At 67.3% G+C, this 56,957-nt stretch carries 53 protein-coding genes and 1 riboswitch; of the genes, 40 read left to right on the forward strand and 13 right to left on the reverse strand.

The window, feature by feature from the left end; translation table 11 throughout:
• Window positions 1-219 precede the first annotated feature (219 nt).
• The 4 genes from VL15_RS20270 (at window position 220) to VL15_RS20285 (ending at window position 5,751) form a co-directional block, all read left to right on the forward strand.
• Window positions 220-1,860, forward strand: coding sequence for a TIGR04222 domain-containing membrane protein (locus VL15_RS20270; RefSeq protein WP_048248099.1), 1,641 nt, complete (start codon window positions 220-222; stop codon window positions 1,858-1,860).
• Between the two features lie 411 nt (window positions 1,861-2,271).
• Window positions 2,272-3,015 carry an acetyltransferase gene (locus VL15_RS20275; RefSeq protein ID WP_048248100.1) on the forward strand — a complete coding sequence of 248 codons (744 nt, stop codon included), beginning with the start codon at window positions 2,272-2,274 and terminating at the stop codon, window positions 3,013-3,015.
• Between the two features lie 39 nt (window positions 3,016-3,054).
• Window positions 3,055-4,995, forward strand: coding sequence for a tetratricopeptide repeat protein (locus tag VL15_RS20280; RefSeq protein WP_048248101.1), 1,941 nt, complete (start codon window positions 3,055-3,057; stop codon window positions 4,993-4,995).
• 93 nt (window positions 4,996-5,088) lie between these two features.
• Window positions 5,089-5,751 (forward strand): acetyltransferase, encoded by a 663-nt coding sequence (locus VL15_RS20285; protein ID WP_048248102.1) that lies wholly within the window; start codon window positions 5,089-5,091, stop codon window positions 5,749-5,751.
• A 10-nt stretch (window positions 5,752-5,761) separates the two neighbouring features.
• On the opposite strand, the gene vioA is transcribed toward VL15_RS20285, so the two are convergent.
• From vioA to VL15_RS20310, 5 genes are all read right to left on the reverse strand, one after another.
• Window positions 5,762-6,904: a dTDP-4-amino-4,6-dideoxy-D-glucose aminotransferase VioA gene (gene vioA, locus VL15_RS20290; protein ID WP_048248103.1), complete on the reverse strand. Its 1,143-nt coding sequence runs from the start codon at window positions 6,902-6,904 to the stop codon at window positions 5,762-5,764.
• A 28-nt stretch (window positions 6,905-6,932) separates the two neighbouring features.
• On the reverse strand, window positions 6,933-9,284 hold the full coding sequence (locus tag VL15_RS20295) for a tetratricopeptide repeat protein (RefSeq protein WP_048248104.1): 2,352 nt from the start codon (window positions 9,282-9,284) through the stop codon (window positions 6,933-6,935).
• 251 nt (window positions 9,285-9,535) lie between these two features.
• A complete protein-coding gene (locus tag VL15_RS20300; protein ID WP_048248105.1) occupies window positions 9,536-9,835 on the reverse strand; it encodes a flagellar protein FliT in 300 nt (99 codons plus the stop codon).
• Window positions 9,836-9,860: 25 nt separating this feature from the next.
• Complete coding sequence (gene fliD / locus VL15_RS20305) at window positions 9,861-11,384, reverse strand: flagellar filament capping protein FliD (RefSeq protein ID WP_048248106.1); 1,524 nt, start codon at window positions 11,382-11,384, stop codon at window positions 9,861-9,863.
• A gap of 132 nt (window positions 11,385-11,516) precedes the next feature.
• The gene (locus tag VL15_RS20310; protein ID WP_048248107.1) at window positions 11,517-12,674 is read right to left on the reverse strand and encodes a flagellin; all 1,158 of its coding nucleotides are present in this window, start codon (window positions 12,672-12,674) and stop codon (window positions 11,517-11,519) included.
• On the opposite strand from VL15_RS20310, the gene VL15_RS42750 reads away from it, so the two are divergent.
• The 3 genes from VL15_RS42750 to VL15_RS20320 all read left to right on the forward strand — a co-directional run bounded on the left by VL15_RS42750 (window position 12,673) and on the right by VL15_RS20320 (window position 15,072).
• Complete coding sequence (locus VL15_RS42750) at window positions 12,673-12,867, forward strand: hypothetical protein (RefSeq protein WP_196319606.1); 195 nt, start codon at window positions 12,673-12,675, stop codon at window positions 12,865-12,867. The two genes, VL15_RS20310 and VL15_RS42750, sit on opposite strands and share 2 nt — an antisense overlap.
• A gap of 327 nt (window positions 12,868-13,194) precedes the next feature.
• Window positions 13,195-13,407 carry a 30S ribosomal protein S21 gene (rpsU, locus tag VL15_RS20315; protein ID WP_006401410.1) on the forward strand — a complete coding sequence of 71 codons (213 nt, stop codon included), beginning with the start codon at window positions 13,195-13,197 and terminating at the stop codon, window positions 13,405-13,407.
• A 429-nt stretch (window positions 13,408-13,836) separates the two neighbouring features.
• Entirely contained in the window at window positions 13,837-15,072 is a 1,236-nt protein-coding gene (locus VL15_RS20320; RefSeq protein WP_048248108.1) for a PepSY-associated TM helix domain-containing protein, read from the forward strand.
• A gap of 62 nt (window positions 15,073-15,134) precedes the next feature.
• Here the strand turns inward: VL15_RS20320 and VL15_RS20325 are convergent, their stop codons facing one another.
• Complete coding sequence (locus VL15_RS20325) at window positions 15,135-15,737, reverse strand: DNA-3-methyladenine glycosylase I (RefSeq protein ID WP_048248109.1); 603 nt, start codon at window positions 15,735-15,737, stop codon at window positions 15,135-15,137.
• 142 nt (window positions 15,738-15,879) lie between these two features.
• Between VL15_RS20325 and VL15_RS20330 the strand changes: the two genes are divergently transcribed.
• Together VL15_RS20330 and VL15_RS20335 are read left to right on the forward strand one after the other, a co-directional pair.
• Entirely contained in the window at window positions 15,880-16,761 is an 882-nt protein-coding gene (locus VL15_RS20330; RefSeq protein ID WP_048248110.1) for a BadF/BadG/BcrA/BcrD ATPase family protein, read from the forward strand.
• Between the two features lie 135 nt (window positions 16,762-16,896).
• Window positions 16,897-17,721 carry a Cof-type HAD-IIB family hydrolase gene (locus VL15_RS20335; protein ID WP_048248111.1) on the forward strand — a complete coding sequence of 275 codons (825 nt, stop codon included), beginning with the start codon at window positions 16,897-16,899 and terminating at the stop codon, window positions 17,719-17,721.
• Window positions 17,722-17,851: 130 nt separating this feature from the next.
• Here VL15_RS20335 and aqpZ read toward each other — a convergent pair whose 3' ends face one another.
• Window positions 17,852-18,592, reverse strand: a complete 741-nt coding sequence (gene aqpZ / locus VL15_RS20340; RefSeq protein WP_048248112.1) for an aquaporin Z — start codon at window positions 18,590-18,592, stop codon at window positions 17,852-17,854.
• A gap of 302 nt (window positions 18,593-18,894) precedes the next feature.
• Here aqpZ and VL15_RS20345 point away from each other — a divergent pair, with 302 nt between their 5' ends.
• Window positions 18,895-19,191, forward strand: coding sequence for an H-NS histone family protein (locus VL15_RS20345; protein ID WP_048248113.1), 297 nt, complete (start codon window positions 18,895-18,897; stop codon window positions 19,189-19,191).
• A gap of 105 nt (window positions 19,192-19,296) precedes the next feature.
• On the opposite strand, the gene VL15_RS20350 is transcribed toward VL15_RS20345, so the two are convergent.
• Complete coding sequence (locus VL15_RS20350) at window positions 19,297-20,361, reverse strand: glycosyltransferase family 4 protein (RefSeq protein ID WP_048248114.1); 1,065 nt, start codon at window positions 20,359-20,361, stop codon at window positions 19,297-19,299.
• 230 nt (window positions 20,362-20,591) lie between these two features.
• Entirely contained in the window at window positions 20,592-21,029 is a 438-nt protein-coding gene (locus tag VL15_RS42755; protein ID WP_196319609.1) for a hypothetical protein, read from the reverse strand.
• Between VL15_RS42755 and flhD the strand changes: the two genes are divergently transcribed.
• The 25 genes from flhD (at window position 21,028) to metF (ending at window position 46,896) form a co-directional block, all read left to right on the forward strand.
• Window positions 21,028-21,348: a flagellar transcriptional regulator FlhD gene (flhD, locus tag VL15_RS20355; protein ID WP_039346834.1), complete on the forward strand. Its 321-nt coding sequence runs from the start codon at window positions 21,028-21,030 to the stop codon at window positions 21,346-21,348. The genes VL15_RS42755 and flhD overlap by 2 nt on opposite strands.
• A gap of 92 nt (window positions 21,349-21,440) precedes the next feature.
• Complete coding sequence (gene flhC / locus VL15_RS20360; protein WP_011350591.1) at window positions 21,441-21,995, forward strand: flagellar transcriptional regulator FlhC; 555 nt, start codon at window positions 21,441-21,443, stop codon at window positions 21,993-21,995.
• 168 nt (window positions 21,996-22,163) lie between these two features.
• Window positions 22,164-23,024, forward strand: coding sequence for a flagellar motor stator protein MotA (gene motA / locus VL15_RS20365; protein ID WP_048248115.1), 861 nt, complete (start codon window positions 22,164-22,166; stop codon window positions 23,022-23,024).
• A gap of 13 nt (window positions 23,025-23,037) precedes the next feature.
• The gene (gene motB, locus VL15_RS20370; RefSeq protein ID WP_048248116.1) at window positions 23,038-24,057 is read left to right on the forward strand and encodes a flagellar motor protein MotB; all 1,020 of its coding nucleotides are present in this window, start codon (window positions 23,038-23,040) and stop codon (window positions 24,055-24,057) included.
• 24 nt (window positions 24,058-24,081) lie between these two features.
• Complete coding sequence (locus tag VL15_RS20375; protein WP_034188085.1) at window positions 24,082-24,459, forward strand: response regulator; 378 nt, start codon at window positions 24,082-24,084, stop codon at window positions 24,457-24,459.
• Between the two features lie 33 nt (window positions 24,460-24,492).
• Window positions 24,493-26,751, forward strand: a complete 2,259-nt coding sequence (gene cheA, locus VL15_RS20380; RefSeq protein WP_048248117.1) for a chemotaxis protein CheA — start codon at window positions 24,493-24,495, stop codon at window positions 26,749-26,751.
• 48 nt (window positions 26,752-26,799) lie between these two features.
• Entirely contained in the window at window positions 26,800-27,315 is a 516-nt protein-coding gene (gene cheW, locus VL15_RS20385; RefSeq protein ID WP_048248118.1) for a chemotaxis protein CheW, read from the forward strand.
• Between the two features lie 37 nt (window positions 27,316-27,352).
• Entirely contained in the window at window positions 27,353-29,326 is a 1,974-nt protein-coding gene (locus VL15_RS20390) for a methyl-accepting chemotaxis protein (protein WP_048248119.1), read from the forward strand.
• A gap of 3 nt (window positions 29,327-29,329) precedes the next feature.
• On the forward strand, window positions 29,330-30,316 hold the full coding sequence (locus tag VL15_RS20395; RefSeq protein ID WP_048248120.1) for a CheR family methyltransferase: 987 nt from the start codon (window positions 29,330-29,332) through the stop codon (window positions 30,314-30,316).
• Window positions 30,313-31,092 carry a chemoreceptor glutamine deamidase CheD gene (cheD, locus tag VL15_RS20400; RefSeq protein ID WP_048248121.1) on the forward strand — a complete coding sequence of 260 codons (780 nt, stop codon included), beginning with the start codon at window positions 30,313-30,315 and terminating at the stop codon, window positions 31,090-31,092. The genes VL15_RS20395 and cheD overlap by 4 nt, the downstream gene beginning before the upstream one ends.
• A complete protein-coding gene (locus VL15_RS20405; RefSeq protein ID WP_048248122.1) occupies window positions 31,089-32,180 on the forward strand; it encodes a protein-glutamate methylesterase/protein-glutamine glutaminase in 1,092 nt (363 codons plus the stop codon). The genes cheD and VL15_RS20405 overlap by 4 nt, the downstream gene beginning before the upstream one ends.
• Before the next feature lie 67 nt (window positions 32,181-32,247).
• Window positions 32,248-32,643, forward strand: a complete 396-nt coding sequence (gene cheY / locus VL15_RS20410; RefSeq protein ID WP_006485893.1) for a chemotaxis response regulator CheY — start codon at window positions 32,248-32,250, stop codon at window positions 32,641-32,643.
• A gap of 1 nt (window position 32,644) precedes the next feature.
• Window positions 32,645-33,376, forward strand: coding sequence for a protein phosphatase CheZ (gene cheZ, locus VL15_RS20415; RefSeq protein WP_048248123.1), 732 nt, complete (start codon window positions 32,645-32,647; stop codon window positions 33,374-33,376).
• 265 nt (window positions 33,377-33,641) lie between these two features.
• The gene (locus VL15_RS20420; RefSeq protein ID WP_048248124.1) at window positions 33,642-34,145 is read left to right on the forward strand and encodes a DUF2844 domain-containing protein; all 504 of its coding nucleotides are present in this window, start codon (window positions 33,642-33,644) and stop codon (window positions 34,143-34,145) included.
• Window positions 34,146-34,161: 16 nt separating this feature from the next.
• Window positions 34,162-35,397 (forward strand): DUF3443 family protein, encoded by a 1,236-nt coding sequence (locus VL15_RS20425; protein WP_048248180.1) that lies wholly within the window; start codon window positions 34,162-34,164, stop codon window positions 35,395-35,397.
• A gap of 162 nt (window positions 35,398-35,559) precedes the next feature.
• Window positions 35,560-36,057: a VOC family protein gene (locus VL15_RS20430; protein WP_048248125.1), complete on the forward strand. Its 498-nt coding sequence runs from the start codon at window positions 35,560-35,562 to the stop codon at window positions 36,055-36,057.
• A gap of 452 nt (window positions 36,058-36,509) precedes the next feature.
• Entirely contained in the window at window positions 36,510-36,890 is a 381-nt protein-coding gene (locus tag VL15_RS20435) for a DUF805 domain-containing protein (protein WP_048248126.1), read from the forward strand.
• Between the two features lie 322 nt (window positions 36,891-37,212).
• The gene (gene flhB / locus VL15_RS20440) at window positions 37,213-38,418 is read left to right on the forward strand and encodes a flagellar biosynthesis protein FlhB (protein ID WP_048248127.1); all 1,206 of its coding nucleotides are present in this window, start codon (window positions 37,213-37,215) and stop codon (window positions 38,416-38,418) included.
• Window positions 38,419-38,500: 82 nt separating this feature from the next.
• Window positions 38,501-40,600 carry a flagellar biosynthesis protein FlhA gene (gene flhA / locus VL15_RS20445; protein ID WP_048248128.1) on the forward strand — a complete coding sequence of 700 codons (2,100 nt, stop codon included), beginning with the start codon at window positions 38,501-38,503 and terminating at the stop codon, window positions 40,598-40,600.
• Window positions 40,597-42,348, forward strand: coding sequence for a flagellar biosynthesis protein FlhF (gene flhF / locus VL15_RS20450; protein ID WP_048248129.1), 1,752 nt, complete (start codon window positions 40,597-40,599; stop codon window positions 42,346-42,348). The genes flhA and flhF overlap by 4 nt, the downstream gene beginning before the upstream one ends.
• A complete protein-coding gene (locus VL15_RS20455; RefSeq protein WP_048248130.1) occupies window positions 42,341-43,159 on the forward strand; it encodes a flagellar biosynthesis protein FlhG in 819 nt (272 codons plus the stop codon). The genes flhF and VL15_RS20455 overlap by 8 nt, the downstream gene beginning before the upstream one ends.
• A 22-nt stretch (window positions 43,160-43,181) precedes the next feature.
• A complete protein-coding gene (locus tag VL15_RS20460; protein WP_034183990.1) occupies window positions 43,182-43,916 on the forward strand; it encodes an RNA polymerase sigma factor FliA in 735 nt (244 codons plus the stop codon).
• 85 nt (window positions 43,917-44,001) lie between these two features.
• Window positions 44,002-44,129: riboswitch (S-adenosyl-L-homocysteine riboswitch) on the forward strand.
• Between the two features lie 32 nt (window positions 44,130-44,161).
• The gene (ahcY, locus tag VL15_RS20465; RefSeq protein ID WP_048248131.1) at window positions 44,162-45,580 is read left to right on the forward strand and encodes an adenosylhomocysteinase; all 1,419 of its coding nucleotides are present in this window, start codon (window positions 44,162-44,164) and stop codon (window positions 45,578-45,580) included.
• A gap of 101 nt (window positions 45,581-45,681) precedes the next feature.
• A complete protein-coding gene (locus tag VL15_RS20470; protein ID WP_011882923.1) occupies window positions 45,682-46,035 on the forward strand; it encodes a phage holin family protein in 354 nt (117 codons plus the stop codon).
• 30 nt (window positions 46,036-46,065) lie between these two features.
• On the forward strand, window positions 46,066-46,896 hold the full coding sequence (gene metF / locus VL15_RS20475; protein ID WP_048248132.1) for a methylenetetrahydrofolate reductase [NAD(P)H]: 831 nt from the start codon (window positions 46,066-46,068) through the stop codon (window positions 46,894-46,896).
• Window positions 46,897-46,984: 88 nt separating this feature from the next.
• Here the strand turns inward: metF and VL15_RS20480 are convergent, their stop codons facing one another.
• Together VL15_RS20480 and VL15_RS20485 are read right to left on the reverse strand one after the other, a co-directional pair.
• Window positions 46,985-48,463 (reverse strand): amidase, encoded by a 1,479-nt coding sequence (locus VL15_RS20480; protein WP_048248133.1) that lies wholly within the window; start codon window positions 48,461-48,463, stop codon window positions 46,985-46,987.
• 81 nt (window positions 48,464-48,544) lie between these two features.
• Entirely contained in the window at window positions 48,545-49,237 is a 693-nt protein-coding gene (locus tag VL15_RS20485; protein WP_048248134.1) for a dienelactone hydrolase family protein, read from the reverse strand.
• 223 nt (window positions 49,238-49,460) lie between these two features.
• On the opposite strand from VL15_RS20485, the gene VL15_RS20490 reads away from it, so the two are divergent.
• Both VL15_RS20490 and VL15_RS20495 read left to right on the forward strand, forming a co-directional pair.
• Window positions 49,461-50,540: an NAD(P)H-dependent flavin oxidoreductase gene (locus VL15_RS20490; protein ID WP_048248135.1), complete on the forward strand. Its 1,080-nt coding sequence runs from the start codon at window positions 49,461-49,463 to the stop codon at window positions 50,538-50,540.
• A 442-nt stretch (window positions 50,541-50,982) separates the two neighbouring features.
• On the forward strand, window positions 50,983-52,125 hold the full coding sequence (locus VL15_RS20495; RefSeq protein ID WP_048248136.1) for a branched-chain amino acid ABC transporter substrate-binding protein: 1,143 nt from the start codon (window positions 50,983-50,985) through the stop codon (window positions 52,123-52,125).
• 85 nt (window positions 52,126-52,210) lie between these two features.
• Here VL15_RS20495 and VL15_RS20500 read toward each other — a convergent pair whose 3' ends face one another.
• Window positions 52,211-53,428: an MFS transporter gene (locus tag VL15_RS20500; protein WP_048248137.1), complete on the reverse strand. Its 1,218-nt coding sequence runs from the start codon at window positions 53,426-53,428 to the stop codon at window positions 52,211-52,213.
• 220 nt (window positions 53,429-53,648) lie between these two features.
• Between VL15_RS20500 and VL15_RS20505 the strand changes: the two genes are divergently transcribed.
• From VL15_RS20505 to VL15_RS20515, 3 genes are all read left to right on the forward strand, one after another.
• Window positions 53,649-54,308 carry a HugZ family protein gene (locus tag VL15_RS20505; RefSeq protein ID WP_048248138.1) on the forward strand — a complete coding sequence of 220 codons (660 nt, stop codon included), beginning with the start codon at window positions 53,649-53,651 and terminating at the stop codon, window positions 54,306-54,308.
• Window positions 54,309-54,662: 354 nt separating this feature from the next.
• Window positions 54,663-54,956 carry an H-NS family nucleoid-associated regulatory protein gene (locus tag VL15_RS20510; RefSeq protein WP_039324408.1) on the forward strand — a complete coding sequence of 98 codons (294 nt, stop codon included), beginning with the start codon at window positions 54,663-54,665 and terminating at the stop codon, window positions 54,954-54,956.
• A 242-nt stretch (window positions 54,957-55,198) separates the two neighbouring features.
• Complete coding sequence (locus VL15_RS20515; RefSeq protein ID WP_048248139.1) at window positions 55,199-56,356, forward strand: cation diffusion facilitator family transporter; 1,158 nt, start codon at window positions 55,199-55,201, stop codon at window positions 56,354-56,356.
• Between the two features lie 51 nt (window positions 56,357-56,407).
• On the opposite strand, the gene VL15_RS20520 is transcribed toward VL15_RS20515, so the two are convergent.
• Entirely contained in the window at window positions 56,408-56,878 is a 471-nt protein-coding gene (locus VL15_RS20520) for an Lrp/AsnC family transcriptional regulator (RefSeq protein WP_006477376.1), read from the reverse strand.
• Between the last annotated feature and the right edge of the window lie 79 nt (window positions 56,879-56,957).

Raw genomic sequence — 56,957 nt, forward strand, 5'->3', positions numbered from 1 at the left:
GGTTCGATCCCAGCCGGGCGCGAGAAAATATGCCTGTTCAGGCTCTCGGCGGTTTCCCGCTTGCGGTAACGTCCCGGCCCGTTGGTGGCTGTCGCTCGCCCGACCTGCCGAAAGTGCCCGAGGCCGTGTCGCGTCGCCTCGTCGCTGTGCGAGAATCGCCCGCAACGACCACTCCAAGCGTCGATCGCGGCGGCCGTCCGCGCATCGCGCCGACTCCCGATGGCTGCCATTCCGTCTACCTTGACCGCAGTCGATACCCGCGCGCTGACCGACGTGCAGCAGGCGCTGCTCGCGCGTCTGCAAGCCTATTCTCCCGACGATCCGAATGCGCCGCTGCCGTACAGCCGACGGCTCGCCGACGCCGAAGGCTGGTCGCACGCGCACGCGCTGGCCGTGATCGACGAATACAAGCGCTTCGCGTTTCTCGCGCAGGCGGCCGGGCACCCGGTCACGCCGTCGGTCGCGGTCGATGCCGCCTGGCATTTCCATCTCCAGTACACGGTCGAATACTGGGACGTCTTCTGCGCCGGCGTGCTGCACGCGCGGTTGCATCACATGCCCGGCACGGGTGCGCCGGACGAAGCCGCCGTGTACGCGCAGCGCTATCGCGACACGCTCGACAGCTATCGCCGGCTGTTCGGCTGCGAGCCGCCCGAGTCGATCTGGCCGCCGCTCGCCAGCCCGCCCGCCGCATCCGGATCGTCGGAGCCGGTCTTGCCGGCTGAGGGCCGGCCGGAAAAAGCGGATCCGCCGTCCGTCCCGCCCGCCAGCAGAACCTGGCGCAACCGGCTGCCGAAACTCGTGTGGCCGGCGGCCGCCGCGAGCGTCGCCGCGACCTGCGCATCGGCGCAGGACTTCGACGTGCTGAACTACACCGGGCCGCAGTTTCTCGCGTTCTACGTGCCGGCCTGCGTCGTCGCGCTGTTGCTGATCGCGGGCCTGCAATGGATCGAGTACCGGTGGCGGCGCTGGGGCACGCGCACCCGCAAGACGTCCGACGAACTGACGGTCGATGAAGCCGCCTTTCTCACCGGCGGCGAAGCGCGGCTCGCGCAGGTCGTGACGATGTCGCTCGCGCATGCGGGCGCGGTCGAATTGCGAACCGTTCCGAAGCACGGCGCGTATGTGAAGATCGGCGACCTGCAGCGCGCGGGTCCGTACGACGACCATTGTTCGTGGCTGAGCGAGCAGCCGGACGGCGAAGTGCGCTATAGCGCATTTCGCCAGCGGCTCGCGCGGTATGCACTGGAACTGGCCGACGGGCTGCGTGCACAGGGCTGGCTGTGGGCACCCGGCGAGATGCGAGCGTCGCGGCTGGCCGCCCGTGCGATCGTGCTGCTCGTGCTGGGCACCGGCGCCGCGAAACTCGCGGTCGGGCTGAGCCGCGGTCGGCCGGTGCTGCTGCTCGTCATCTGCATGGCGGTGTTCGCGATTGCATACCGGATTCTCGTGCGGCGCCTGACGGGCTTCGGGCAGGGCGGGACGACGGCCGCCGGACAGGCGGCGCTCGTCGCCCGCCGGATCTCGCACGATGCGCGCGCCGTGCACAGCGCGGGCGTGGTGCGGGATGCCGCCGGCACGCCCGACGCGCGCAACGGCGAGCGCGCGGCGGCGGACGACCTGTTGTGGACCGCCGCGCTGTTCGGCGCAGGCGCGCTGGCCGGTACCGCGTGGGCCGCGTACTCGGGCATCGTGCTGGCGCCGCCGCTGTTCGGGGCCGGAGCGGTGAGGACCGGCGGCGGTTCGAGCTCGTCGGACGGCAACTGTTCGTCGTCGAGTTGCAGTTCGTCGAGTTCGTGCAGCTCCAGTTCCAGCTCATGCAGCTCGAGCAGTTGCGGCGGGTGCTCGTCGAGCAACTGAGCGCGAGTGGTGCGAGGGGGCCGATTGATGGCAGGCAGCGCGTCGCAGGTGGAGCGGCGATAAAACGCCATCGGGCGGCTGAGCCCTGCCGACGGAACGGGATGACCTGATGGGGCGACCGATTTTGCGGAAGCCAACGCCGGGGCGCCGTGATAAAAAAAGGACGCTGGCGTCGGGCACCGAAGGAAAGTCCATTCCGACGCCTGGCGCATCCGGCCGCCGATTTGGGATCACGCCAGCCCCATCGACGGAACAGAAGTCAGAACGCCGTTCTTTTTCGTTGTCGAGCGTTGTCGCTCGCTTTCTATACTGCATCGTCCACGATCGCGGCCGATGTGCCGCGTCGTTTCCCAGTCCCGTACCGAGCAGTCTCTGCATCGAGATGCTGCGCCGGCATACTTGCGACCGCAAATGAACGTTACGACCTCCGACGATTGTATTGGCGTGCTGTCCGACCATGCTTGGGCGCAGCATTTCATCGTGATGGGCTACCGGGATGGCGCTTTTTCGGCTATTCCGAACAATTTTTTTCGCAACTGGCTCGACGAAGAGGCACAGGTCGGCACCTTTCATATCGGCCGTTGCTCGACGCTCGGCGTGGGCTCGATCGCGAAGTACGACCAGGGGCAGCAGAAACTCGTGATCGGCAAGAACGTGGCCGGCGGAATGCGCCTGCGATTCCTGCTGAACGGTCAGCACGAGATCCGGACCATTTCCACGACGCTGTTCAGCATCTACGGCAACGGCCTCAACAATGCGTCGATGCCGCAGTATCCCGATACCGTGATCCACAACGACGTCTGGATCGGCGATGAAGCGCTGTTCCTGGGCGGCAGCCAGATCGAGAGCGGATGCGTGATCGGCGCGCGGACCGTCGTTCCGCCCAATTTCCGCACCGAGGCTTACGGGATCTATGCGGGCTCGCCGGCCCGTCTGGTTCGTTTCCGCTTCACGGAGAAAGTGCGCGAACAACTGCTGCAACTCGCGTGGTGGGACATGCCGCTCGACTGGATCAAGCAGAACAACGACGCATTTCTGGTCGATCTCGCTGCCGACGAAGGGCGTGCGCTCGACACGCTCGCGGCGCTCAAGGAGGCCAAGGACCGTGCGGTGAACGAGTCCGTGCAACCGGCCGCCGCACCGGCCCCCATCTAACCGTCCGTTCGCGATGCGCGTCGCGCATCGCCGCATGACATGACGCCTGCTTCCGACGAATCCGCTGCCGTCCAACATGCCGCGGCCCTGTGCCAGAACGGACGGTTCGCCGACGCGCTTTCGCTCGTTGCGCCGCTGCTCGACAGGCCGGCGCCGGCGATTGCGGCGCTGCACGTCGCGGCCGTCTGCGCGCTCGGCCTGAACCGGCTGGCCGATGCGGAAACCTGGTGGCGGCGCGCGATCGACGCGATGCCGACGTTCGATCCGCCGTACGACGGTCTCGGCGCGCTGCTCGTGTCGCAGGGGCGCCTGCCGGAAGCCGAGGCGATCCTGCGCCGGCAGCTCGCGTCCGTCACGCCGTTGCACGCGTCGCACCATCACCGGTTCGGCAAGGTGCTCGAAGCGCTCGGCCGGCTCGATGAAGCCGAACAGGCATTCGGGCAGGCGCTGCTGATCGAGCCGCGGTCCGCCGACGTGCTGACCGATCTCGGCAACCTGCTCCGCGTCCTCGGCCGGCCGGCCGAGGCGGAACTCGCCTACCGGCTCGCGATTGCCGTGCGCGCCGACCACGCGCTCGCCCATGCGAATCTCGGCGCGATCCTCGTCGACATGCAGCGGCTGCCGGAAGCGGAGGCGGCCAGCCGGCAGGCGCTCGCGCTGTGTCCGGACCACCCGGAAGCGCATTACAACCTCGGTGTCGCGCTGCAGAATCTCGATCGCCTGCCTGAAGCGGAAGCGGCCTATCGTGACGCGATCCGCTGCCGCCCCGGCCTGCCGCAGCCGCACAACAATCTCGGCTGCGTCGTGCGTGCGCAGGGCCGCCACGACGAAGCGATGGCCGCGTTCGCCGATGCGCTCGCGCTCGCGCCGGACATGGCCGAAGTGCACTACAACCTCGGCACGACGTTCGCGCATGCCGGCCGTCACGACGACGCCGAACGCGCGTACCGCCGCGCGCTCGAGCTGCGCGCCGACTATGACGATGCGCGTTTCGGGCTGGCGACACTGCTGCTCGGCCTCGGCCGGTTCGAGGAAGGCTGGCGGCGCTACGAATCGCGCTACGAGCAGTCGGCCTTCGTGCATCGCCGGACCCGCGAGGTGCTGCAGTGTGCGCAGTGGCAAGGCGAGCCGCTTGCCGGCAAGACGCTGCTCGTCTGGCAGGAGGACGGCCTGGGCGACATGCTGCAGTTCAGTCGCTATTTCGCGGAGTTTCGCGCACGGCACGCGTCGCGCGTCGTGTTCGCGTGCCAGCCCGCGCTGCATCGGCTGATGGAGACGGTCGACGGCGTCGACGAGGTACTCGATCACGACGCGGCCACGGCGCGCACCACACAATTCGATTACTGGACGAGCCTGCTGAGCGCGCCGATGCACGCGGGCACGACGCTCGGCACGATCCCTCCGCCGGTGCGGCTCGCGCCCGACCCGGCCCGCGTCGCGCGCTGGCGCGCACGCCTCGATGCGCTGCCGGCCGGCCCGCGCGTCGGGCTCGTGTGGAAAGGCAATCCGAAGCATCACAACGATGCGCATCGCTCGCTGCCGTCGCTCGCGTTGCTGACGCCGCTGTGGAGTGTGCCGGGCGTGAATTTCGTGAGCCTGCAGAAGGGGCAGGGTGAGGACGAGGCGCGCCAGCCGCCGGGCGGCCTGCCGTTGCTGCATCTGGGCTCGGACATCGACGATTTCGCCGATACGGCCGCGATCGTCGCGCAGCTCGATCTCGTGGTGTGCGTCGATACGTCGACCGCGCATCTGGCCGCGTCGCTCGGCAAGCCTTGCTGGGTGCTGCTGCCGAATCAGGACGTGGACTGGCGCTGGATGCACGATCGCGAGGATTCGCCGTGGTATCCCGGCACGGTGCGGCTGTTCCGGCGCGGGCGTGATGACAACTGGATCCGGATGGCCGAGCGCATGCGCGAGGCGTTCGCGGCGCATTTCGCGGTCCGTCGCGCGGCGGCGGACGAAACGGCGCGCATCGCCTGACCAGATGGTGCGTGCCGCGCGGGCGCGGCGACACGGCATACTGCGGGGAACGCGGTTATGCCGCCCCCGCATTTCAGATCAATCGAGGCCCTCGTGGAAAACATCGTCATCGTCGGCTCGTCCGGTCACGCAAAGGTCGTGATCGACATCGTCGAACAGGCCGGCCAGTACCGGATCGCCGGGCTGATCGACGCGTTCCGGCCCCGCGGCGAGGAGACGCTCGGCTACGCGGTGCTGGGCACCGAGCGCGACCTGCCGGACCTGATCGCCCTGCACGGGATCGCCGGGCTGCTGGTCGCCATCGGCGACAACCACGCGCGCGAGAAAGTGACGGCCGATCTCGCGGCGCTCGTGCCCGGCTTGCCGTGCGTGTCGGCGGTGCATCCGGCCGCCCGCATCGGCAAGGCGTCGACGATCGGCGCGGGCACGGTCGTGATGGCCGGCGTGGTGATCAATCCGTGCTGCGCGATCGGCGACGGGTGCATCGTCAACACGAATGCGTCGCTGGACCACGACGGCGTGATGGAGGATTTCTCGAGCCTCGCGCCAGGCGTCGTCACGGGCGGCAATTGCCGGATCGGCCAGGGCGCGGCGATCGGCCTCGGCGCGATGCTGCGGCACAGGATCGCGGTCGGCGAGCACAGCGTCGTCGGCGCGGGCGCGGTCGTGCTGCGCGACGTCGAGCCGTACACGGTCGCGTACGGCAATCCGGCGCGCCGGATCCGCGCGCGCGCGGCCGGCGAGCGTTACCTGTAAGCGCCGCGCGTCAGTGCGCGATCAGCTCGACGATACGACGGACCATGTCGTCGGTGAGCGCCGGGTAGATCGGCAGGCACAGCACCTTGCGCGCGGCTTCCGACGCGACGGGCAGGTTGTCGCGGTTCGCGGACGGCAGCCCGCGATACATCGGGAATTCCGAAATCAGCGGGTGGAAGTAGCGGCGCGCGTACACGTCGTAGTCGCGCAGCTTCTGATACAGCGCATCGCGGTCGAGCGGATAGTCTTCGTCGACGAGGATCGCGAAATACGCGTGGTTCGCGACGGTCTGGCCGCCGAGCGGCACGCAGCGGATGCCGCGCACGTCGCCCAGCAGCGTGCGGTACAGCGTGTCGATTTCGCGGCGGCGCGCGAGCGCGCCGTCGATGTGCTGCAGCTGGAGCATCCCGAAGGCGGCGTTGATCTCGCTCATCTTGCCGTTGATGCCGGGCGCGACGACCGTGACTTCGTCGACGAAACCGAAGTTCTTCAGGTGGTCGATCCGCTGCTTGGTCTTCGCGTCCGGGCAGATTATCGCGCCGCCTTCGAACGTGTTGAACACCTTCGTCGCATGGAAGCTCAGCACCGACAGGTCGCCGTGGGTGAGCACGCTGCCGCTGGCGTTTTGCACGCCGAACGCATGCGCCGCGTCGTAGATCACGCGCAGGTTGTAGTTGTCGGCGATCTTCTGGATCGCGTCGACGTCGCACGGGTTGCCGTAGCAGTGCACGGGCAGGATCGCGGTGGTCTGCGGCGTGATCGCCGCCTCGATGCGCGCGGGGTCGAGATTGAGCGTGCCGGGCGTGACGTCGACGAATACCGGCTTGATGCCGTTCCACAGCAGTGAATGCGCGGTCGCGACGAATGAGTACGGCGTCGTGATCACCTCGCCGGTGATGCGCAGCGCCTGCAGCGCGGTGACGAGCGCGAGCGTGCCGTTCGCGAACAGCGACAGGTACGGCACACCGAGATACTCGCACAGCGCGCGTTCGAACTGCTGGTGGAACGGGCCGCCGTTGGTCAGCGTCCGGCTCTCCCAGATCTTCTCGAGATAGGGCAGGAATTCCTCGAGCGGCGGCAGGTGCGGCTGCGTGACGTAGATGCGTTCGTGCGGCAGTTGCGCGACGGACGACGCGGGCAGGCTGGCGGTCATGGTGATCTCTCTCGATAACGCGTGGAGCTCAGGCCTCGGCCGCGGCCTGTGCGGTGGCCGTGTCGTCGAACAGCGGCGTGTCGAATGCGGTGACGGGCTCGTCCGCGCACCAGCGGGTCCACATCGTGCGCAGCGCCGACGACAAGCCGGCCGCGACGACGGCCGGCCGGAACGCGGCGGATTGCCCGCAGCGCGCACGCAGGCCCGTGCGCAGCGCCTGCAGCGCGGCGGTGTCGTGACCGAGCGCCAGCGCCTTCGCGACGAACGCGTCCTCGCCATCGGTGATGTACGCGTCGAGTCCGACGTGCTGCAACCAGCCCGCGCTGCCGCGTCCGGCGAGCGTCGGGCCGGAGATCGTCACGGTCGGCACGCCCATCCACAGCGCGTTCAGCGTGGTCGTCGAACCCGTGTACGGGAACGTGTCGAGACAGAGATCGACGCCGTGATGCTGCTGCATGTAGACAGGAATGTTCGAGCGCCGGTGGAAGGTCAGGCGGCCGGCATCGATGCCCGCGGCAGCGAACCATTCGGTCAGCGCTTGCTGGTCGCCATCGTTGCCGATCGCGCCGAGCGCCATGCGCGCGGTCGGATCCGCATGCAGCACGCGCGCCCAGACGTCGATCACGTGCGGGCTCAGCTTGTTCAGGCGGTTGAAGCTGCCGTAGGTCGTATAGCCGTTGTGCAGCGCCGGCAGCAGGTTGACCGGCGGACAGTTCGGCGGCGGCATGTACGGCGCGATCGCGGGCAGCCGCACGATCTGCTCGACGAACTGGTCGTCGAATGCGCCGTACGGTGCGACGAAGCGGTCCGTCAGGTAGTAGTCCATCTCGGCGAGGCCGGTCGTGGCCGGATAGCCGATCCACGACGCTTGAACCGGTGCCGCGCGCTGCGCCAGCGCGACGAGCCGGTTGCGGCCGGTGTGGCCCGACAGGTCGATCACGATGTCGATCCGGTCGTTGCGCAGGCGCTCGAGGAAGGCCTGATCGCTCATGCCGGCGACGTTGCGCCAGTTCGTCGCGTGCGCCTTGAAGCGTTCGGACGTCTGATCTTCCTCGACGTGATTGTGATAGAAGTGCATCGCGATGCCGGGATCGGTCGCGAGATGCTCGATCACGGGCACCGCGTAGGAGGCGACCGCGTGACCGAATAGGTCACCCGACACGAAGCCGATCTGCAACTGGCGCGCCGGATCCCGTGAGTTCGAGAAACCGGCCGTACGCTTGCGTTTGTGGTTGTCGTAACGCTGGCCGAACTTGCGGTGTTCGTCGACGAGCGCTTGCGGACCGAAATCGCTGCTGTGCGCAATGCAGAACAGCATGCTGCTGTGGGTCACGCTGTCGGTCGGGTCGAGTTCGATCGCACGCCGCAGCCAGCCGAGCGCCTCCTGCGTGGCGCCCATTTCGAGCAGCACGAACCCGAGCGTGCCGTTCGGGGCGGGGTGGCCGGGTGCGAGCTCGACCGCGCGCCGGCAGGCGGCGATCGCTTCATCGGTGCGGCGCAGCGCGAACAGCACCAGGCCCTGGATCCGCAGCCCCTCGGGGTGGTTCGGCTGGAGCTCGAGCAGGCGCCGGCACTGTTCGTCGGCTTCCGCAAGACGGCTCATCACGCGCAGCGTATCGGCAAGCAGGATGCGCACGAGCACTTCGTCCGGCAGCAATTCGACCGTGCGCAGGCCGGCGTCGATCATCTCCGCGTAGCGGCCGTCCTTGTGCAGCGACGCGGACAGCGCGCGCCAGCATGCGCCGTCGTCCGGATACTCGGCGACAAGCCGTTGCGCATGCGCGGTGGCTTCCGCGAACTTGCCCTTGGCGAACAATGCCGCGTGTTTCTGCCGCAGGTTCTGATTCGCGCGTCGGACCGGCTTGCCGGCGTCGTGGTGCACGGCCGTACCGTCGGCGGTTTCCGCGATGATGGCCGCCTCGACACCACTCGGTACCGCGGCTGCCACCGCCGCAGTCGCGAGCACCGTGTCGGGCATCGCCATCTGTGCAATCAGCCCGTCGAGCGCGGGGCCGCGCACGCCGCGCTGTTGCGCGATCTCGACGGCGATCCATGCGGCTGGCGTCTGCCCGCTGCGATGCAGCGCGTGAATGTAGCTGACCCAGTAGTAGCCGTTGGCCGGGTTCGCGCCGAGCGCGGCTTCGAAATGCGGCACCGCGTCGGCCGGGCGGCCCGTATCGACCAGCAGCACCGCGAGGTTGTAGTGAGCGTCCGCGTTGGCCGGTACCGCGTCGAGGATCGCCTCGTACAACGCCCGCGCTTCGTCGAAAGCGCCGCTGCGCTGGCGCTCGAGCGCATTGTCCATGACGAGCGCGATGTCCTGCGCAAGCTGCTGTTCGGGCGTAAGTGTGGCGGAGGCGGACAGTTCGAACGAGAGCATGATGAAATCTGCGGAGAGTCGGTCGATACCATTATGGGTAGCGTGCCGCCGCGCCGATGCCGCGAGGTGACGGTAAAAGCCCGGTCAGTTTGGCCGATTGAACGGGGGGCCGCGGCACGGGCGCCCCGGCGGGTGGCGCAAAAAAAACGCCCGCGCGAGGCGGGCGGAGGCGAACGAGCACGCCCTCACTTCAGCGCGTAGTTCTTGTTGTCGGGTTGGCGCGCGCGATCGGGCGCGGCGCCGGGTGTGCGTTAGCGGTTCGCGATGGTCTGGTACTGGCCGACGGCCTGCACGCGGCTCATCGCCGCCTGGTATTCGTCGGTCAGCTCCTGCTGCGCGCGCTGCGCGTCGATGAAGATGCGGTCGTTGCTGGTCTGCATGCGGCGGATCGCGGCGATGCCGTCGGGCTGCTGGACGGCCGCGAGCAACGCGACGAGCGACCAGCGCGCATCGACGAGGCGCACCGCCTCGGTCCAGTCGGCCATCGCGGCCGCGTGTTCGATCGCATCGGTGAGTGCGTCGATCTGCGCAATCAGTTCGGTCTGTTCCATCTGGACTCTCCTGTCCGGCTAGCGATCAGCTCTTGTTGTTCGACATCGCGCCGGCGCTGTTCGCGCCGCCGAACAGCTGCGTCAGGTACTGAGCGTTGCTGTTCATCGTCGCCATCAGCGTGTTGAGCGCGGTGAACTGGGCCTGGTACTGGGTGGTCAGCTGGGCGACGTAGTTCGACAGGTTCGACTGCTGCTGCGTAACGCTCTTCAGGTCGTTGTTGAGCGCCGTCGTGCGCGCGGCGATCAGGCCATTCGTCTGCGTGTAGTTCGTGATGTTGGTCGTCAACTGCTGACCGATCCCGGTCTTGGAGTTGAACAGGGTCGCAACGCCGGACGGGTTGCTTTGCAGCGCGCCGTTGAGCGCCGTGTTGTCGACCTGCAGCGTGCCGTCGGCCTGCAGCGTGACGCCGATCGACGCGAGGTTGACTGTCGAGCCGCTGCCATTCGCACCGCTGCCGCTCACGCCGCTTGCGACGATCGACGCGAGTGCGTTGTTGATCGTGTTCAGCGTCGAGTCGCCGAGCAGCGGGCCTTGCGACGATGCGCCGGACGTGAAGCTCGACAGCGAGCCCATCGTCGTGACGAGCGTGTTGTACAGCGTCGCGAAGTTGTTGATCGCGGCCGCCTGGGATTTGGTGTCGGTCGCGACCGTCAGCGTCTGGGTCTGGCTCGCATTGACCGCGGCGCTGGTCAGGTTCAGCGTGACGCCGGTGATCGCGCTCGTCACGGTGTTGCTTGCGCTCGTGCCGGCGATGCCGTTGATCGTGAATGCGGCGTCCTGCGCGGCCGTGCTTTGCTTCCATGCGGCGCTGCCGTTCGCGGACGTGAAGGTCGACTGCCCGCCCGTCGTGCTGGCCGTCGACGTGACGCCGAGGCTGGACAGGCCGTTGTCGCCGGATACGTTGCTGAGCGCGACGCTGATCGTGTTCGCCGCGCCGGTCGGCGTCGAGCTGAGCACGAGGTGCGCGCCGTCGCTGCCGTTGACGACCGATGCGACGATGCCCGGGTTGCCGGTCGTATTGTTGATCGCGGCGGCGATGCCGGACAGCGTGTTGTTCGTGCTGTTCACGTTGACCGTGAACGACTGGCTGCCGAGCGACAGCGTCATCGTGCCGGTGCCGAGCGCCGTCGACGAACCGAAGGCTGCCGACGACAGCGACTGCGACGTCGCGATCTGCGTGACGCCGAGCGAATAGCTGCCGGCGACGGCACCGGCGCCCGCGGTCGCGGTGACGCCGGTGCCGCTTGCGGTCGCGGTGAAGGTGTTCTGCAGCGAGCCGTTCGACAGTGTCGTGAGGCTGGCCTGCAGCGCGCTCAGCGCGGCCGAAAGGGCGCCGAACGCGGAAATCTGGGTGTTATCGCTGCTCTGCTGCGCGCTGAGCGCGGCGGCCTGACCGGCGGTCTTTGCATTGACGAGCGCCGTCACGAGCGAGTTGACGTCCATCGACGAGTTGCCGGTCGAACCGCTGATGATCGATTGGGCAGCCTGCTGCAGCTGGCTGTTGGCCGAGTTGTTGGCGGCATTGACGGCGGAATTGATCGTCGACATCGTGTTGCTCCGTGCGGCGGATGATCCGTGGAATTCTGGGTGAAGACCTGGCGGCGGGGCAAGGCCCCGCGCGCCAAGTGCTTGCGGCCGGGCCGCGCGTTACACGGGGCCCGGCCGCTGGTTGCTACGCGATTACTGCAGGAGCTTCAGGACCTGCTGCGGCAGCGAGTTCGCTTGTGCGAGCACCGAGATGCCTGCTTGCTGCAGCACCTGGTTCTTCGACATGTTCGCGGTTTCCTGCGCGAAGTTCGCGTCGGTGATCTGCGACTGTGCCGACGACAGGTCGGTCGATTCTGCCTGCTGCGACGTTGCGATCGCCGTGAAGCGGTTTTGCGCCGCGCCGAGTGCTGCTTGCAGGTTGTTCACCGTTTGCAGTGCGTTGTCGATCGACACCATCGCGACGTTAGCGCCGCTGACCGTGCTGATGTCGAGGCCCGACACGGTTGCCGGCTTGTTGACGGCGTTGATCTGCGCGACGGCGTTCGTGATCGCGGTGAGCGATGCTGCCGACATGCTCGAGCTGGTTGCGCTCGCGCTGATCGCGATCTGCGTGACGGCTGCACCGTTGGACGCGGTACCGGCCGACGTCGTGAAGATCGCCGATGCCGTTGCACCGGTGATCGCCGTGCCGTTCTGGTCGGTGAACGTGAAGCCGCCCTTGCCGTCCGACGTCACGTTGACGGCCGTGATCGCTGCGCCCGACGACGTGTACTTGCCGGTCGAGTCGAGGCTCAGGCCCGTGACCGTGCCGACCGTCTGACCCGTCTGGACGACGCCGCCGCCGATCTGTGCGGCCGACATGCTTTGGCTCAGGTCCAGCGAGATCGTCTGGCCGACGTTCGCGCCAACCTGGAACGACACGATGCCTGCGTTGCCGTTCAGGATGTTCGTGCCGTTGTACGTCGTTTGCGACGCGATACGGTTCACTTCCTGGATCTGCTGCGCGACTTCCTGTTGCAGTGCTGCCTGGTCGGTCGTGGACATCGTGCCCGTCGACGCCTGGACGGCCAGCTGGCGGATACGTTGCAGGCTGTTGGTCAGCGACGACAGTGCGCTCGATGCCGTTTGAATCATCGACACGCCGTCGTTCGCGTTCGACACGCCCTGGTTCAGACCGTTGATCTGCGTCTGCATCCGGGTCGAGATCGCGAGGCCTGCTGCGTCGTCCGCTGCGCTGTTGATGCGCTTGCCCGACGACAGGCGGGTGATTGCCTGCGACAGGGCGTTCTGCGAGCCGTTGAGGTTCTGCTGTGCAACCAGCGAGTTGATGTTGCTGTTAATTCCGAGCATGGAAAATCTCCTGTTTAAGCCGAAAGCCCTGGAAAGCCGTTTTGGCGTCGGCGGAAGCACTCGTTCATTGCTGGCCGCCTCAGAGCAGGATTTCGGCGTACCAAAACAAAACTTGAGGGGCACGTTGAGATTCGGCCCGATTTTTTATCCTTCTTTGTCATTTCGGACGGGCCCGGCCGGACTGCCCGGTTAACGGGGGCAGAGACCGGCCCGCCGACGGAGTGGCAACGCTGTGCACACGGAATCGACAAAAGGATGGTTTTGTCTGTGATTCCCTGATATGATGGCGGGCTGAATTGAGATTTTCTGTCACGCCTCTGCCGTTTTTCGGCATGTTTGCTGGCAGTCAAACGCGGCGCTGCACGCGGTTGTGAAGCGTACTCGCGGTGCTTTCCGCCTCTCTTTTCCGGCCTCCGAGGCCGTATTTCCGCTCGTTTCGCCTGTTGTGGGGACGCTCGGATGGCCGGTGCGTGGCGCTTGGCCGCTACGTTTTTGACCGTATAAGCAATTTAGGAACGACATGACGACGATTCTTCTGAAAGAAAACGAGCCGTTCGAAGTGGCGATTCGCCGCTTTCGTCGCGCTATCGAAAAAAACGGCCTGATCGCTGAACTGCGCGAGCGCCAGTCTTACGAAAAGCCGACCGCAGTCCGCAAGCGCAAGAAGGCAGCAGCCGTCAAGCGCCTGCACAAGCGCCTGCGCAGCCAGATGCTGCCGAAGAAGCTCCACTAAGAGCGTCTTCTGGTTCGCCGCGAAACGGCGGAGTGTGCTTCGAAAGAAGCCGCTCCGCCGTTTTGCTTTTGGTGGCCGGGAAAGGCCTGGGGCCGCGGCGTCGCCGGGCGAATCGCCCGCGTACGCAAGCGACGCGGCGAAGCTGGCCAGGGCGGCGACCAGGCAGCATGGGAGAGCAGGAAGGCGGGCGAAGCCGGCAATCATCGCGAATGAGCAATAACGAAAACAAGAATCATTCGCGTTTAGTTAAAATGCCGCGCATCGTATCGACATCCGTCGAACGCGCAACACTTCCATGCCGTGTGCAAGGGCATCCAGCCTCGCCTGGGGCGGCCGGCTCTTGTGCGGCGCCTGACATCAAATGACCTGGATCCCGTCGAATCGGGGCCGCCGCTCGTGCCGGCCCGTCTTCCGTTTGCATTGCCCGCGATGAATGCGTTCCTGCGACCGTTTCTCGTCCGTCTGCATCGCTGGTTCGGCCTGGCCATCGCGCTGTTCCTGTTCGTCGCGGGGCTCACCGGTGCGCTGATCGCTTGGGACCACGAGCTTGATGCGGCGCTGAACCCGGATTTCTACGTCGCCCACAGCGGCGCTGCACCGCTTGCGCCGCTCGCGCTTGCGGCGCGCATCGAGGCCGCCGACCCACGCATGCAGGTGACCTATCTGCCGCTCGCGGTCGAATCGGGGCACACGCTGCAGGCGGGCGTGATGCCGCGCACCGATCCGGCGACCGGCCGGCCGCACGCGCTCGATTTCAGCCAGATCGCCGTTGATCCCGCGACCGGTGCGGTGCAGGGCCGTCGCGAATGGGGGGCGCTATCGGTCGCGCGGCTCGACCTGATGCCGTTCATCTACCGGTTGCACTACTCGCTGTTCCTGCCCGTGTACGGCGGGATCGACTTCGGGTTCTGGGTGATGGGCGTAGTCGGCATCGTGTGGGCGATCGACAGCCTGATCGCGCTCGTGCTCGCGTTTCCGAACCTGAAAAGCTGGCGCAAGTCGTTCGCGTTCCGCGTGCGGCGCGGCGGTTATCCGCTCGTGTTCGACCTGCACCGGTCGGGCGGCGTCTGGGTGTGGGGGTTGCTGCTCGTGGTTGCGGTCACATCGATCTCGATGAATCTCGGCAATCCGCTCGTGCGGCCGCTCGTGTCGCTGTTCTCGCCGCTCGCCGAAACGCCTTACACGAATCCCGAGCACTTCCCGCCCGCGCCGCCGGGCAGCAAGGTGCTGCCGCGCGAGCGGATCGTCGAGATCGCGCGTTCGGCCGGGCGCGACGCGGGGATCGTCGCGCCTCCCGGTGCGCTGTTGTTCGCGCCGGCGATGAATGTTTATGCGGTCGGGTTCTTCACGCCCGGCAACGACCACGGCGACGTCGGGTTCGGCAATGCGTGGCTTTACTGGGACGCGGTGACCGGCAAGCCCGTCGCCGCCCAGGTGCCGGGCCACGGCTCGGCCGGCGACCTGTTCATGCAGGCGCAGTTTCCGTTGCACTCGGGGCGGATCGCCGGCGTCGCGGGCCGCGTCGCGGTGAGCGTGCTCGGCGTCGTCATCGCGATGCTGAGCGTGACGGGCATCTGCATCTGGGTGAAGAAGCGCAGCGCGCGCGTGCGGGCTGCGCGGAGCACGCGGACAGTCGTGCCGGCGTCGTCGCGCGCCGCGCGGTAGGCGGGACAACTGCGGGGTTGAGGCGACTGCTGGGCGGCCGGCGGGGGCCGGTGCCGACGTCGTCAGCCCGCCTTGCGCCGACGTGCCGGCTGTTTGCCGCCGAGCGCCGCGCACGGCGCGTGGCACGGGCAATCGACCTCGTGATCGTTGACCATGCCGGTCGCCTGCATCAGCGCGTAGCAGATCGTCGAACCGACGAACTTGCAGCCGTATGCCTTCAGCGCCTTGCTGAGCGCGTCGGACTGCTCGGTCGACGCGGGTGCGTCGCGGTACGACTGCCACGCGTTCTGGACCGGCGTGTCGCCGACGAACGACCACAGGAACGCGGCGAGCGACCCGTGCTCTTCGCGGATGCGCTGCACGGCGCGCGCGTTGGTCACCGCGGATTCGACCTTTGCGCGGTTGCGCACGATGCCGGGGTTCTCCAGCAGCTTCTCGATGCGTTTCGGCGTGAAGCGAGCGACGGCATCGACATCGAAATCGGCGAATGCCTCGCGATAACCCGCGCGCTTGTTCAGGATCGTCGACCAGGACAGCCCGGCCTGCGCCCCTTCGAGAATCAGCATTTCGAACAGGTGGCGATCGTCGTGCGACGGCCGCCCCCACTCGGTATCGTGATAGTGAGCGTCCGCTTCCGACTTTACCCAGTTGCACCGCTGCGACATCGTCTGCCTCGTTTTCAGTGTCGATTCGATCGCGCCAGCATAGCGGAAGCCCTTTTCACGGGATAGCCGGCCGAACGGCAGATGGGCGCGCGGCGCCGATCCGGTTAAGCTTGGCGCCTGTTCGAATCAGCGGGATGAAGGCATGGCGGCATTACTTTTTGCGATCGGCATCGACGGCGGCGGCTCGGGAACACGCGCGGTGCTGGCAGACCGGCAAGGGCGCGAGCTCGCGCAGGGGCGCGGCGGCCCGTCGGGGCTCGGTCTCGGCATCGAGCGCGCGTGGGCGTCGATCGGCGCGGCCTGCGCGGACGCATTCACGCAAGCCGGTTTCGCGTTCGAATGGTCGCAGTGTGCACTTGGCTGCGGGCTTGCGGGCGTCAACAATGCGGCGTGGCTCGCCGCGTTCCGCGCGCAGGCGCCGCTCGGTGCGCTCGCGGTCGAGAGCGACGCCTATACGACCGTCGTCGGCGCGCACGGCGGCGCGCCGGGGCTCATCGTCGCGCTCGGCACTGGCAGCATCGCGGCGGCGCTCGATGCGGCCGGCGCCTGCCGGATCGCCGGCGGCTTCGGCTTTCCGTCCGGCGACGAGGCGAGCGGCGCGTGGCTCGGCGTGCGCGCGCTCGCGTACGCGCAACAGGCGCTCGACGGCCGTGTGCCGCGGGATGCATTCGCCGACGCGCTGCTCGCGGAAACGGGCGCGCAGGATCGCGACGCGCTCGTCCAGTGGTCGTGCGATGCGAACCAGACAATCTACGCGCGCCTCGCGCCGATCGTGTTCGCGCACCGCTCGCATCCGGTCGCGAGCGCGCTGATCGCGCAGGCGGGCGACGAGATCGGCAAGATGATCGATGCGCTCGATCCGCAACAGGCACTGCCGGTCGCGCTGTGCGGCGGGTTGGCGGACGCGCTCGCACCGGCCGTGCCGGCGCGCCACGCCGCGCGGCTGCGCGCGCCGCTCGACGATTCCGCGCACGGCGCGCTGCGGCTCGCGCTGCAGGCGCTGCGGGCGGCGGAGGGCGGCTGAAGGCAGCTGAAGGTGCTTGACGGTGCGCTGAAGCAGGTCCGCCGGCGGCGATCGACCGGGAACCGTCCGGCGCGCAATCGGGCACGACGTTAAAATGGCCGTTCCGCAGAGCCCTGAGCGCCATTCTTCCGTCCCATGTACAAAGTCATCGCCACCGATCTCGACGGTACCCTGCTGAACAGCGACCACCAGCTCGATCCGTACACGATCGACACCGTCCGCCGGCTCGACGGCGACGGCCTGCAGTTCGTGATCGCCACGGGGCGCCATTACGCGGACGTCGCCGGCATTCGCGACGTGCTCGGCATCCGGCCGTACCTGATCACGTCGAACGGCGCGCGCGTGCATGCGCCGGACGACACGATGATCCACGCGCAGGACATCGATCCCGCGATTGTCCGTGGCCTCGTGCAGCCGGACGTCGTCGGCGCGCACGGCCGCGTGATCGTCAACCTGTTCACCAACCAGGGATGGCTGATCGACCGCGATGCGCCGCACCTGCTCGAATTCCACCAGGATTCGGGCTTCCGGTACGACGTGATCGACATGACCGCGCACGACGGCGCGAATATCGCGAAGGTGCTGTATATCGGCGAGCCGGCCGATCTGGCGGTCGTCGCCGAGCAGATGCGCGTGCGCTTCGGCGATGCGCTGTACGTCACGTACTCGCTGCCCGACTGTCTCGAAGTGATGACCGCGAACGTGTCGAAGGGCCGCGCGCTGCGCACGGTGCTCGCGCGGCTCGGCGTCGACACCGGCCACTGCATCGCGTTCGGCGACAACATGAACGATATCGACCTGCTTGAAACCGCCGGTCACGCGTTCATGATGAACAACGCGAATCCCGACCTGGTCGCGCGGCTGCCGCACATCCCGCGGATCGGCAACAACTTCGACGCGGGCGTCGCCCGCCACCTGCGCACGCTGTTCTCGCTCGAGGGCAACGTCGCCGCCTCCTGAGCGCGCTGCTCGAGCGCGTTTCCCGAGCGGAAATGAAAAACGGGCGCCAGGGGCGCCCGTCGAAATTGCTTGCCTCGTGTTCTTGGACAGCGTGAGGCTCGCTGCTCTGCTCGCGTGACCCCGTAGTGTTTTATTCGCTTGTGCGAGCCGATGCCGGCAGTTGGTCGACGGCGTTGTCACGCCCCGCGACCAGCGGGTAGATGATCCCTGCGAGTACCGCGCCGATGATCGGCGCCACCCAGAACAGCCACAGCTGGCCGATCGCTTCACCGCCGACGAACAGCGCGGGGCCGGTCGAGCGGGCCGGGTTCACCGACGTGTTGGTGACCGGAATCGAGATCAGGTGAATCAGCGTCAGGCACAGGCCGATCGCGATCGGCGCGAAGCCGGCCGGTGCGCGCTTGTCGGTCGCGCCGAGGATCACGAACAGGAAGAAGCCCGTCATCACGACTTCGCAGATGAACGCCGCGCCGAGCGCGTAGTGGCCGGGCGAGCGTTCGCCGAAGCCGTTCGTCGCAAAGCCGCTGCCGACCACGTCGAAGCCCGGCTTGCCGGTCGCGATCAGGTACAGCACGAATGCACCGAGCGTCGCGCCGACCACCTGCGCGACGATGTACGGCGCCAGATCGCGCGCCGGGAAGCGGCCGGCGACCGTCAGGCCGACGCTCACCGCCGGATTCAGGTGGCAGCCCGAAATGTGTCCGATCGCGAATGCCATCGTCAGCACGGTCAGGCCGAAGGCAAGTGCGACACCGACAAAGCCGATGCCGAGGCCCGGAAAGGCCGCGGCCAGCACGGCGCTTCCGCACCCGCCGAGCACCAGCCAGAACGTGCCGAATACCTCTGCAGCGAGACGCTGAGAAAGATTCATGTAAGGGACCTTGTTCAAGTGGGTTGAAGACGACCGGACGACACAACGGATTTATTCGATCGCCCGGATTTGGTCTGGATTATAGGAAATGAATCGGGTTCGGGAGGGTCAACGATTGTTAAATTTGAATGGCTGACGAATGCCTTTTATTAGAATAAGTCCGCATTCTCGATATAGCCGATTCGGTTAAAGATGACAGCATTTATTTCGAAGGGTAGGGCGGCAGTGCGGATGACGTAACGGATGTTTGTGTCCCGGTCGGATTCGCCGGGGCCGCATCATCGAAAAAAGGGAGTGGAAAAATGTCTCAATACGCGAAACTCAAGGCGCAGATCGCCGATCTGCAGACCCAGGCGGACGACGTGCGCCGCCAGGAAGTGGCGGCCGTCATTGCCGACGTCCAGCGAATGATTGCCGAATACGGCCTGACGGCCCAGGACCTGGGCTTCGCGGAGCGGGCACGGCGCGGCCGGCCGCCGAAGAAGGCGCCGCTGCCGCCGAAATTCCGCGATCCGAAGTCCGGCGCGACCTGGAGCGGGCGCGGCAAGCCGCCGAATTGGATCGTCGGGAAAAACCGCGATCGATTCCTGATCGAATGACTGAAAGCCCAAAACGGAAAGAGCCGCATCGTCGATGCGGCTCTTTTGTATTGCGCGCCGATTTCGGCGCGAATTTTACGGAATATTTCCGTGCGGATTTCCGCGTCAGGCGCCCGCGACCCGGCGCAATGCGGGTTGCCGGGTCGTCGTGCAAAGCGATTCGTAAGTTTCGACATAACGCTGCGCCATTGCCTTCGAGCTGAAACGCGTGTCGAAACGTTCGCGGATCGCGGTGCGCGACAGGCTGTCGATCCGGTGCAGCGCGCCGACCGCGCCCTGCACGTCCTCGACGATGAAGCCGGTTACGCCGTCCTCGATCACTTCCGGCACCGAACCGCGGTTGAACGCGACGACCGGCGTGCCGCAGGCCATCGCCTCGATCATCACGAGGCCGAACGGTTCCGGCCAGTCGATCGGGAACAGCAGCGCCTTCGCGCCGGACAGGAAGGCGGGCTTCTGCGCTTCGTTGATCTCGCCGATGAACTCGACGTGCGCCTCACCGAGCAGCGGCTCGATCACTTCCTTGAAATAGTCGGCGTCGGCCTTGTCGACCTTCGCGGCGATCTTCAGCGGCAGCCCGCTTTGCGCGGCGATCCGGATTGCCGTGTCGACGCGCTTTTCGGGGCAGATGCGGCCGAGGAACGCGAGGTATTCGGGCTTCACGCCCGGCTGCGGCGTGAGCAGCGTGTCGGGCAGCCCGTGATACACGGTACCGGCCCACGCGGCCTGCGACAGCGGCTTGCGCTGGTTGTTCGAGATCGACACGACCGGTGCGTCCGGGAACGCGTCGAACACGGGCTGCAGCTCCGGCAGGTCGAGGCGGCCGTGCAGCGTCGTCACGTAAGGCGTGTCGAGGCGCGACATCAGCGAGAACGGCAGGTAGTCGAGGTGGAAGTGCAGCACGTCGAATTCGTGCGCGACACGGGCGACCTGCTCGAGGAGCCGCATATGGGGCGCCATCGAATCGCGGATCGACGGGTCGAGCCGCAGTGCGCGCGGCCAGGCCGCCTCGAGACGGGCCGACGTAACGGAGTCGCCGCTCGCGAACAGCGTCACGTCGTGGCCAAGTTCGACGAGCGCCTCGGTGAGGTAGGACACGACACGCTCGGTGCCGCCGTAGAGTTTCGGCGGAACGGCTTCGTAAAGCGGCGCGATCTGGGCAATTCGCATGGGTGATCTCCGGTGTCGATCCGCTTGGGCGCTTCGGCGCCGCTACGGATCCCCTACAAGGTTGCGGAACTCGCCGACGCACGCTGTTGGCGGTACGTGGCCGGGCCCTGGGCGGGGTGCGCGGGGCGCCGGACGGCAAGCTGCGGGGCGGGCCGGCACGGCTCGCGCCGCCGCCCATTGGAGGTCATTATCGATATCGCACTGTAGGGTTCGAGTGATTTTTCAAACACTTAAGGCTTGTTACACGATGAAATACACGAAAACCCCGAGAAAAAGGGAGCGCAAACACAAATGGAGATAGACGCATCTATTGTTGCGCCAGCGTGAAAAAGCTCTATAATTTTTACCGATTCGATTGTCGGCGGCCTCGCCGGCAAGCCTTCCGCCATTGCGCGGCGGCCATCGGGCACATCACGGCCGAACCCGCGCCGCCCCTCGTTTTCCCGCTTGTTCCTTTCAATTCGCCTTGTCGGAAAAATTCCTACACGGTTTACAGACAAATCCTGCATGGCATACGCCACTTCGCTGATACCGGCATAAATGCCGTTTGGCCAGAATTCGCCCTGTAAGACTATAAACGAGCCGACCGAGCGCCAAGAGCGCTCCGATCGAGCAAACGTTTTCATAACATGAATGGCCAAAGCAAAGCTCTTTAACGGGGGAATCATGAGCGCTACCAGCGAAATGCTCAGTGAGATCAAAGAGGTCAACCTGTCGTACCTCCTCCTCGCGCAACGCCTGCTGCGGGAAGACAAGGCGATGGGCATGTTCCGCATGGGAATTTCCCAGGAACTGGCCGACTTGCTCGCGAACCTCACGCTCGCACAGACCGTGAAACTCGCCGCGTCCAACCAGATGCTGTGCCGCTTCCGCTTCGACGATCACGCGCTGCTGTCCTCGCTCGCCGACAAAGGCCGCAGCGATGTCGTCGCGCACGCCCACTCGGCCATCCTGATGGCCGGGCAGCAGGTCGAAGGCGTCCGCTGATCCATCCCGCCTTGCGTGTGTCCCGGCGTGCCGCGCCGGTGGGCAGCGTATTGGCCATCCATCCGAACAACGTCAAGCGGACGGCTTTCACCATGGCAAGCAAAAGCGTCGTGATCGAGGTGAAGGAAATCACCCTCGCCATCGAACTGATCGAACTGGGCGCCCGGCTGCAGTTGCTGGAGGCGGAGACGAGCCTGTCGCGGGACCGTCTGATCAAGCTGTACAAGGAACTGAAGGGCGTGTCGCCGCCGAAGGGGATGCTGCCGTTCTCGACCGACTGGTTCATGACGTGGCAGCCGAACATCCACTCGTCGCTGTTCTACAACATCTACCGGTTCATGCAGGACCACGGCCGCTGCGAGCCGATCCAGTCGATCGTGAAGGCGTACCGGCTCTATCAGGAGCACGTGAACCTGTCCGGCGACGAGGCCGCGCTGAGCCTCACGCGCGCGTGGACGCTCGTGCGCTTCTTCGATTCGGGGATGCTGCAGATGACCCCGTGCACGCGCTGCGGCGGCCACTTCGTCGCGCATGCGCATGATCCGCATCAAGGTTTCGTCTGCGGCCTGTGCCAGCCGCCGTCGCGTGCGGGCAAGACCCGCAAGGCCGCCGCCGCGCGCGCCGAACTGGCCGCCGCCGCGGCCTGAGCGCCGCAGGGCGGGGCGCGAGCGGCGCCCGCGGGCCGCGCGAATCGTCTGCGAATTGCTGGTAAACACCGTCGGGCCGCCATCGAGCGGCCGCGAAAGTTTTCCTGCCGACTGCCGTAAACCTGATTAACGGCGGTCTCCCCGCCGGTCTTTCGTGAGGGACAGGCAGTGCTGATTATCGTGGGAACACTCGTGACGCTGTTGTCCGTCTTCGGCGGTTATGCGCTGGCAGGCGGGCATCTGGGCGCCTTGATCCAGCCCGTCGAGATCCTGATGATCGTGGGCGCCGGCGTCGGCGCATTCATCCTCGGCAACGGCGGCAAGACCATCAAGGCGACGCTGCGCGTGCTGCCGACGCTCTTCAAGGGCTCGAAATACACGAAGGACGTCTATATGGAGCTGATGGCGCTCCTGTACGTGCTGCTCGCGAAGGCCCGCAAGGAAGGCACGCTGACGCTCGAGGCCGACATCGACGATCCGGAAAAGAGCCCGATCTTCACGCAATACCCGAAAATCCTCGCCGATCGCCACATCGTCGAATTCCTGACCGACTACCTGCGCCTGATGGTGGGCGGCAACATGAACGCGTTCGAGATCGAGAGCCTGATGGACGAGGAGATCGAGACGCACCACGCGGAAGGCGAAGGCCCCGCGCACGCACTGATGCGCGTCGGCGACGCGATGCCGGCGTTCGGCATCGTCGCGGCCGTGATGGGCGTCGTGCACACGATGGCGTCCGCCGACAAGCCGCCCGCGGTGCTCGGCGCGATGATCGCGCAGGCGCTGGTCGGCACGTTCCTCGGGATCCTGCTGTCGTACGGGCTGATCGGGCCGCTCGCGAGCCTCGCGGAGCAGCGCGTCGCCGAGTCGACCAAGATGTTCCAGTGCATCAAGGTGACGATCCTCGCGACGCTGAACGGCTATGCGCCGGCAATCGCCGTCGAGTTCGGCCGCAAGGTGCTGTTCTCGACCGAGCGGCCGTCGTTTTCCGAGCTCGAAGAGCACGTGCGCCGCGTGAAGGCGAAGTGACGCGGAGCGCACGATGAGCAAGAGCAAGGATCGCGCGATCGTCGTCAAGCGGGTGGCCCCGGCGAAGAAGGGCCACCACGGCGGCGCATGGAAGCTCGCGTACGCGGACTTCATGACCGCGATGATGGCGTTCTTCCTGCTGATGTGGCTGCTGAGCTCGGTCACGCCGGTGCAGCTGAAGGGGATCGCCGAATACTTCAACACGCCGCTGAAGGCCGCGCTGCTCGGCAGCGGCGACCGCAACTCGCAGGACTCCAGCATCATCAACGCCGGCGGCCGCGACCTGTCGAGCGTCGACGCCGGCACGCTGCGCCGCACCGACGGCACGACGTCGCTTGCCGAGCGGGTCGCGAAGCCGGTCGACGAGCAGGCGCAAGCGCAGGCGCAGGGCGCGATCGAGCGGCGCGAGCAGGCGCGCCTGCACGACCTGCAGATCAAGCTGATGGCCGCGATCGAGGCCAATCCGACGCTGCGCCAGTTCAAGCAGCAGATCCGCATCGACTCGACGCTGATGGGGCTGCGCATCGAGATCGTCGATACGCAGAAGCGGCCGATGTTCGCGATGTCGAGCGACCACGTCGAGCCGTACATGCGCGACATCCTGCGCGAGATCGGCAAGACGCTGAACGACGTGCCGAACCGGATCATCGTCCAGGGCCACACCGACGCCGTGCCGTACGCGGGCGGCGAGGGCGGCTACAGCAACTGGGAGCTGTCGGCCGACCGCGCGAACGCGTCGCGCCGCGAATTGATCTCCGGCGGCATGGACGAGGCGAAAGTGCTGCGCGTGCTCGGGCTCGCGTCGACGCAGAACCTGAACAAGGCCGACCCGCTCGATCCGGAAAACCGCCGGATCAGCGTGATCGTGCTGAACCGCAAATCCGAAGAAGCGCTGATGCGCGACGACGCGACGACCACGACGCTGTCGGCCGACGCGGCGGGCTCGAAGCTGCTCGCGCAGCAGCTCGGCGGCCCGTCGCCGGCCGCGCGTCCGGTGGTCGCGAGCGCCGCCGTCGCGGCGCCGAAACCCTGACGTATCCCAGATTCCGAGACAGACATGATCCGAACCATTCTCGCCATCGACGACTCCGCGACCATGCGTGCGCTGCTGCAGGCAACGCTTGCGCAGGCCGGCTACGACGTGACGGTGGCGCCGGACGGCGAAGCCGGCTTCGACATGGCCGCGACCGCGCCGTACGACCTGGTGCTGACCGACCAGAACATGCCGCGCAAGAACGGGCTCGAGGTGATCGCCGCGCTGCGCAAGCTGACCGCGTATGCGGACACGCCGATCCTCGTACTGACAACGGAGGGCAGCGATGCCTTCAAGGACGCCGCACGCGACGCGGGTGCGACCGGATGGATCGAGAAGCCGATCGACCCGGCCGTGCTGGTCGACCTGGTCGCGACGCTGTCCGAGCCGGCCGCCTCCTGACATGAACGCGACGAATCCAACCGGTGACCGGGCATGACTCTCGACATCACGCAGTTCTACCAGACCTTTTTCGACGAAGCGGACGAGTTGCTCGCGCAGATGGAGCAGCTGCTGCTGAACCTCGACGTCGGCTCGCCCGACCCCGAGGATCTCGCCGCGATTTTCCGCGCCGCGCATTCGATCAAGGGCGGCGCGGCGACGTTCGGCTTTTCCGCGCTGACCGATACGACGCACATCCTCGAATCGCTGCTCGACCGCGCGCGCAACCATGAGCTGACGCTGACCAAGGAAATGGTCGACGCGTTCCTCGAGACCAAGGACGTGCTGTCCGACCAGCTCGTCGACTACCGCGCGAGCGCCGAACCGGACGCGGCCGCCGCCGCGACGATCTGCGCGAAGCTCGAACGGCTGAAGGCCGAGAGCGGCGCGGGTGCGCCGGCGGCTGTGGCGGCCGCGCCTGCTGCGCCCGTCGCGCCTGTTGCCGTGGCTGTCGTGGCTGCCGCACCGGCCGCGGAGCCCGCCGCCAGCGGCGATCGCGCGCCCGATCATGTGATCGAGCAGGCGGTTGCGGCCGCGCATCCGGCGGCCAAAGCCGGCGAAGGCGGCCCGCACCTGAAGATCACGCTGCTGGGCGTCGATGCGAAGGACCAGGCGCTGCTCAGCGAGGAACTCGGCAACCTCGGCCGGATCGTCGGCCGCGAGGAAGCGGGCGCCGACCTGACGCTGTGGCTCGAATCGGACGTGCCGTCCGACGACATCGTCGCCGTGTGCTGCTTCGTGATCGACGAAAGCCAGATCCGCGTCGCGCGCGGCACGGCGCCGGTGGCACCGGCTGCCGCGCAGGACGTCGCGGCACCGGCTGCCGAACCGACTGTCGAACCGGCCGCCGCCGCACAACCCGCCGCGCGGGTCGAGGTGTTCGCGCCTCAGGCCGCCGCACCGGCGCTGGCGCCCGCCGCCGCGGAGCCGGCCGCCGCAGCACAACCGCAGCAACAACCCCAGCAGCCGCAGGCCGAACACGCGGCGCAGGCCGCCGCGCACCACGATGACAAGCGCGCGCGCCCGGCCGCCGCGGCCGCATCGGGCGCCGAAGGCAGCTCGATCCGCGTCGGCGTCGAGAAGGTCGACCAGCTGATCAACCTCGTCGGCGAACTCGTGATCACGCAGGCGATGCTCGCGGAGACGGCGACTGCGTTCGATCCGGCACTGCACGACCGCCTGTTCAACGGGATGGCGCAGCTCGAGCGCAATGCGCGCGACCTGCAGGAAGCCGTGATGTCGATCCGCATGATGCCGATGGACTACGTGTTCAGCCGCTTCCCGCGGCTCGTGCGCGACCTCGCCGGCAAGCTCGGCAAGCAGGTCGAACTCGTCACGTTCGGCCAGGCGACCGAACTCGACAAGAGCCTGATCGAACGGATCATCGATCCGCTCACGCACCTCGTGCGCAACAGCCTCGACCACGGGATCGAAACCGTCGACAAGCGCGTCGCCGCCGGCAAGGACGCGGTCGGCCAGCTCGTGCTGTCGGCCGCGCATCACGGCGGCAACATCGTGATCGAGGTGAGCGACGACGGCGCGGGCCTGAACCGCGAGCGGATCCTCGCGAAGGCCGCGAAGCAGGGCATGCAGGTGTCCGACAACATCAGCGACGAAGAGGTGTGGAACCTGATCTTCGCGCCGGGCTTCTCGACCGCCGAGACCGTGACCGACGTGTCGGGCCGCGGCGTCGGGATGGACGTCGTGAAGCGCAACATCCAGTCGATGGGCGGCCACGTCGAGATCACGTCGCTGGCCGGCCGCGGCACGACCACGCGGATCGTGCTGCCGCTCACGCTGGCGATTCTCGACGGGATGTCGGTGAAGGTCGGCAACGAGATCTTCATCCTGCCGCTGAACTTCGTGATGGAGTCGCTGCAGCCGTCGAACGACGACATTTACACGGTCGGCAACGGCGAACGTGTGGTGCGCGTGCGCGGCGAATACCTGCCGCTCGTCGCGCTGCACGAAGTGTTCTCGGTCGAGGACGCGCGCACCGACCCGACGCAGGGGATCGTCACGATCATGGAAACCGAGGGGCGCCGCTTCGCGATGCTGATCGACGAACTGGTCGGCCAGCAGCAGGTCGTCGTGAAGAACCTCGAAACGAATTACCGCAAGGTACATGGCATCTCGGCGGCGACCATCCTCGGCGACGGCAGTGTCGCGCTGATCGTCGACGTCGCGGCGCTGAACCGCGAAACCCGTGCGATGCACGGCGCCCGTGCGGGCGCCGAGCTCGCGATGTTCTGACTCTCGCCATTCAACCGATTGGGGGCAAACGTGCCTGCTGAAGTCCAAATGATCAATCCGGCCGCGGCGAACGCGGCAAACAGCCGCCGTGACGCGGAACAAGGCGATGCGACGGGCCAGGAATTCCTCGTGTTCACGCTCGGTGACGAGGAATACGGGATCGACATCCTGAAGGTGCAGGAAATCCGCGGCTACGACAGCGTCACGCGCATCGCGAACGCGCCGGAGTTCATCAAGGGCGTGATCAACCTGCGCGGGATCATCGTGCCGATCGTCGACATGCGGATCAAGTTCCATCTCGGCCGCGTCGAGTACGACCACCAGACCGTCGTGATCATCCTGAACGTCGCGCATCGCGTGGTCGGGATGGTGGTCGACGGCGTGTCGGACGTGCTGACGCTGCAGACCGACCAGATCATGCCGGCACCGGAATTCGGCGCGACGCTGACGACCGAGTACCTGACGGGCCTCGGCACGGTCGACGGCCGGATGCTGATCCTGATGGACATCGAGAAGCTGATGTCGAGCCGTGAAATGGCGCTGATCGAGTCGCTCGGCGGGTAAGCGCGCCGCGCGCGCAGGAATTTCGGGAGAATCTGCAATGTTGCATAACTGGTCGATCCGCACGACGCTGACGGCGGTCGGACTCATCCTCGTGTGCCTGGCCGCCGCGGTCGGCGGGCTCGGCCTCTACGCGCTCAATCACGCGAGTCGCTCGCTCGACGAGATCGCGCACGTTGACCTGCCGGCGATCCATACGCTCGACGACACGTCGTCGTACCTGCTGCGCGCACGCGTGTCGCTCGATCGCTTCCGGTCGCTGACGGAAGCCGGCAACACGGCCGACGCGGCCAAGGTGCTCGACCGCGCGCAGGAGCTGTACGCGAAGTCGAACCAGAACTGGCAGGCGTTCCAGTCGACGCCGAAGCTCGGGGTCGAGCAGGCGCTCGTCGACGAGTTGTCCGCACGTTACGCGACGATCGTGAAGGAAGGCGTCGAGCCCGAGTTCGCGGCCGCGCGCGCGGGCGACATGGCCGCGTACCACGCGGTCGCCGACACGAAGATCAGCCCGATGTTCGTCGCGTACGACCTGGCCGCGTCGGCCGTGGTCGCGTCGCTGCAGAAGCGCGCGGAAGACCGCCAGGCCGCGACGCAGTCGCAGATCTCGCTGATGGTCGCGCTGATCGCGGCCGGCATCGCGATCGCGTTCGTCGTCGTGATCGCGATCCGCTTCGCGCTGCGCGGGCTGATCGTGCAGCCGCTCGAGGACGCGATCGCGCACTTCGAGCGCATCGCCGGCGGCGACCTTACGCAACCGGTGAACGTGTTCAGCACGAACGAGATCGGTCGCCTGTTCGGCGGCATCAAGCGGATGCAGGACGCCGTCACGACGATGGTGCAGGCCGTGCATCGCGGCACCGAATCGATCGACGTCGGCGCACGCGAGATCGCGACCGGCAACGTCGACCTGTCGCAGCGCACCGAGGAGCAGGCCGCGTCGCTGCAGGAAACCGCGTCGAGCATGGAGCAGCTGACGGGCACCGTGCGGCAGAACGCGGAGAACGCGCGGCAGGCGAGCCAGCTCGCGGTGAACGCGTCGGACATCGCGACGCAGGGCGGCGACGTGGTCGGCCAGGTCGTGTCGACGATGCAGGACATCGCGGCGAGCTCGGGCAAGGTCGTCGACATCATCGGGACGATCGAGGGCATCGCGTTCCAGACCAACATCCTCGCGCTGAACGCGGCGGTCGAAGCCGCGCGGGCGGGCGAGCAGGGCCGCGGCTTCGCGGTGGTCGCGGGCGAGGTGCGCTCGCTCGCGCAGCGCAGCGCGAGCGCCGCGAAGGAAATCAAGCAGCTGATCGGCGATTCGTCCGAGAAGGTCGAGAGCGGGTCGGCGCTCGTCGCGCGCGCGGGCTCGACGATGGACGAGATCGTGCAGGCCGTGCGCCGCGTGACCGACATCATGGGCGAGATCAGCGCCGCGTCGGACGAACAGTCGACCGGCATCGAGCAGGTCAACCGCGCGGTCGGCCAGATGGATTCGGTCACGCAGCAGAACGCGGCGCTTGTCGAGCAGGCGGCGGCCGCGGCTGCGTCGCTCGAGGAGCAGACGCGCCAGATGAAGGCGATCGTGTCGGATTGGCGCGTGGCGGGCGGCATCGTGCTCGCGCCGTCGCGCAGCGTGGTGCGGCCGGTCGCACATGAACCGGCCGCCTTGCCGGCCTTGCCGGCGTTGCCGTCGGAGCCGCGTTACGACGCCGCGCCGGTCGCCGCGCTGCCGGCACCGCAGGCTGCCGCGGCATCCGCACGCCGAGCCTCGCCGGCGTCGCATGCCGCCGCGCCGGCCGCCAGCCGCGAACCGAAGCGCGCGGCGGACTCCGGTGCACGCACGCAGAAGGAAGCACCTGCGTCTCGCGGCGCCGCTGCCGGCGGCTACGGCCCGCGTCTCGCGAAGACGGCCGCACCGGCGGACAAGCCGGCCGCGAAGCCCGCTCTCGTGCGCCCCGCGCTGAACGGCGAGAAGCCGGCCGCGGCCGCGGCCGGCACGTCCGACGACGACTGGGAGACCTTCTAAACCATGCCGCACGCGCGCGCGCCATTTCGACCCGATGCACCGGATGCCGCGCCCCGAGCGGGCGAGCCGGGGCGCGACTTTGCGTTCACGGGCGCGGATTTCGCGCGCATCCGCGCGCTGATCCACCAACGCGCGGGGATCTCGCTGTCCGAGCACAAGCGCGACATGGCGTACAGCCGTCTCGCGCGGCGGTTGCGTGCTCGCGGCCTCGACACGTTCCGCGACTACCTCGACCTGCTCGAGCAGGAAGACGATCCGCTCGAGTGGGAAGCGTTCACCAATGCGCTGACCACGAACCTGACCGCGTTCTTCCGCGAGTCGCACCATTTCCCGATCCTGTCGGATTTCGTGAAGGGGCGGCCGGCACCCGTGTCGGTATGGTGCTCGGCGGCGTCGACCGGCGAGGAGCCGTATTCGATCGCGATCACGCTGATCGAGGCGCTCGGCGAATCGGCGGCGCGCGGCGCGTCGATCCTCGCGACCGATCTCGACACGCAGGTGCTCGCGAAGGCGGAAGCCGGCATCTATACGTACGACCAGGTCAAGCACCTGACGCCGGAGCGGCTGAAGCGCTTCTTCCTGAAGGGCACGGGCCCGCAGGCAGGCCGCGTGAAGGTGCGCCCCGAGCTGCGTGCGATGATCCGCTTCGAGCAACTGAACCTGACCGATGCGGACTACGGGATCGCGAAGCCGTTCGACGCGATCTTCTGCCGCAACGTGATGATCTACTTCGACAAGCCGACGCAGGGGCAGGTGCTGTCACGCTTCGAGCCGCTGGTGAAGCCGGGCGGGCTGCTGTTCGCCGGCCATTCGGAAAACTTCACGTACGTCACGCAGGGGTTCCGGCTGCGCGGGCAGACGGTGTACGAATTGACACGCGACGCCGCGCAGGGTGCGCGGCCGCGTGCCGCGCAGGCGCCCGCGGCGGCGGCCACGCCGTCGCGCGCTCCCGCGCGGTCCGCCGCACCCGCCTACGGAGATCGCGGATGAGCGCCCTGCCGATCGCGACGAATCGCTACTTCGACAACCATTTCGGCTGTCCCGGCGTGAAGCTGTTGCCGAACGAGTTCTACACGACGTCCGAGGACATGGTGCTGATGACCGTGCTCGGCTCGTGCGTCGCCGCGTGCATTCACGATCCGTACGCCGGCATCGGCGGGATGAACCACTTCATGCTGCCCGACGACGGCGCCGATGCGGGCGCGACCGCGTCCGAATCGATGCGTTACGGCGCGTATGCGATGGAAGTGCTGATCAACGAGCTGATCAAGGCCGGCGGGCGCCGCGAGCGTCTCGAGGCGAAGGTGTTCGGCGGCGCGGCCGTGCTGGCAGGAATGACGACCATCAACATCGGCGATCGCAATGCGGATTTCGTGCGCCGCTACCTGGCGCTCGAGCGCATCCGCATCACGGCGGAAGACCTGCAGGACGTCCATCCGCGCAAGGTCGCGTTCATGCCGCGCACGGGTCGCGCGATGGTGAAGAAGCTGCGGCTGCAGGTGCCGGGCGTGACCGAGCGCGAAGCCGCGCTGGCGCGCGAGGCCGACCGCTTGCGCGCCGCACGGCCGCGCGCGCATGTCGAGCTGTTCCAGGCGAAGCGGCCGGCCGCGCCGCAGCCGGCGCGCCCGCGCATCGAGCTGTTCGGCGCGCGCGGTGCGGCGCCGGGCGGCAGCGCGAGTGCCGGCGGCGTGCGGGCGGCGAACCCGGGGAGCCCGGGCGCCGGAGGCCCGTATGCGGCGAATCTATCAAGAAAGCAGGAGGCATGACCGCAGTGCAGAAGATCAAAGTATTGTGCGTCGACGATTCGGCGCTGATCCGCAGCCTGATGACCGAGATCATCAACACCCAGCCCGACATGACGGTGTGCGCGACCGCGCCCGATCCGCTTGTCGCGCGCGAGCTCATCAAGCAGCACAACCCCGACGTGCTCACGCTGGACGTCGAAATGCCGCGCATGGACGGGCTCGACTTCCTCGAGAAGCTGATGCGCCTGCGGCCGATGCCGGTCGTGATGGTGTCGTCGCTGACCGAGCGCGGCTCGGAAATCACGCTGCGCGCGCTCGAACTCGGCGCGGTGGATTTCGTCACGAAACCGCGCGTCGGGATTCGCGACGGGATGCTCGACTACGCGGAGAAGCTCGCCGACAAGATCCGCGCGGCGTCGCGCGCGCGCGTGCGCCAGGCGCCGCAGCCGCAAGCGGTTGCGCGCGCGGCGGACAGCCCCGCGGCCGCGCCGATGGTCAACAACCCGCTCGTCAGTACCGAGAAGCTGATTATCATCGGCGCGTCGACGGGCGGCACCGAGGCGATCCGCGAAGTGCTGACGCCGCTGCCGCCGGATGCGCCGGCCGTGCTGATCGCGCAGCACATGCCGCCCGGTTTCACGAAATCGTTCGCGCAGCGGCTGAACGGCCTGTGCCGGATCGCGGTGAAGGAAGCCGAGCACGGCGAGCGCGTGCTGCCGGGGCATGCGTATATCGCGCCGGGCCATGCACACCTGTTGCTCGCGAGAAGCGGTGCGAACTATATTGCGCAACTGTCGGACGAGCCGCCGGTGAACCGTCACCGCCCGTCGGTCGACGTGCTGTTCCGCTCGGCGGCGACGCACGCGGGCAAGAACGCGATCGGTGTCATTCTTACCGGGATGGGCCGCGACGGCGCGGCCGGCCTGCTGGAAATGAAACGCGCGGGTGCCCACACGTTCGCGCAGGATGAAGCAAGCTGCATCGTGTTCGGGATGCCGCGCGAGGCGATCGCGCTCGGCGGCGCGGACGAGATCGCGCCGCTCGCCGAGATGAGCCGCCGCGTGATGGCGCGACTGGCGACGATGGGCGACCGCGTGCAGCGCGTTTGAATGGAATGTCACGGGGCGCGTGCCACGATACGCGTCCCGACGGAAACGAATCTGGAAAGGAACGACGATGGACAAGAGCATGAAAATCCTGGTGGTGGACGATTTCCCGACGATGCGCCGGATCGTCCGCAACCTGCTCAAGGAACTGGGCTATTCGAACGTCGACGAGGCCGAGGACGGCCTGGCCGGCCTCGCGCGGCTGCGCGGCGGCGGCTACGACTTCGTGATCTCGGACTGGAACATGCCGAACCTCGACGGCCTCGCGATGCTGAAGGAAATCCGCGCGGACGCGACGCTCACGCACCTGCCGGTGCTGATGGTCACGGCCGAGTCGAAGAAGGAGAACATCATCGCGGCCGCGCAGGCGGGCGCGAGCGGCTACGTCGTGAAACCGTTCACGGCCGCGACGCTCGACGAGAAGCTGAACAAGATTATCGACAAGATGGCGAAGGCCGGGAGCTGACGTGAACGAGCCGATCCATGCGGCGCTCGCCGGCGCGGGGTTCAACGCCGACAGCCACCCAGAAGGCGCCGATTTCGCGAGCGACCGCATTCTCGCGCGCATCGGCCAGGTCACGCGTGCGCTGCGCGATTCGATGCGCGAGCTCGGGCTCGACAAGCACGTCGAGCGTGCGGCGGAAGCCGTGCCCGATGCGCGCGACCGGCTGCGCTACGTCGCGACGATGACCGAGCAGGCGGCCGTGCGCGTGCTGAATGCGATCGAGATCGCGAAGCCGATGCAGGAGCGCGTCCAGAACGAGGCCGAGGCGCTCGACGCGCGCTGGGCGCAGTGGTACGCGGCGCCGATCGAGCACGCGGAAGTGCGCGAGCTGATGGACGATACGCGCACGTTCCTGCGCACGCTGCCCGAGTCGACGTCGGCGACCAGCGCGCAGCTGCTCGAGATCATGCTCGCGCAGGACTTCCAGGATCTGACCGGGCAGGTGATCAAGAAGATCATGGACATGGTCTACCTGATCGAGCAGCAGCTCCTCACCGTGCTCGTCGAGAACATCGCGCCCGAGCGGCGCGAGCAGTTCGCGGCCACCGCGGCCGCGCTCGCGGCCGAGCAGATGAGCGCGACCGGCAGCCCCGAGTCGCTGCTGAACGGCCCGCAGATCGCGCCGGAAGGCAAATCCGACGTGGTCCAGGACCAGGGGCAGGTCGACGACCTGCTCGCGAGCCTGGGCTTCTGACCCTGCCGCATCGCATCGCATCGGCGCGCCCCGTTTCGCGGGGCCGCCCGATGTACGCGTCACGCCGTTTCCCCAACGTTTACCCGTGCTTGCCGCACCCATGCGGCTCGGTGCAGCATGGGTCGAATTGACACGTCGACACATGCTGCAGGCATACTACGCGTCAGCAGCAACGGAGCGTCATTCATACGATTTCATATGTTGGCAGGCGACGCGGGCACGATGGCTGCGCCGCCGGCAACGAAGCCAGTCCCTGGGAGGGAACTTGAAGCTGAAACGCTTGGGCTGGGCTGTCGCGCACGCGGCGGCTGCAACGGGTGTGCTGTGGACCGTCCACGCACACGCTGAACTGGGCGGCGCGCCGATGTCGCCGCCGGCGGACGATCAGGCTGCAAGCGCGCGCACGATGCAGCGCGCGATGCGTTCGGCCGACGGCATGCAGGCGAGCACGGCCGCTTATACCGTCCGCGAGATCACGCTCGGATCGGGCACGGTCATCCACGAATACACCTCTGCCGCTGGCAGCGTGTTCGGCCTCGCATGGCGCGGGCCGACGATGCCGGACCTCGCATCGCTGCTCGGCAGCTATTTCCCGCAGTACACCGCCGGCGTCCAGGCCGCACACGCGGCGCGCGGCTGGCGCGCGCCCGTGGCCGTCGAGACGAGCGGCCTCGTGATCCGGACCGGTGGCCACATGGGCGCCTTCTCGGGCCAGGCGTGGCTGCCGGCGGCGCTGCCTGCCGGCCTCGCCGGCACCGACATCCAGTGACAGCGGGAGAGTGATCTTGAGAATTCCTCGTACATTCAAGCGCTGGCTCGGCGTGCTGGGTCTCGCGGCCGCGACGGCCGTGCTCGTGACGGCATGCGGCGGCGGCGACGGCGGCAGCGGTAACAGTTCCGGCAGCAACGGTAACGGCAACGGTTCGGGCGGATCGGACGGCAATAGCGGGAACACGGCCGTCATCACGGTCGGCACCGGCGTCGCGAACGTGATCAACATCCCGACCGTCAGCGTGAAGGTCTGCGCGCCGGGCACGTCGAACTGCCAGGTGGTCACCAACGTGCTCGTCGATACCGCGTCCTACGGGCTGCGGCTCGTCGGCAGCGCGGTGTCGGGCGTGTTGAACAACCTGCCGCAGGTGACGAGCGGCGGTTCACCGGTCGCCGAGTGCGGCAAGTTCGTGTCGAGCTACACGTGGGGTTCGGTGCGCACGGTCGACCTGTCGATCGGCACCGAGCAGGCGGCCTCGCTGCCCGTGCAGATCATCGGCGACCTCGGCACGACGAATGTGCCGAGCTCGTGCACGAACGGCGGCGCGTCGGCCAATTCCGCGAGCGCGCTCGGCGCGAACGGGATCCTCGGCATCGGGCCGGCGCCGAACGACTGCGGCACGCTCTGCGCGACGTCGACGTCGACCAGCAACAACTACTACGCGTGCCCGAACGGCAGCAACGCGAACTGCGCCATCGCGCTCGTGCCGGTGGCGCAGCAGGTGGCCAATCCGGTGCATCGTTTCGCCGACAGCAGCGGCGTGAGCGTGCAGATGCCGAGCGTCTCGAGCAGCGGGCAGGCGACCGCGACCGGGACGCTGACGTTCGGCCTGCCCGATCTGACCGGGAAGACCGTGATGACGTCGACCACGACGGGCGACGTCAGCGCGTCGTTCCTCGGGCGCAGCGTGACCGCGTTCTTCGATACGGGTTCGAACGCGTATTTCTTCAACGATTCGTCGCAGACGGTCTGCACGAGGAATACGCAGTTCTACTGCCCGGCGTCCACGGCCGCCTATGGGGCGACGCTGACCGGCCAGAACGGCGTGTCGGGCAACGTGTCGATGTCCGTCGCGAACGCGGATTCGCTGTTCGCGAACCCGTCGACGTTCGCGTTCAACAACATCGCGGGGCCGTTCGGCTCGTCCGCCTGGCTCGACATCGGCATGCCGCAGTTCTACGGCAGGACGATCTTCTTCGGGATGGACAAGACCGCAAGCGGTGGCGCGGCGCCTTTCGTCGCGTTCTGACGCGGCACGGCCGAACGCAGGAACAAGGGGGGCGAGCGATCGCCCCCTTTTTTATTCCGGGGCCGCGCGCGGACTACGGGCCGGATCGCCGCCGCGCGCGGGTGCAGCGCCTAAGATGTAAGACCGGCACAGGGGCCGGCACGACATCGAGGAGGCAGCGACATGAGCCCGCGCATACAACGCATCACGCCGTTCCTGTGGTTCGACCACGACGCCGAGGCGGCAGCCGGTTTCTACGTGTCGGTATTCGACCATGCGCGCATCGTGCACGTCGCGCGCTACGGCAAGGCCGGCGCGCACGCATCCCGGCAGGCGGAGGGGGCGGTGATGACCGTCGCGTTCGAGCTCGACGGGCAGGCGTTCGTCGCGCTGAACGGTGGCCCGGTATTCCAGCTCACGCCGGCCGTGTCGTTCGTCGTCAACTGCCGCGACCAGGACGAGATCGACCGCTACTGGGCGCACCTGTCCGAAGGCGGCGACGAGCGCGCGCAGCAGTGCGGCTGGCTGCGCGACCGCTTCGGCGTGTCGTGGCAGGTCGTGCCCGTGCAGATGACCGAGCTGATGACGGGCGATCCGGCGCGCGCCGAGCGCGTGATGGCGCAGGTGATGACGATGAAGAAGCTCGATCTCGCCGCGCTGCAGCGCGCGGCGGCCGGCTAGGCCGGCGGGCTCGCGCAGCCGGCGGCCAGCACGCCGGCGAGCGACAGCAACGGAGCGGGCAGACGACGGAACATGGCGCGATTCGACCGGGATCGGGAATGGCGAAGCGTAGCGCGACTCGCGCATTGGCGTATTGCCGGTCGGCCGGTTAATCGAATGCCGCGCTCGCGCGCCGATTATCGATCGCACCCGATTTCATTCGGTTGTAATCGAATGCTGGATTATCGAGGCTGCAGTTTCTGTCAGGTATTGAAGATTATTTAAATGACGCGGCATGCAAGCCTGCGGCGCCGCAATACGCTATGGCAGCCGTTCCCGCGCCGTATCGGCATGCGGCGCGACGGGGTATACGCCAAGATCAGTATGTGAAAAGAGATGGAGCCTGTCGAAATTCAAACATATAATTCCGGCGTTGTTTCCGGGGTGCCAATATAAAACAGGAGGGTAATAAGATGAATTTTTCCGAAGCCGTTCGTTCCGTACTCAATCAATACGCGAAATTCGAAGGCCGTGCGCGTCGTGCCGAATACTGGTATTTCGCGCTGCTGAGCGGCATTCTGTCGGTCGTCGGCCAGGTGATCGGCGCGGTGGGCCGCGACGCGGGCGTGATCACGCTGCTGCTGCTCGGCGTGATCTTCCTGGTTTCGCTGGCACTGATCATTCCGGGCATCGCGGTCAGCGTCCGCCGCCTGCACGATACGGGCCGCTCGGGCTGGTTCCTGCTGCTCGGGTTCATTCCGATCGTCGGCGGCATCCTGCTGCTCGTGTGGATGTGCTCGCGCGGCACCGAAGGCCCGAACCGCTTCGGCGCGGATCCGGTCCCGGCGGTCTGACCGGCGCCTGCCCCGACGCGCGACGTTGCCGCGTCGGGGCCTGATTTCCCCGCTTTTCCCGCGTCGCCGTTTCACCGCTTCGCGGCTTCCCTCCGTCACCGTTCCGTCCGGGACCGACGCTTCACCACGCCGCTGACCGGCACGTTTTCCCGCCCCGTCGCGCGCCGCTTCGCCCCCGATCCAGCCCCGTTCGCGCCGGCTCGCCCGATTCCCCGAAATACCCCCCTTTCCCGGCTTTGCTCGACCGATCGGCGTTTGACGCCTCCATGAATAATCGGTGTCACTGGAAAGCGGCATTCCGCCGTACCCGACTGGAGGCCCCGTGGCAGACGAGAGCGATCTCGACAAGACCGAAGCCGCCACTCCCAGACGCCGCGAGAAGGCGCGCGAGGAGGGGCAGGTCGCGCGCTCGCGCGAACTGGCTTCGTTCGCGCTGCTCGCGGCCGGGTTCTACGGCGCATGGCTGCTCGCGGGTCCGTCGGGGGCGCATCTGCAGGCGATGCTGCGCGGTGCGTTCACGTTCGACCGCGCGACCGCGTTCGACACGAACCGGATGCTGTCGGCAGCCGGCAGCGCGAGCCTCGAAGGCTTCGCCGCGCTGCTGCCGATCCTCGTGCTCAGCGGTGTCGCCGCCTTGCTCGCGCCGATGGCGCTCGGCGGCTGGCTGATCTCGCAAAAGACGTTCGAGCTGAAGTTCGACCGCCTGAACCCGATCTCGGGCCTCGGCCGGATCTTCTCGATCCAGGGGCCGATCCAGCTCGGGATGTCGGTCGTGAAGACGCTCGTCGTCGGCGGAATCGGCGGCGTCGCGATCTGGCGCAGCAAGGACGAACTGCTCGGCCTCGCGATGCAGCCGCTCGGTGCGGCGCTTCCCGATGCGCTGCACCTGGTCGCCGTGTGCTGCGGCACGACGGTCGCCGGGATGCTGGTGGTCGCCGCGCTCGATGTGCCTTACCAAATCTGGCAGTACAACAAGAAGTTGCGCATGACGAAGGAAGAAGTGAAGCGCGAGCATCGCGAGAACGAAGGCGATCCGCACGTGAAGGGGCGGATCCGCCAGCAGCAGCGCGCGATCGCGCGCCGCCGGATGATGGCGGCCGTGCCGAAGGCCGACGTGGTCGTCACGAACCCGACGCACTTCGCCGTCGCGCTGCAATACACGGACGGCGAGATGCGCGCGCCGAAGGTCGTCGCGAAGGGCGTGAACCTCGTCGCCGCGCGCATCCGCGAACTCGCGGCCGAACACAACGTGCCGCTGCTCGAAGCGCCGCCGCTCGCGCGTGCGCTGTATCACAACGTCGAACTCGAGCGCGAGATTCCCGGCTCGCTGTACTCGGCCGTCGCCGAAGTGCTCGCGTGGGTCTACCAGCTCAAGCGCTTCCGCTCGGAAGGCGGCGCGTTCCCCGCGGTGCCGGTCGATCTCGACGTGCCGGCCGACCTCGACAAGGGCACGTCGGTGCCCGCCGACGATGAACGCGAAGAAGCCGAGGACACGCTCGGCAAGCAAGGCAAGCAAGGAGCCGCGTGATGATTAGCCCCCACGCTCACATTCGTTCGCTGCCCCCCGAGGGGGCGGCTGCCTCCCTTGGGGCGGCCCGGCGGGAGGCAGCATGAGCACCCCGACCGGCCTGCTCGGGAAGCGCCCGAACCCGTTCGCGGGCACCAACCTGCGCGCGCTCGCGGGCCCAGTCCTCATCTGCATGATCCTGGGGATGATGATCCTGCCGCTGCCGCCGCTGCTGCTGGATCTGCTGTTCACGTTCAACATCGCGCTGTCGGTGATGGTGCTGCTCGTCAGCATGTACACGATGAAGCCGCTCGATTTCGCGGCGTTCCCGAGCGTGCTGCTGTTCTCGACGCTGCTGCGCCTGTCGCTGAACGTCGCGTCGACGCGCGTCGTGCTGCTCGAGGGCCACACGGGCCCCGACGCGGCAGGCCAGGTGATCGAGGCGTTCGGCCACTTCCTGGTCGGCGGCAACTTCGCGGTCGGCATCGTCGTGTTCGTGATCCTGATGATCATCAACTTCATGGTGATCACGAAGGGCGCGGGGCGGATCGCCGAAGTGTCCGCGCGCTTCACGCTCGACGCGATGCCCGGCAAGCAGATGGCGATCGACGCCGACCTGAACGCGGGCCTCATCAACGAGGAACAGGCGCGCAAGCGCCGCCTGGCCGTGTCGCAGGAAGCCGAGTTCTACGGGTCGATGGACGGCGCGTCGAAGTTCGTGCGCGGCGACGCGATCGCCGGCCTGATCATCATGGCGATCAACGTGATCGGCGGGCTGATCGTCGGGATGGTCCAGCACGACATGAGCTTCGCGGCGGCCGGCACGAACTACACGCTGCTGACGATCGGCGACGGCCTCGTCGCGCAGATCCCGTCGCTCGTGATCTCGACCGCGGCCGGCGTGATCGTGTCGCGCGTCGCGACCGACGAGGACATCGGCACGCAGATCACCGGCCAGCTGTTCACGAACCCGCGCGTGCTGATGATCACCGGCGTGATCATCGTGCTGATGGGGCTGATCCCCGGGATGCCGCACTTCGCGTTTCTCGGCCTCGGCGGCGGCGCGATCTGGCTGTCCCGCTCGCTGACGAAGCGCGCGGCGGCCCGCAAGGCGGCCGGCGACGTGACCGACATTGCGCCGCCCGCCGTGCTGCCGTCCGACAGCCACGAGGCGACCTGGGACGACGTGCAGCTGATCGACCCGCTCGGCCTCGAGGTCGGTTACCGGCTGATCCCGCTCGTCGACAGGAACAGCGACGGCGAACTGCTCAAGCGCATCAAGAGCATCCGCAAGAAATTCGCGCAGGAAATCGGCTTCCTGCCGCCGGTGATCCACATCCGCGACAACCTCGAACTGCGGCCGAACGCATACCGGATCGCGCTGAAGGGCGTCGAGATCGGCTTCGGCGAAGTGTTCCCGGGCCAGTGGCTCGCGATCAACCCCGGCCAGGTGACGGCCGCGCTGCCGGGCGCCGTCACGCAGGATCCCGCGTTCGGGCTGCCGGCCGTGTGGATCGACGTCGCGCTGCGCGAACAGGCGCAGGTGTACGGCTACACGGTGGTGGACGCGAGCACGGTCGTCGCGACGCACCTGAACCATCTCGTCGTCCAGCACGCGGCCGAGCTGCTCGGCCGCCAGGAAGTGCAGGCGCTCGTCGAGCGCACCGGCAAGGACGCGCCGTCGCTCGTCGAGGACCTCGTGCCGAAGACGATCTCGCTGACGACGCTGCAGAAGGTGCTGCAGAACCTGCTCGAGGAAGGCGTGCCGATCCGCGACATGCGCACGATCCTCGAGGCCGTGTCCGAACATGCGGGCCGCGGCGACGCGTTCGAGATCACGGCCGCGGTGCGGCTCTCGCTCGGTCGCGCGATCACCCAGCAGTGGTATCCGGGCGCGGGCGAGATGCAGGTGATGGGCCTCGACTCGAATCTCGAGCGCGTGCTGTCGCAGGCGCTCGCCACCGGCGCGAACCCGGGCCTCGAACCCGGCCTCGCGCACAACCTTCTGACCGGCACGCAGCAAGCGATGCTGCGTCAACAGAATCTCGGGCTGCCGCCCGTGCTGCTCGTGCAGCACGCGCTGCGCGCGATGCTCGCGCGTTTCCTGCGCCGCAGCCTGCCGCAATTGAAAGTGCTGTCGTATGCCGAAGTGCCGGACACACGCACGATCAAAGTCGTTAACGTCATCGGGGGTTCCGCTTGAACATTCGCAAATTCACCGGCGCAACGAGCCGCGACGCACTTCGTCTGGTGCGCGAGGCGCTCGGCGCCGACGCGGTCGTGCTGTCGAACCGCACGCTCGATGACGGCAGCGTCGAAATCGTCGCACTCGCCGATTCGGACCTGGCCGCGGTGACGCCGCCAGCTGTCGCGCGGCCGCGAATCGCCGCGCCGCGAATGCAGGAATCCGTGCCGGCCGCCGCGGTTCCGGGCATCGTGTCGCGCCCGGGCGCCACGCTCGCGCGCCCGGCCGTGAATCCGTATGCGGCAGGCGACGGCGGGCTGCCGGACGTGTTCTCGTCGGTGTTCGGCGCGAGTGCCGATGTGGAGGACACGGCGGCGCATCCTTCGACGATCGATGCGGATGTGCCGGCCGCGGTAGCACCGTCGGTCGCCGCACCGGCCGCCGGCCTGCCCGCCGCAGGCGCTTCCGAACCCGCGCCGTGGCTCGTCGAGCACGCGAAACGCCTGACGCAGCAGCGCGACGCACTGATCGCGCGCACCCAGGCCACGCCGGCCGCGCCGCAAGCGAGCGCACCGGCCGAGCAGCGCGCCGCGAGCGCGACGTCGCCCGACTGGGCGCGCGACATCGTGCGCGACGCCGAACGCCGGATCCCGGCCGCCGCCCCCCGCGCGCCGGACCCGAGCGCCGCGCATGCCGCGAAGGCGGCCGAGCGCACGCGCCTGTCGGCCGACGCGGCCGCCGTGGTGGCCGATGCGGTGAAGTCGCGCATCGAGCGGATCGTCAACGACACGGTGATGCACGAGCTCGGCGAACTGCGCGGGATGATGGAAGAGCAGTTCGACAACCTGATGTGGCACGACCGCCAACGTCGCAGCGCCGTGCACGGCGCGCTGACCAAGCACCTGTTCGCGGCCGGTTTTTCCGCGCAGCTCGTGCGGATGCTCGTCGACAATCTGCCGTCCGGCGACGGCGCGCAAACCATCGAACAAGCGGCCGAATGGGCGCAATCGGTGCTCGCGGCGAACCTGCCGGTGCTCGACAGCGAGGACGCGCTGATGGAGCGCGGCGGCGTGTTCGCGCTGATGGGGCCGACGGGCGTCGGCAAGACCACCACCACCGCGAAGCTGGCCGCGCGCTGCGTGATGCGTTTCGGCGCGAGCAAGGTCGCGCTGCTGACCACCGACAGCTACCGGATCGGCGGCCACGAGCAGCTGCGCATCTTCGGCAAGATCCTCGGCGTGCCCGTGCACGCGGTGAAGGATGCGGGCGATCTCGCGCTCGCGCTGTCCGAGCTGCGCAACAAGCACATCGTGCTGATCGACACGATCGGCATGAGCCAGCGCGACCGCGCGGTGTCCGACCAGATCGCGATGCTGCACGGCGCGAACGCGCCGGTGCAGCGCCTGCTGCTGCTCAACGCGACGAGCCACGGCGACACGCTCAACGAAGTCGTGCAGGCGTACCGCAGCGCGGGCGAGCATCCGGACCTCGCCGGCTGCATCCTCACGAAGCTCGACGAGGCGACCCACCTCGGCGGCGTGCTCGACACGGTGATCCGCTACAAGCTGCCGGTCCACTACGTGTCGACCGGCCAGAAGGTGCCGGAGAACCTGTACGTCGCCTCGACCAAATTCCTGCTGAAGAGCGCGTTCTGTGTGCCGCGCGACGGCTCGCCCTTCGTGCCGCAAGACGAGGACATGCCGACGCTGCTTTCCGCACTGACCGCACGTTCCACCGCCGAACTGCACGAGGTGCGATTTGGATAAACGAATCATCGACCAGGCCGAAGGGCTGCGGCGCCTGCTGGCCGGACGCGCGTCGCGCATCGTCGCGGTGACGGGCGGGCCGGCGGGTGTCGGCTGCACGTCCACCATCGTGAATCTGGCGGCGGCGCTCGCATCGCTCGGCAAGGATGTGCTCGTCGTCGACGAGCGCGCCGACGTGCATTCGGCCAGCGCGACGCTGGCGGGCGCGTGGCTGCGCGACGGCGAGCGCACGCGGGTGGCCGCCGGTTTCGGCTTGTGCGCGGCCGCGCGGCTCGCGCGTGCCGGCTACAGCGACGCGCAACTGAGCGATTTGATCGACGGCCCGGCCGACATCGTCCTGGTCGACGCGCAACTCGGCGCCGACGGCTCGTTCTCGGCGCTCGCGCGCGAAGCGCACGACGTGCTGGTCGTCACGCGGGTCGCCGCGCAAGCGATCACCGAGGCGTACGCGTGCATGAAGCGGCTGCATTTCGCGCACGCGTTCGCGCAGTTCCGCGTGCTGACCAATCACGTCGCCAGCCACGCGGACGCGAAGACGGCGTTCGACAACCTCGCGGGCGTCGCGAGCCGCTACCTGACCGTGTCGATCGCCGACGCGGGCTGCGTGGGCGCCGATCCGCTTGTCGAGCACGCGCGCGAACTGATGCATGCCGCGGTCGACGCGTTCCCGTCGTCGCCCGCCGCGCGCGATTACCGGCAGATTGCCGCCGACCTGCTGTACTGGCCGATGCGCCCGCGTTCGGGCGCGGGCCGTGCCGTCCGTACCGGCGGCAAGCCGTCGTACGAGGCGGGCGCGGCACACGCCGCGTGAGCACCACCGGAAGGAGAGAGCCATGATGTACAACGCTCAAGGAAAGATGTCCCAGGCCGACGTGCTCGCGCAATATGCGCCGCTCGTGCGGCGCCTCGGGCTGCAGCTCGTCGCGAAGATGCCGGCGAGCGTCGACCTCGACGACCTGATCCAGGCCGGCATGATCGGCCTGATGGACGCGGCCGGCCGCTACAAGGAAGACCAGGGCGCGCAGTTCGAGACCTACGCGACGCAGCGCATCCGCGGCGCGATGCTCGACGAGCTGCGCAGCAACGACTGGCTGCCGCGCAGCCTGCGCAAGACGTCGCGCGAGGTCGAGCACGCGGTGCACCAGGTCGAGCAGCATCTCGGCCGCTCGGCGAGCGAGACCGAGATCGCGCTGCACCTGAACATGCCGCTCGACGAATATCAGGGGATGCTGCAGGACCTGCACGGCAGCCAGCTCATCTACTACGAGGATTTCGACCGCGCGGCCGACGACGAGCCGTTCCTCGACCGCTATCGCGTCGATCACGCCGATCCGCTGTCGGCGCTGCTCGACGAGCACCTGCGCGAGGCGCTCGTCGAGGCGATCGAGCGGCTGCCGGAACGCGAGAAGCTGCTGATGTCGCTGTACTACGAACGGGGTCTGAATCTGCGCGAGATCGGCGCGGTGCTCGAAGTAAGCGAATCGCGCGTGTGCCAGCTGCACAGCCAGGCGGTCGCGCGCCTGCGCGCGCGGCTGCGCGAACAGGCGTGGGTCGGCGCGGAGTCCTGACCCTTTCTCGACGGCCAAGCGCGCCGACGCCGCGCGCTTGAGCTGCTTGCGCATTTTGCGCGCCGATTTGCTACAATCCTTCCCGTTTTCCGAGGAGCGTTGCGACGGACCGTTCCAGGTCCGCCAGGCTCGGAAGGCTTCACCAAGCAGCCGTGCGGCGCGCGTTTCGCGACCGTCGCGCCGGCTCCGCTTCCTGAACGGCGCTCACGTCACCAATCTAGAAACTTTTTAGAAAGGAGGGCGTGATGAACGCCATTATCGATTCGCAAGCTTCCAAGGATTACGTCGTCGCCGACATGGCGCTGGCCGGCTGGGGCCGCAAGGAACTGAACATCGCCGAGACCGAAATGCCGGGCCTCGTGCAGATCCGCGACGAATACAAGGCACAGCAGCCGCTGAAGGGCGCGCGCATCGCCGGTTCGCTGCACATGACGATTCAGACGGGTGTGCTGATCGAGACGCTGAAGGCGCTCGGCGCGGACGTCCGCTGGGCATCGTGCAACATCTTCTCGACGCAGGACCACGCCGCGGCCGCGATCGTCGAAGCCGGCACGCCGGTGTTCGCGTTCAAGGGCGAATCGCTCGACGAATACTGGGAGTTCTCGCACCGCATCTTCGAATGGCCGAACGGCGAATTCGCGAACATGATCCTGGACGACGGTGGCGACGCAACGCTGCTGCTGATCCTCGGTTCGAAGGCCGAGAAGGACCGTTCGGTGATTTCGAAGCCGACCAACGAGGAAGAAGTCGCGCTGTACAAGTCGATCGCTGCGCACCTCGACGTCGACGCGACCTGGTACTCGAAGCGCCTCGCGCACATCAAGGGCGTGACCGAAGAAACCACGACCGGCGTGCACCGCCTGTACCAGATGGAAAAGGACGGCCGCCTGCCGTTCCCGGCGTTCAACGTGAACGACTCGGTCACGAAGTCGAAGTTCGACAACCTGTACGGCTGCCGTGAATCGCTCGTCGACGGCATCAAGCGCGCGACCGACGTGATGATCGCGGGCAAGGTCGCGGTCGTCGCCGGCTACGGCGACGTGGGCAAGGGCTGCGCGCAGTCGCTGCGCGGCCTCGGCGCGACCGTGTGGGTCACCGAAATCGATCCGATCTGCGCGCTGCAGGCGGCGATGGAAGGCTACCGCGTCGTGACGATGGAATACGCGGCCGACAAGGCCGACATCTTCGTGACGGCCACCGGCAACTTCCACGTGATCGGCCACGATCACATGAAGGCCATGCGCCACAACGCGATCGTCTGCAACATCGGTCACTTCGACTCGGAAATCGACGTCGCGTCGACCCGCCAGTACCAGTGGGAAAACATCAAGCCGCAGGTCGACCACATCATCTTCCCGGACGGCAAGCGCGTGATCCTGCTGGCGGAAGGCCGCCTCGTGAACCTCGGCTGCGCGACCGGCCACCCGTCGTTCGTGATGTCGAACTCGTTCGCGAACCAGACGCTCGCGCAGATCGAGCTGTTCGTGCGCGGCGCCGAGTACGAGAACAAGGTGTACGTGCTGCCGAAGCATCTCGATGAAAAGGTCGCGCGCCTGCACCTCGCGCGCATCGGCGCGAACCTGTCCGTGCTGTCGGACGAACAGGCTTCGTACATCGGCGTGCAGAAGGACGGCCCGTTCAAGCCGAACCACTATCGCTACTGATGCGCCGCCGCCGCCGTGCCGTGCGTGCCCCGCTGCGGGGCGCGCGGTGCGGCGGCGGCCGCTGACCGTACCGAAGATCGACCACCGAACCGGAGCACTCCATGAGCGTCATCCTCACCTGGGTCATCAATGCGCTCGCGCTGCTGATCATCACGTACCTCGTGCCGTCGATCCACATCAAGAGCTTCGGCACCGCGCTGATCGTTGCGGTGGTACTTGGCCTGATCAACACGGTGATCCGTCCGGTGCTGATCCTGCTGACGCTGCCCGTCACGATCGTCACGCTCGGGGTCTTCATCCTCGTCGTGAACGCGCTGTGCTTCTGGTTCGCGTCGTCGCTGCTGAAGGGCTTCGAGGTGTCGGGATTCTGGTCCGCGTTCTTCGGTTCGATTCTGTACAGCATCGTGTCCTGGCTGCTGTCCGCGCTGATCTTCGGCCAGCGCGACATCGGCTGAGGGCGGGAACAGGCCCTAGCCCATCGAATCATGAAACCGATCGAACTTTCGTTTGAATTCTTCCCGCCGAAGACGGCGGACGGCGTCGAAAAGCTGCGTGCGACCCGCGCGCAGCTGCTGCCGCTGAAGCCGAAATTCGTCTCCGTGACGTTCGGCGCCGGCGGCTCGACGCAGCAGGGCACGCTCGATACCGTGCTCGACATGCAGAAGGACGGCCTTGAGGCCGCGCCGCACCTGTCGTGCATCGGCTCGTCGCGCGACAGCCTGCGCGCGATCCTCGACCAGTACCGCTCGCACGGCATCCGGCATATCGTCGCGCTGCGCGGCGACCTGCCGTCGGGGATGGGCGAGGTCGGCGAGCTGCGCTATGCGTCCGAGCTCGTCAGCTTCATCCGTGCCGAGCATGGCGACTGGTTCCACATCGAGGTCGCCGGTTATCCGGAGTACCACCCGCAATCGCGCTCGCCGAAGGCCGATCTCGAGAATTTCGCGCGCAAGGTGAAAGCCGGCGCGAATTCCGCGATCACGCAGTACTTCTTCAACGCCGACGCGTATTTCCGCTTCGTCGACGATGCGCGCAAGCTGGGCGTGGACGTGCCGATCGTGCCGGGCATCATGCCGATCACGAACTTCTCGCAGCTGATGCGCTTCTCCGAAATGTGCGGCGCCGAAGTGCCGCGCTGGGTCGCGCGCCGGCTCGAGAGCTTCGGCGACGATCGCGACGCGATCCGCGCGTTCGGCGCGGACGTCGTCACCGATCTGTGCCGGCGCCTGATCGACGCGGGCGTGCCGGGGCTGCACTTCTACACGCTGAACGCAGCGGCCGCGACGCGGACGATCTGCGAACGGCTCGACGTGTAAGCGCCGCCGCACGTTTCGTCTGTGCAAAAGCCCCGCCGGTTTCGCCGGCGGGGCTTTTTTTTCGATGCTGATGCCGATGGCGCCGGTATCAGCGCTGCGCCTGCATCAGCGGCGGGCGGCGGTCGAACCACGGCCGCGCCTGTTCGAGCTGCCGCGCGAGCCTGAGCAGCAATTCGTCGTCGCTGTGGCGCGCGGCGAACTGCACGCCGATCGGCAGCCCGCGCGCGTTCCAGTAGAGCGGCACCGACATCGCCGGCTGGCCGGTCAGGTTGAACAGCTCGGTGCAGCCGGCCCACGTGAACGCCTTGTTCGACGCCTTCGCGAGCATTTCCTTCAGCAGCGGCTTGACCGGCAGCGCGGCGAGCAGCTTCATCTGCGCCGATTCGAACGGCGTCGGCAGCAATTCGCCGATCTTCACCGGCGGGCCCGCGAGCGACGCGCACAGAATCGCGTCGTAGCGCGACACGAGGCCCGAGACCTGCACGGTGAGCTGGCGCTGCCACTCGAGCACGTCCGTCAGGCGCGTGCGCGCGAGGCGCCGGCCGATCACGGCCATCGCCCAGGTCGCGGCTTCGAATTCGCCGCGCCGCGGCGTGCGGCCGGTCAGCTCGCGCGCGCCGAGCACCATCTCCTCGGCGATCGTCGCCCACAGCGTGAGGAAGGTTTCGGCCGCGCGCGCGTAGTCGACGCGCAGCGTCGCCGGCTCGACATGGTGGCCGAGCGATTCGAGCAGCGCGGCCGCATCGTCGAGCGCCGCGCGCGTGTCGTCGGCCAGCGCCGGCGCGAGCATCGGATCGACGACGAGGCCGATCCGCAGGGGGCCGGGCGGCGTGTCGAGCGCGCCGAGGAACGTGCCGGGCGCGCCGTGCGGCAGCGTCTGGCCGGTCGTCACGTCGAGCAGCAGCGCGCTGTCGCGCACGCTGCGCGAGACCGCATGCTGGACGACGAGCTCGCCGTTCGACGGCAGGTCGACGAGCACCGGGTTGCGGCTCGGCTTCAGGCCGAACAGCCCGCAGCACGACGCCGGAATGCGGATCGAGCCGCCGCCGTCGGACGCATGCGCGAGCGGCACGATACCGGCCGCGACCGCCGCCGCCGCGCCGCCGCTCGAGCCGCCGGGCGTGTGATCGAGATTCCACGGGTTGCGGCATGCGCCGAACAGTACGGGTTCCGTGTACGGCATCTGGCCGATCTCCGACGTGTTGGTCTTGCCGAACACGTTGAGGCCCGCCGCGCGGCTGCGCGCGATCACCGGCGAATCGTCGCCGGGCACGAAATAACGGTAGTGCCGGCTACCCATCGACAGCGGCAGCCCGGCGACCGCCGCGCCGAGATCCTTGACGAGATACGGCACGCCCGCGAACGGCGCGTCGGCGCCGCCATCGGGCGCCGCGGCCGTACGCTGGCGCGCGGCTTCGTAGTCCTGCAGCACGATCGCGTTGATCGCGCCGTTGACCGCTTCGGCCTGACCGATCGCGGCGTCGAGCAGTTCGCGCGGGCTCGCCTTGCGTTCGCGCACGAGTGCGGCGAGGCCGATCGCGTCATGCGCGAGATAGTCCGAGTGCATCGCTGTCACCCCCGTTGTGACGCGTGGCAATGATGGGAGCATAACGCGGGCCCGGCGCGATGGGCCCGCGGCTGGCCGTTCTTACAGATGCTCGGCGAGGAACGTCAGCGTGCGGCCGTGCGCGAGCGCCGACGCGCGCTGGTTGTACGACGCGCGGTCCGTGCAGTTGAAGCCGTGCTCGGCATCCGGATACACGTGGAACGAAGCGTGGCCGTGATCGGCGAACGCGGCCTTGACCTGGTCGACGGCCGTGAGCGGGATCCCGTGGTCGTTTTCCGCGTAGTGGAACAGGATCGGCTGCGTGACCTTGCCGGCGAGATCGAGCGCGTTCTGGATGCCGCCGCCGTAGTAGGCGACCGCCGCGTCGATCTTGCCGGTCGCGGCCGCGCGGTACGCGAGCTGGCCGCCGAAGCAGTAGCCGATCGCGGCGATCTTGCCGGCCACTTCGGGGCGCGCGCGCAATGCGTCGGCCGCCGCGCCGATGTCCGCGACCGCGAGGCCCACGTCGGTCTTCTTCATCAACTCGATGCCTTTGTCGCGATCCGCGCCTTCGTAGGTCAGCTCGACGCGCGGCTGGGTACGCCAGAACACGTCCGGCGCGAGCGCGACGTAACCGTCGGACGCGTACTGGTCGGCGACCGCGCGGATGTGCGAGTTCACGCCGAAGATCTCCTGGATGATGATGACGGCAGGGCCCGTGCCGTGCTTGGGCAGCGCGAGATAACCACCGAAGCTGTCGTTACCGGTCGGGATGTCGATCCATTGTGCAGTCACGTTTTGAACTCCTGGCGAACGGGGTGCGTCGTGCGCGCCCCGGGGTGAAAGAGGGCGGCCTAGTGTGCCACCAATCGTGCGGCGGTGCAGGGCGCGCGCCCGCTTCTCGCGCAGCGATCGTTTCGATCTCGATTATTCATTTTTCGGCGGTGCGTCGCTTCGATAGAGTCGATGTGTCGGCCTTTACAAAGCGCTTTCGCGCATCGTCATCGAAGGATTCGCCATGTCTGCCCGTCTGTTCTCCACGCCCTTTTCCGAACGCTTCGGCCTGCGCCTGCCGCTCGTGCAGGCGCCGATGGTCGGCGCGACCACGACCGCGATGGTCGCCGCCGCATCGAACGCCGGTGCGCTCGGCAGCCTCGGCGCCGGCGCGTTCGCGCCCGAGCGTCTCGCGACCGAAGTCGAAGCCATCCGCGCGGCGACCGATCGCCCGTTCGCGGTCAACCTGTTCGTGTTGCCGGACGCCGTGCCCGATGCGGCCACCGTCGCGCGCGCACTGGCGGCGATCGATCCGCTGAACGCGACGCTCGGGCTGCCGCCGGGCGTCGCGCCCGCACATTACGCACCCGACTTCCGCGCACAGCTCGATGCGCTGGTAGCGTTGCGCGTGCCGGTCGCGAGCTTCACGTTCGGCGTGCTCGACGTGGCCGACGTCGCGCGCGTGAAGGCTGCCGGCACCTACGTGATCGGCACCGCGACGCACGTGGCCGAAGGGCTCGCGTGGCAGGCAGCCGGCGCGGATGCGCTGTCCGCGCAGGGGGCTGAAGCGGGCGGCCATCGCGGCACCTTCATCGGCTCCGTCGACGACGCGCTGATCGGCACGATCGCGCTCGTGCCGCAGCTCGTCGATGCGACCGGCCTGCCGGTGCTCGCCGCGGGCGGCATCATGGACGGCCGCGGGATCGCGGCCGCGCTCGCGCTCGGCGCGCAGGGCGCGCAGCTCGGCACGGCGTTCCTCACCTGCACGGAAAGCGCGATCGCGGCGGACTGGAAGGCGCGCCTCCTCGCCAGCGCCGACACGTCGACACAGGTCACGCGCGCGATCACCGGGCGCCACGCGCGCGGGCTGCGCAACACGCTGATGGCGTGGCTCGGCGAACGCGTGGCCGATGCGGCGCCGTACCCGGTTCAGAACGCATTGACGCAGCCGCTGCGCCAGGCCGCCGCGCGCGCGAACGACGGCGACTACCTGTCGCTGTGGGCAGGCCAGGGCGCGCCGCTCGCGCGGCGGCGCGGCGAGACGCTGACGACGTCGCAGCTCGTCGCTGCGCTGGACGCCGAATGGCGTGCGTCGGCCGCCTGAACGATTCGTTCTGTCGACCGCCCGAACGGTCATATCGGACGACGAAACGCGCGTGCTGTCACGCGCGTTTCATTCAATGATCCCGTGCACAAAATACCGAATCGAAATGACACGGGAATGCTTTGAAACCACCTTTCAGCGGGAACCCGGGAATTAGCGGAAACCCTTATCAGGCGGGGCTCGCGGCGATATTCGAGTAGTCATTCCAGAGTGTGTATATCAGTAGTGTTACCACTACCCCAAAAAAGTCCCACAAATTAATTTGATCACCTACACTTGCGCGCAAGTACGGGCGGGTGGCTGCTAAAAGCGGCTGTTTTCACGTGCTTGAGGCCAAGTGCATGAACGATGCAACCGGCGAATCGTCCAGTGATTGCAAACACAAGGATGGCAGCGGGGCACCGGGCGATGGCGTTTATTGGGACCGAAACTGGAGACTTACATGAATATCAAAATGCAGAAGCTGTTGCCGATCACCGCTGCGGCGATGCTGTGCGTTGCAGCTGCAAGCAACGCGGCCGCCGATCAAGTCGTCAAGATCGGCCACGTCGCGCCCTTGACGGGCGGCATTGCACACCTGGGCAAGGACAACGAAAACGGTGCACGTCTCGCAGTCGAGGAGATCAACGCCAAGGGTCTCACGATCGGCGGCCAGAAGATTACGCTGCAACTCGACGCGCAGGATGACGCGGCCGACCCGCGGCAGGCTACGCAGGTTGCGCAGAAGCTCGTCGACGACAAGGTCGTCGCGGTGGTCGGCCACCTGAACTCGGGCACGTCGATCCCGGCCTCGAAGATCTACAGCGATGCGGGCATCGTGCAGATCTCGCCGTCGGCGACCAACCCGGCCTACACGCAGCAAGGCTTCAAGACCACGTACCGCGTGGTGGCGACCGATGCGCAGCAGGGCCCGGCACTCGCGAACTACGCGCACTCGAAGGGCATCAAGAGCGTGGCGGTGGTCGACGATTCGACCGCATACGGCCAGGGTCTCGCGAACGAGTTCGAGAAGAAGGCCAAGGCGCTCGGCCTGAACGTGATGTCGCACGACGCGACCAACGACAAGGCAGTCGACTTCCGCGCGATTCTGACGAAGATCAAGGGCGAAAACCCGGACGCGATCATGTACGGCGGCATGGACGCCACGGGCGGCCCGTTCGCGAAGCAGGCGAAGCAGCTCGGCCTGCGCGCGAAGATCCTCGCGGGCGACGGCGTGTGCACGGAAAAGCTGGCCGACCTGGCCGGCGACGCGACCGACAACATCGTGTGTTCGGAAGCCGGTGCCTCGCTCGAGAAGATGCCGGGCGGCGGCGCGTTCAAGGCGAAGTACGAGAAGCGCTTCGGCCAGCCGATCCAGATCTACGCACCGTTCACGTATGACGCCGTGTACATCATCGTCGATGCGATGAAGCGCTCGAACTCGGCGGATCCGGCGAAGATCCTCGGGGCGATGCCGGCGACGAACTACACGGGCGTGATCGGCAACACGACCTTCGATTCGAAGGGCGATCTGAAACACGGCGTGATCTCGCTGTACAACTACAAGAGCGGCAAGAAGTCGCTGCTCGACGAAGTGAAGATGTAACGCAAAAAGCGGCCGACAGTAGGGGTGAAAGCGCGCATGCGGCAACGCATGCGCGCTTTCTTTTTGGCCGGCGTGCGCCGTGCCGTCAGATCTTCAGGTGCGCGAGCACCTTCGGCGCGACGGCCGCGACGAGCGCCGCGCACAGCGCGACGACCGACAGGCCGATGGTCAGGTTCGCGGCCTGCGCGACCGCGCCGATCACGACCGGACCGAACAGCAGTCCGAAATACGCGAGCCCCGCCACATGCGCGAGCCCTTCGGCCGCGTGGATGCCCTTCACGCGCGCGGCGGCCGCGAACAGCACGGGCATCATGTTCGCGAGGCCGAGGCCCATCAGCGTGAAGCCGGTCAGCACCGCGGCCGGATACGGCAGCAGCAGCGCGCCGATCATCCCCGCGCACGCGAGCGACGCGCTCGCGAACACGAGCTGCGGCGCGCCGAAGCGGGCGCGCACGGCGTCGCCCGCGAAGCGCGCGATGGCCATCCCGCCCGAGAATGCCGCGTACGCGGCGCTCGCGAGCGCCGGGCTCGCCGCGACGACGTCGCGCATGTAGACCGTCGCCCAGTCGTACATCGCGCCTTCGGCGATCAGCGCGACGAGCGCGATGCCGCCGAGCATCCACAACGCGGGCGAGCGCCAGCGGTTGCCGCCGCCGTGCGCGTGTTCGTGGTGCGGCACATGCGGCAGCACGGCCGGGCTCGCGACCACGAGCACCGCCGCGCTCGCCGCCGCCGCGAGCGCGAGATGCACGGCCGGCGCCATGCCGGCCGACAGCAGCGCGCCGCCGGCCGCCGCGCCCGACATCCCGCCGATGCTGAACATGCCGTGCAGCGACGACATGATCGGCTTGCCGAGCGCGATCTCGACCGCGCTGGCCTCGGCGTTCATCGCGACGTCGAGCGTCGCCATCGAGAAGCCGAACAGCGCGAGCACGGCGAGCAGCATCCAGTAGTCGGGCACGACGAGGATCAGCGCCGCGCACGCGGACATCACGAGCCCGCCCGCGAGGCACGCGGTGCGCGAGCCGACGCGCGTGATCCAGCGCGCGATGGTCAGCATCGCGGCGATCGAGCCGCCGGCGACCGCGAACAGCGCGATCGACAGCATCCCGGGGCTCAGCGCGAACTTGTCGCGCACGGTCGGCACGTGCACGCCCCATGACGCGTACATCATGCCGGCGACGAAGAACAGCGCCATCGACGCGGTGCGCGCCCGCTGGCGGGCCGGGAGCGACAGCACGCGATGCGCGTCGGGCGGCGCGGCGAACGGGGACGACGATTCGGGGGAAGCGGATTCGGACACGGGGAGGCTCGTCAAAAAATGCGCGGACGCATGCGGCGTCCGTCGGAATCGTCCGATTCTATCGAACCGCTTACGATCCTGCCGGGCGATGTCCGTTCGGCCGATGGCCGGGGCGGGCTGCATCGGCCGTTCGACCGATGCGCGATGCGCAGCGCCCGCGGGTAACATCGAAGCACACGCGGCGGGCCCGGCTCGCCGTCCTTCGACCGCAGGAGTCCTCTTGAACATCGATCCCGCCTTCGCCCTGCACCTGCTGCACCGCTGCGCGCTCGGCACGCTCGCCACCCATGCGCGCGATCCGCAGGGCTTCCCCTATCCGACCGTCGTCCCGTTCGCGCCCGATGCAAGCCATCGGCCCGTGATCCTCGTGAGCGGCCTTGCCGAGCACACGCGCAATCTCGCCGCCGATCCGCGCGCGGGCTTCCTCGTCGTCGACGCACCCGGCGGCGACGTGCTGAACGCCGAGCGCGCGACGCTGCTCGGCCGGTTCGTACCGCTCGGCGACGATCCGCATGTGAGCGCGCGCTACCGGCGCTACGAGCCGGACGCCGCGCGCTATCTTGCGCTCGGCGATTTCACGTTCTGGGCGCTCGACATCGAGCGGCTGCGCTATATCGGCGGCTTCGGGCGCATGGGCTGGGTCGACGGCACCCTTCTCGATGCGCTGCCGCCGCTCGCTTTCGACGAGGAACAGGCGCTGTGGGACGCATACGATGCCGGCGATGCGCGTCGCGACGGGCTCGAATTGCTCGGCGTCGATCGCCATGGCGCCGATTGGCGATGCGACGGCCGCCGCGTGCGCACGCCATTCGATGCGCCGTCGGCCGATACCGGCGCGCTGCGCGACCGGCTGATCGCGTGCGCTCGGGATGTGGCGTGACGTCGCGGGTGCCGATTTGTCCGTTTAGCAAAACGTGCCGTCCGATTTTTGCAAAGCTGTCGTCCTATGAAAGCTTTGATTTTTCGAATGCAGGGTAATTGCGTATGTTGATAGGCCGAATTGACAATCGCTAATGTCCTAATCTCTGTGTAGAGACGTAAAAATTTGAGAAATGGCCGCGGCCGGTCAAAATGACATGTGCGAAATTCAATTGGCCTCGGGATTTTCATGAATCTCGCTTCTATCAAATCTTTTTTGTGCTAATCTCTGCCTTCGAAAATCCGAGGCACATATATTTCATGAATGGTGAGCTGGCTGCAGACCGGCGCCATTGGTCAGATAGAAAGGGAAACTATGTCTTCTTACAAGGACCTGCTGGCCCAGCGGGAGAAGCTGGAGAAGCAAATCGAAGAAGCGAAGTCGCGTGAATACGCTGAAGTGCTGAATGACGTGAAGCAGAAAATTGCCGACTATGGCTTTTCGCTCGCCGATCTCGGTCTCAGCCGCGCGAAGGCAGGTAAGGTTGGCCGTCCGCGCGCAGGCGTGGCCGCGAAATACCGCGATCCGGAAACGGGCGCGACGTGGTCGGGCCGCGGCAAGCCGCCGCGCTGGATTGCTGGCAAGAACCGCGAACAGTTTGCGATTTAAACGTTTGTTTAAGTCGTCTGTTCTTCAAAAGAGCCGCGTGTCCGTTCAGGAGCGCGGCTTTTTTGTTTCCGGGCGCTGGCAGGCACTCGGACATTGTCATAAAAATGTAAGAATGGCGTGTGAATGAAAATACGACACGTTCGCATAAGCGGTTGATTTAAATGAGAAATTTGTGGGTATTGGACGGGTTCGCGACGCGCCTTTGATAGAATTGCGTATCGCACACCGATATCTCATATTTCATGTCCACGTTTTCCGGCGACGCTCAGAGCGCAGATAAGCACGCGGTTGCGCGCAAGAGCACACTCGTCAGTATTGTTCTGAATGTCGTACTTGCGACATTTCAGATCGTCGTCGGCACGATTGCGCATTCGCAGGCATTGATTGCCGACGGTGTGCATTCGATATCCGATTTGATCTCGGATTTTGTCGTGCTGGTTGCGAATCGGCATAGCGGTGCATCGCCCGATGCCGACCACAATTACGGACACAGTCGCTACGAGACGGTCGCGTCGCTGTTTCTCGGCGCGATCCTGATTGCGGTCGGGATCGGCATGCTCTGGCGGGCCGGCGACCGGCTCGTTAATCTCGAAAACATTCCGGCCGTGCATTTTTCCGCGCTGATCGTTGCGCTGACGGTGCTCGTGTCGAAAGAGGCGCTGTTTCGCTACATGCTGCGCGAGGCGCGGCGCGTGCGTTCGGCGATGCTCGTCGCGAACGCATGGCACGCGCGTTCGGATGCCGCGTCGTCGCTCGTCGTCGCGATCGGCATCGTCGGCAGCCTGGCCGGCGTGCGGCTGCTCGACCCGATCGCGGCCGCGATCGTCGGCTTCATGGTCGCGCGCATGGGCTGGACGTTCGGTTATGACGCGTTGCAGGACCTGTCCGACCGCGCGCTCGATACGGCCGACACGACCGAGATTCGCGCGTTGCTCGCGGCGACGCCCGGCGTGCGCGACGTGCACGACCTGCGCACGCGCAAGATGGGCGACGCCGCGCTCGTCGATGCGCACATCCTCGTCGATCCGAAGATCTCCGTCTCCGAAGGGCATTACATCGCCGAGACCGCGCGTGCACGCGTGCTGTCCGACCCGCGCGTGCTTGACGCGCTGATCCATGTCGACCCGGAGAACGATGCGGCGCGCCGTCCGGCGCTCGCGCTGCCGCCGCGCGGCGAGATCGCGGCACGGCTCGAGGCCGCGCTCGCGCAGCGCGGGCTGCGTGCGGCGGCGATCAACCTGCATTACCTGAGTACGGGGCTCGAGATCGACGTGACGCTCGCCAGCGATCCGCACGACACCGATGCGGCGCTGGGCGGCCGGCTCGACGTCGCCGCGCTGGAGCGCGAGTTCGGCGCGCGCCGGATCGGTTTCACGCGCGCGATGCCCGTGCAGGCGTAACAGGGCCGCCGAGAACGGTCACTGCGACCGGGAGCCGGCCGCGCCCGCGCGTTACAGCGGCAGTTGCGTGTCGAACTTGATCTCGCGCAGCACCACGCTCGTGCGCACCTGCGACACGGCCGGAATCTTGAAGATGCGCTCGTGCAGGAACACGTCGTAGGCCTTGATGTCCGGTGCGACGATCTTGAGGATGTAATCGGCTTCGCCGGTCGTGCTGTAGCACTCGGTGACTTCCGGGCAGGTCGCGATCTCGCGCTCGAACTGTTCGACGCCGCCTTCGTTGTGGCGGGTCAGGTGCACGTGCGCGAGCGCACAGACGTGCAGGCCGAGCTTTTCGCGATCGAGCAGCGCCGTGTAGCGCTGGATCACGCCCGACTGTTCCATGTCCTTGATGCGCCGCCAGCATGGCGTGCTCGACAGACCGACCTGGTCGGAGATTTCCTGTACGGAACGGCGCGCGTCGAGCTGCAACAGGCGAAGGATTTTTTGCGAAAAGGAATCGAGCGTCACCTGCGCCTCCATGCGGCAGCTACAACATGCTGAATGTTAGAGGGCCGGGAAAGGAAAGGCAATCTGGCGCGGCGCTGTTGAGCGAGATTCG

Source organism: Burkholderia cepacia (assembly GCF_001039005.1).
GTDB classification, from domain to species: Bacteria; Pseudomonadota; Gammaproteobacteria; order Burkholderiales; family Burkholderiaceae; genus Burkholderia; species Burkholderia theae.

What these genes read in the sequence shown, in the direction of transcription:
- VL15_RS20470 (WP_011882923.1), top strand. Translation starts at nt 45,682, where the DNA reads ATGAGCGTCATCCTCACCTGGGTCATCAATGCGCTCGCGCTGCTGATC.
- VL15_RS20515 (WP_048248139.1), top strand. Translation starts at nt 55,199, where the DNA reads ATGTCCACGTTTTCCGGCGACGCTCAGAGCGCAGATAAGCACGCGGTT.
- VL15_RS20375 (WP_034188085.1), top strand. Translation starts at nt 24,082, where the DNA reads ATGATCCGAACCATTCTCGCCATCGACGACTCCGCGACCATGCGTGCG.
- VL15_RS20295 (WP_048248104.1), bottom strand. Translation starts at nt 9,284, where the DNA reads ATGCTCTCGTTCGAACTGTCCGCCTCCGCCACACTTACGCCCGAACAG.
- metF (WP_048248132.1), top strand. Translation starts at nt 46,066, where the DNA reads ATGAAACCGATCGAACTTTCGTTTGAATTCTTCCCGCCGAAGACGGCG.
- cheA (WP_048248117.1), top strand. Translation starts at nt 24,493, where the DNA reads ATGACTCTCGACATCACGCAGTTCTACCAGACCTTTTTCGACGAAGCG.
- cheY (WP_006485893.1), top strand. Translation starts at nt 32,248, where the DNA reads ATGGACAAGAGCATGAAAATCCTGGTGGTGGACGATTTCCCGACGATG.
- VL15_RS20390 (WP_048248119.1), top strand. Translation starts at nt 27,353, where the DNA reads ATGTTGCATAACTGGTCGATCCGCACGACGCTGACGGCGGTCGGACTC.
- VL15_RS20495 (WP_048248136.1), top strand. Translation starts at nt 50,983, where the DNA reads ATGAATATCAAAATGCAGAAGCTGTTGCCGATCACCGCTGCGGCGATG.
- VL15_RS20320 (WP_048248108.1), top strand. Translation starts at nt 13,837, where the DNA reads ATGAATGCGTTCCTGCGACCGTTTCTCGTCCGTCTGCATCGCTGGTTC.
- VL15_RS42755 (WP_196319609.1), bottom strand. Translation starts at nt 21,029, where the DNA reads ATGATTCCCCCGTTAAAGAGCTTTGCTTTGGCCATTCATGTTATGAAA.
- flhD (WP_039346834.1), top strand. Translation starts at nt 21,028, where the DNA reads ATGAGCGCTACCAGCGAAATGCTCAGTGAGATCAAAGAGGTCAACCTG.
- VL15_RS20480 (WP_048248133.1), bottom strand. Translation starts at nt 48,463, where the DNA reads ATGCACTCGGACTATCTCGCGCATGACGCGATCGGCCTCGCCGCACTC.
- fliD (WP_048248106.1), bottom strand. Translation starts at nt 11,384, where the DNA reads ATGTCGACGATCAATTCCGCCGTCAATGCCGCCAACAACTCGGCCAAC.
- VL15_RS20395 (WP_048248120.1), top strand. Translation starts at nt 29,330, where the DNA reads ATGCCGCACGCGCGCGCGCCATTTCGACCCGATGCACCGGATGCCGCG.
- VL15_RS20325 (WP_048248109.1), bottom strand. Translation starts at nt 15,737, where the DNA reads ATGTCGCAGCGGTGCAACTGGGTAAAGTCGGAAGCGGACGCTCACTAT.
- motB (WP_048248116.1), top strand. Translation starts at nt 23,038, where the DNA reads ATGAGCAAGAGCAAGGATCGCGCGATCGTCGTCAAGCGGGTGGCCCCG.
- cheD (WP_048248121.1), top strand. Translation starts at nt 30,313, where the DNA reads ATGAGCGCCCTGCCGATCGCGACGAATCGCTACTTCGACAACCATTTC.
- VL15_RS42750 (WP_196319606.1), top strand. Translation starts at nt 12,673, where the DNA reads ATGGAAAATCTCCTGTTTAAGCCGAAAGCCCTGGAAAGCCGTTTTGGC.
- flhC (WP_011350591.1), top strand. Translation starts at nt 21,441, where the DNA reads ATGGCAAGCAAAAGCGTCGTGATCGAGGTGAAGGAAATCACCCTCGCC.
- VL15_RS20490 (WP_048248135.1), top strand. Translation starts at nt 49,461, where the DNA reads ATGTCTGCCCGTCTGTTCTCCACGCCCTTTTCCGAACGCTTCGGCCTG.
- VL15_RS20275 (WP_048248100.1), top strand. Translation starts at nt 2,272, where the DNA reads ATGAACGTTACGACCTCCGACGATTGTATTGGCGTGCTGTCCGACCAT.
- VL15_RS20300 (WP_048248105.1), bottom strand. Translation starts at nt 9,835, where the DNA reads ATGGAACAGACCGAACTGATTGCGCAGATCGACGCACTCACCGATGCG.
- VL15_RS20430 (WP_048248125.1), top strand. Translation starts at nt 35,560, where the DNA reads ATGAGCCCGCGCATACAACGCATCACGCCGTTCCTGTGGTTCGACCAC.
- VL15_RS20460 (WP_034183990.1), top strand. Translation starts at nt 43,182, where the DNA reads ATGATGTACAACGCTCAAGGAAAGATGTCCCAGGCCGACGTGCTCGCG.
- VL15_RS20435 (WP_048248126.1), top strand. Translation starts at nt 36,510, where the DNA reads ATGAATTTTTCCGAAGCCGTTCGTTCCGTACTCAATCAATACGCGAAA.
- VL15_RS20270 (WP_048248099.1), top strand. Translation starts at nt 220, where the DNA reads ATGGCTGCCATTCCGTCTACCTTGACCGCAGTCGATACCCGCGCGCTG.
- VL15_RS20330 (WP_048248110.1), top strand. Translation starts at nt 15,880, where the DNA reads ATGGCGGCATTACTTTTTGCGATCGGCATCGACGGCGGCGGCTCGGGA.
- aqpZ (WP_048248112.1), bottom strand. Translation starts at nt 18,592, where the DNA reads ATGAATCTTTCTCAGCGTCTCGCTGCAGAGGTATTCGGCACGTTCTGG.
- VL15_RS20310 (WP_048248107.1), bottom strand. Translation starts at nt 12,674, where the DNA reads ATGCTCGGAATTAACAGCAACATCAACTCGCTGGTTGCACAGCAGAAC.
- VL15_RS20350 (WP_048248114.1), bottom strand. Translation starts at nt 20,361, where the DNA reads ATGCGAATTGCCCAGATCGCGCCGCTTTACGAAGCCGTTCCGCCGAAA.
- rpsU (WP_006401410.1), top strand. Translation starts at nt 13,195, where the DNA reads ATGACGACGATTCTTCTGAAAGAAAACGAGCCGTTCGAAGTGGCGATT.
- VL15_RS20335 (WP_048248111.1), top strand. Translation starts at nt 16,897, where the DNA reads ATGTACAAAGTCATCGCCACCGATCTCGACGGTACCCTGCTGAACAGC.
- flhA (WP_048248128.1), top strand. Translation starts at nt 38,501, where the DNA reads ATGAGCACCCCGACCGGCCTGCTCGGGAAGCGCCCGAACCCGTTCGCG.
- cheW (WP_048248118.1), top strand. Translation starts at nt 26,800, where the DNA reads ATGATCAATCCGGCCGCGGCGAACGCGGCAAACAGCCGCCGTGACGCG.
- ahcY (WP_048248131.1), top strand. Translation starts at nt 44,162, where the DNA reads ATGAACGCCATTATCGATTCGCAAGCTTCCAAGGATTACGTCGTCGCC.
- VL15_RS20510 (WP_039324408.1), top strand. Translation starts at nt 54,663, where the DNA reads ATGTCTTCTTACAAGGACCTGCTGGCCCAGCGGGAGAAGCTGGAGAAG.
- vioA (WP_048248103.1), bottom strand. Translation starts at nt 6,904, where the DNA reads ATGACCGCCAGCCTGCCCGCGTCGTCCGTCGCGCAACTGCCGCACGAA.
- VL15_RS20520 (WP_006477376.1), bottom strand. Translation starts at nt 56,878, where the DNA reads ATGGAGGCGCAGGTGACGCTCGATTCCTTTTCGCAAAAAATCCTTCGC.
- VL15_RS20280 (WP_048248101.1), top strand. Translation starts at nt 3,055, where the DNA reads ATGACGCCTGCTTCCGACGAATCCGCTGCCGTCCAACATGCCGCGGCC.
- VL15_RS20345 (WP_048248113.1), top strand. Translation starts at nt 18,895, where the DNA reads ATGTCTCAATACGCGAAACTCAAGGCGCAGATCGCCGATCTGCAGACC.
- VL15_RS20405 (WP_048248122.1), top strand. Translation starts at nt 31,089, where the DNA reads ATGACCGCAGTGCAGAAGATCAAAGTATTGTGCGTCGACGATTCGGCG.